The following is a 57,671-nucleotide window of genomic DNA, read 5'->3' on the forward strand; positions in this document are numbered from 1 at the left end:
TGATCTCGCTTTGACTTAGTCAATAGAATAACCTCCCAATCTTATATGTTTATTCTAACAATAAAAAAATAAACTGCGAAGCAAGAGCCGTACGCTCTCTCACTTACACAGTTTATTTTACACTCCCTAAATCGTACTTTGATTTGATCTTATTTTAATCAATCGTCATCGTCGTCATCATCTTCTAAATCAATATCCACGACCAAGACTTTTCCAGTATATGCATCAATTTCAATGTCAGCTTCCCCACGGGAGCTCTCAATTTCAATTTCGTAGATGAGACGGCCATCGTCTTTATCGAGTTCTACGTCTTCCACTGTACCAGAGAATTGTTTGAGAGCAATTTGAATTGCTTCTTCTTTACTGATGGTTGACTTCTTTGATTCTTTTTTCGTTTCTTTAGCTGGCGCTTTTGTCTCTTGCTTTTTCTCCGTTTTAGGAGCTTGAGCTTTTGATTCAGATGCCTTTGCAGTTTGTTTATTTGTAGCTTCGTTTGTTTGGTTTTCTTTCTTGTTTACCTCTTGTTTAGGAGCTGTTGCAGTTTTATTTTCTGCTGGCTTCGTTTCAGTATTTTTCTCTTCTACCTTTTTCGTTTCTTTTTTGTCATCTGCTTGACCGTCGGTTTTTTCTTTAATATCTAATGATTTCTCTTCGTCTTTTTTAGCTACTTCTTTTTCTTGCTTTTCTTTCGCTTTATTTTCTTCTGTTTTTGCAGTTAATTTCTCATCAAGTTTTAATACTTCGCCAGTATTGCCATCAATTGCTAACTCATACTCTTTTCCTTCAATTTCAATTTCCACTTCATAGACGGGATCTTTTCCTTTATTATCTAACTCTAATTCGGTGATTTTTCCTGGATATTGAGCCTTTACTTTTTGTTCTATCTCATCACGAGTTAAATCTGGACCTGCGGAAACGGATAAGTTTTGACTAAAGATTAAGCCTAAAAATGCTGCAATCGCCATTGCACCTAATGCCATCATTATTTTTTTGTTCATCTTTACTCCTCCTATGTCATATTATCTATTTTAAAAAAGTAATTTTGCTTCTCTATACTTTTAATTTACCTTAGTTGAATGAAAGTAACATGTGAATTAGATTAGAATTTGATGAGAAATCTCATTAATCGTCCCAATGATCGTCATCTTCATCGATATCGAACTCAACAATTTCACCAGTTACAGCATCAATATCAATATCTGCTTCTTGCTTCTCATTTTTCAATTCCATCTCATAAATAAGTCTACCATCATCTTCATCCAATTCAATATCGGTGACTTTCCCGTCGAACTTTTGAAGTGCTATTTGTTTTACCTCCTCCACCGAAAGTGCATCTTCATATTGGTTCGTCTTCTCTTGTTTTGTTCCTTTTACTTCACCTGTAGGTATAATGGATCCTACTGAATCCGCATTCGATTGAAAAGCAGAAAATCCAAGAATCAATGCCAGAGCTAGGGCAGCTATTATTAAACCTGTTTTCTTTTTCATTTTTATTTCCTCCTCGTCAACTTCTATATTTATCATAACCACGTTTCATGAAAAGAGGCTGTGAGTCAGATTAGAAAACAATGAGAAACCAGTTAAAGTATTGAAAGATAAGGTGTGATACGATTAAAATACAGCTTTCATTTACAGGGGAGGTAAAGAAAGATGAATGTAGAATTGACAAGGTTTAAAGTAAAAGAGGGGAAATCGGCACGTGTGGATGCCTGGCTGAAGTTTTTGAATGATAATATGGAGGATGTTCTGGTCACTTTAGATGGTGAAAAAATGTATGTAGAAACTATTTTTAGAGAACTTATAAATGGCGAAGAGTTTTTGTACTGGTATTCCATTAAAGGGGAAGGCGGACAAGAAGTGGAAGAGTCTGATCACTGGATTGATAAAAAGCATCTCGAGTTTTGGAGAGAATGTATAGATGAAACATATGAGCCAGTTGATCTTATAACTGAAGTTGTAATGATCCCTGAAAAAGTTAAAAACAGCATGAAGTAAAACAACCCCCGAATGATTCGGGGGTTCTATAATACAGCCTTTGATTATTCAGTTGGTTGACTTTTCTTTTTTAAAATCGGCAAAACTAAAGTAAATGTGGAGCCTTCACCCTCGGTACTTTCAACTGTAAGTTTTCCGTTGTGTTCCTCAGCAATTGTAAGGGCAATGGAAAGACCTAATCCCGTACCACCTGTCTCTCTGCTTCTTGCCTTGTCCACACGATAAAATCGCTCAAATATCCGTTCCTGTTCCTCCTCTGAGATTCCATTACCAAAATCCTGGACAGAGAAGATCACTTCACCGTTATAGGTAAACAGGCTGACGACGATTTTTTCCTTACTATATTTGAGGGCATTATCAATAAGTATATAGATGATCTGCTCCAGCTGCTCCGCACTTCCCATTACATAGATTGATTCTATATTCTTATGGAATTCAATTTCTCTACCATATGCTTGTTTGAAAGTTACAATGGAATGTTCGACCAATTGATGAAACTCTACCTCTTTATGGACAACATTTTTTTTATTTTTCGCCAAAGCGAGAAGCTGTTCCACCAATTTCTTCATGCGGTCAGCCTCTGAATCAATCGCTTGAATTGATTCTTGCAGAAGTTCTGGATTATCCATGCCGCGTCTTTCCATAAGCTGTGCATAACTTTTTACAATTTGGATCGGCGTTTTCAATTCATGGGAAGCATTCGATACAAAGTCCTCTTGTTTTTCATAATTGGTTTTCAGTTGATCAATCATTTCATTAAAGGTGACTTCCATTTCATATAATTCATCTCTGGAATGATTCCGATGTTCAATTTTATTCCATTTTCTATCTCTAATATTTTCTTTCATTGTATTCGTCAGCTTTTCAATCGGATTGAGTAAAAATCGACTTAACACAGTACTGCCAATTAAAGTTGGAATTAGGAATATGATAGAAGCAATAACTAACACGTAAAATAAAATAGTCATCGTATCAGCCAATTCCACTAAGTTATCCGATATTTGCAATGTAACGATACTGCCGTCATACCAAATAATCGGTTTTGTAATGACCGCAACATGAACTCCACGTTCAGGTCTGATGATTTCCCGTGATTCCTCGGCTTGAAATGCACCTTCCAAGGTTTTATAAGCTTCTCCAGTAAGTTTAAATTCAAGTGCCTTGCCTTCGTTCGAAAATACCTTTGCCATCCCATTTGCTGGAAGGAATGCTTTAATTACTTCTCCAGCCTCTTCAGCTGTCGTAGCGTTAGATAGGCGTCCCACCAGTACTTCTGTTTGCAAAGATAACTCCACCAATTGGCTTTTTGTGGCATTTTGATAAAAAAGAAAGTAAATTGAGGTATTTACCAAGACGAGCATAATAAGTATGAAAATGCTGGAAAAAAGCTGAATCTTCGTTTTAAGTTTCATTGTTCCAAATCCTTTATTGTATAACCTACTCCACGCACCGTTTGAATATAAGGCACGTCAAAACCTTTATCTATCTTTTGGCGTAAATAACGAATATATACATCGACGACATTCGTATCGCCATAATAATCGTATCCCCAAACTTGTTCAATCAACTGTTCACGAGTCAACACGATATTTTTATTTTTTAATAGACATACGAGCAAGTCAAATTCACGAGGAGTGAGCTCGATTTGCTGGTCACCCCTAGTTACTTCCCTGGAACTGATATTAACTGCAAGGTCACCGACCTGAAGACCGTTATCACTTTCTTTCTTCGGTTTTGGCCTCCGTAAATGTACACGGATCCTCGCTAATAATTCTTCAATCTGGAACGGTTTTGTAATATAATCATTCGCTCCCAAATCCAGTCCACTTACTTTATCATGCACTTCATCTCTTGCAGTCAGTAATACAATCGGTGTATCCTCATCGATACGTCGGACTCGGCGAAGTACTTCAAGCCCGCTTAATTCTGGAATCATAATATCCAAAAGGACGAGGTCCCATTCCTGCTCTTCCATCATACGAAGAGCATCCTTTCCATTATCCGCTACTTCTGTTTCATAATTTTCATATTCTAGCTCTAGCTGGAGTACCCGGCTAAGCTTCTGTTCATCTTCTACAATTAAAATTTTTGGGCTTGTCATGTTTATTTACACCTGCCAATATATTTTAAGCACAATTCACTTTCTATTATACTAGTAAAAGCTTATGATGACGATAAGGAAAAATCTTCATTTTAGAAAGGGAGAGAAGTATATGTTAGCGATAGACCATCTTGTCATTGCATCACAGAATCCGGAAGAAGATGCCCAACAGTTTGCTGATAAACATGGCGTAACTGTTCTTCAGGGAGGGAAGCATGAAAAATGGGGTACATATAATTATCTGGCTTTCTTTGAGAATAATAGTTACATCGAATGGCTTGGAGTGTTTGATCGAGATTTGGCAAGTAAAAGTGACAATCCGCTCATTCAACAAACGATATCTTTTTTAGAGAAAGGAAATACCGGCTTAGTTACCTATGCGTTACGGACAAATGACATGGATAACTACCTAAATTTATTTGCTGAAAAGAGTATCCATTTTCATGGACCCTTCCCCGGTTCAAGAAAAACAGCTGAAGGTCAGCTCTTAACCTGGCGGATGTTATTTCCCGATGGAAAGGAACCACTCCCTTTCCTTATTGAATGGGGTTCGGGAATCAATCTTCCGGAAGATAAGACGAATATTAATACTAAGAGCTTAAGCAACATCGAACTTCCTGGCAGTCCGACAATTTATCTTGAAGTATTCCGTTTAAAGAGTGAAGAGAATCAGATTGAACTGGAAAATGGACATTTACAATTTACTACAAGCTCACAGCTTGATTTTGAAATAAGATAAGTTGAAACCATTTTCATCTTTTGACGTCTAATGAAGAAATCAGTCAAAGATGGAAAGGATGGGATAGGATGCAGAAAATAGTAATGGTCATTCTATTAGTTAGCATACTTGCTGCATGCGCTACATCCAATGTTGAGAACGAAGAGGATGAAAGGGATCATGTAGAGGGCGAAGTCAACACATTAGTACATGCAAACAATCAGTTGGCATTTGATCTTTTAGCCGAGATATCCAATGATACAGCGGATAATGTCTTCCTCTCCCCTGCCAGTCTCTATATCGCATTATCACTCGTTTATAATGGGGCGGATGGAGAAACTAAAAGTGAAATGGATGAACTACTTGGATTCAAGGAAGTAAATCAACTGAACCAGTCCAATCAGAGCTTTTATCAACAGTTGATGAACGAAAAATCCGGAATTACACTTCAAATAGCCAATTCAATTTGGCTAAATGATGAGTTCCAATTTCAAAGAGATTTTCAGGATAGTATGAATGAATTCTATGAAGCTGAAATAAGTGAAGTCGATATAGCTGATCCCTCTACAACTGACTTGATCAATAATTGGGTGAAGGAGAATACAGAAGGACGGATTGAGGAAATCGTCGAAGGCCCATTGGATCCAGAGATTGTTACGTTTTTGATTAATGCCATTTACCTCGATGCAGCTTGGCAGCATGCGTTTGATTCAAATTCGACTCATACAAGTGAGTTTCATCTTCTAGATAATTCCACAAAAGAAGTGGAAATGATGATGCAGGTAGAACAATTCGACTATCTAGAACAATCGGATTTTCAGGGTATTGTCTTGCCTTACGGAGATGGGCAAATGAGTATGCAAATTTTCCTGCCTAAAGAGGGGATCGATGACTTTGATGAAAAATTCACATTAGAAAAATGGGAAAGCTGGCAACACGACTTTCAAAAAGAAGATGTGCAAGTGATGCTTCCAGCCTTCGAAGTGGAGTTTGAAGCAACACTAAACGAAGCACTTGAGGACTTAGGAATGACGACTGCTTTTAATGAACATGCAAATTTCTCCAAACTCGTGAAAGAAACGGATGAAGTCTATATAAGTGAAATCAAGCAAAAAACATTCCTCCTCGTTGATGAAGAAGGAACAGAAGCTGCGGGGGCTACCTCCGTGGAAATGAGTACTACATCCATGCCTGGTAATGGCCCTTCTGTAATGGAAATCAACCGGCCGTTCTTTCTTGTCATTATAGACGAACAGACTGATGCTATTCTGTTTACCGGAAAAATTACTGAACCTCCAGCACGTAGTAAGTGAGATAATGTATTTCATAGAAGCTTTTGACGTTAATTTAAATAGGATAAGAACATTTAAAGGAAACAAGCTTGATCCAATTTGATTTGATGCCTATGCATCTTCTAAGGACACGAAACAGTACCAACTTGTTTCATTCGTGTCCTTATACTACTTCTAAGGACACGAACAGCATTAATTCTGTGTCATTCGTGTTCCTAGACTACTTCTAAGGACATGAAACAGCACCAATTTTATGTCATTCGTGTCCCTACACTACTTCTAAGGACATGAAACAGCACCAATTTTATGTCATTCGTGTTCCTACACTACTTCTAAGGACATGAACAGAATCATTGTTGTTTCATTTGTATCTTTATAGAGTCTAAACTTATTATTGTGCATGGAAATGTAAAAAAATAGTGGGTAAAGTCACCCTCCGATGACCTTACCCACTAATTTCACTATTAACCTAATTGCTGCTCTAAGAATTCCGTTACTTCTTCTGGTGATTTTGTATAAGCACTATGTTGATGGGCGAGCTTTTCGCCGTTTTGGAAAATCAATACACTTGGAATTCCCATGACATCGTACTTCTGGGCAATCCCTTCAATTTGATCTACATTTACTTCATACCAATTATAATTCTTAAACTTTGGGATGACTTGGTCAGAGAACATATCAAACACTCTGCAGTCTGGACACCAGTTAGCAAAGAATTTAATGATCACTGGATTTTCACTTTGGATTACTTTGTCAAATTCCGCTTGTGTTTCGATTAGCTCCATGTAAATTCTCCTTTTATAGAACAATAGTATAATTTTCTCTATATTATACTATTTGTATTCAATTCGTCCAAGAATATAGGCTGTTAGTAATCCAGCCAAGAAAGTCACGATACTTAATACAATTAATCCAGCAGACCCTGGTATTCCAGGAAATATAACGAATACAGAACCTAATACAAGACCGATTGTAGCGGCAAACGTCAATGAAAAATAATTTTTCAAGCAATACCCAATAACCCGGCTCATAATGACAAATCCGATTGCTATACCAAGACCTGTAACAATAATAATATCAAATTGAAAATTACTTATTGCGGCAATAACAGTTGGATATACACCAAGAACAAGCATCATAAATGAACCACTGATTCCAGGAATAATCATTGCACTACTGCCAATAAACCCAGCCACGAATAAAAGAAGATAAGTAGAAGGGGTAATGTTGGTGATAATCTCGCCATCTCCTGTACTTAGAAAACCAATTGCAACAATTAGAATTATTCCTGCAATCATAAAGAAGATATGTTTTATACCAAAAGTATTTTTTGCATTTGCTTTATATAATAAATAAGGTAAAACCCCAAGAATTAACCCAAGAAAAAAGAATAAGGTTGGAGTAGGATAATTAATAAACAACCATTCTATCAAACTAGCCAATAAAAAAATGGCTGTGACCATTCCAACACCTAGCGGCACTAGAAAGCCTAACTGTTTTTTCCAATTTTTACTAAAGAAACCATTGATTGCTTCGATTAAACGTTCGTAAATTCCAAGTAATAAAGCTATAGTGCCTCCACTAATGCCGGGGATTACATCTACTGCACCCATTATCATTCCCCGATATAAATTCTTCCATTCCATTAGATTAATCTCCTTATGTATGTTTATTTCAAAGTCCATTTTACATCATATCAAAAAAAGTGGGACATGCATACAGGAAACTAAATGAAGCGACCAGCATCACTACTGATCGCTTCATTTATTCCCCTTCTAAAAACTGCAGTTCCGGCATCCATTGTGACATATGCTTCTTGATTTCACTGTAATGATTAGAAGCTCCAGCCAACTCTTCATTACTTAACGTATACATCGGTACGACTTCATAATCGGACCAATTTGAACGAAATTTTACATATGTTGGCAACAGAGTAGGTGAATGGATTTCAATCTCTTCCTTATCACCAAATGTTGTTTTCTTTACGGTGAAAGTAAAGATTCCTCCAATACGCTGATAAAGAGTTTGTTGATTAGATAGAAAATTTCCTAGACTATAAATGACAAGAGTCTCATTTCCTTCCTCACCTTCTATCCAGTCAGCAGGCTGTAATACATGAGGGTGATGCCCAATCACTGCATGTACACCCTGATCTGCTGCGAATTGTACAAGGGATTTTTGAAAGTCATTCGGTAACCGCTCATATTCATTACCGAAATGTAGACTCATTATAATAACATCGGCTGCTTCCTTTGCTCTGGCAATCTCTTCTTCCATATTTGCTTTATCGATTATGTTCACCAAATAATCCTTACCTTTAGGCACTGGTATGCCATTTGTTCCGTATGTATAAGCTAGTAAAGCTACTGAAATGCCTTCATCTGTTTCAATGATACGTAAGTCTTGGCAATCCTCTTCATCTTTGTAAGCACCGACGTATGTTATACCAAGTTGCTCCCAATGGCGAATGGCTTGCTGGATAACAGCTTCCCCACGATCTAACGTATGGTTGTTTGCCAAGTTAACTGCGTTCACACCAACCTCTTTCAAAGCAGCTCCTATTTCCACTGGGCTATTGAATGTCGGATAAGAAGATAAGCCAAACTCCTCTCCCCCAATCATCGACTCTTGATTTGCAATCGTAATTGTTGCCGCACTTAAATAAGGTTTTACCTTCTCCAGCATAGGGGTAAAGTTATAACCACTTCCTGTCCACGCATCAATATATACTGGTTGATGAATCAAAACATCGCCTATGGAAGATATAGTGATTTCTTTCACTGACCGCACGGGGATTGATGCTTTTTCGACTATACGATTTTCCTTTATTACGACTGATTCATCGGTACCTATCAATTCTGTAGTTGACGTCCCGCAAGAAGTCAGCAAACTAATGAAACAAAAAACAAGCGAAACGTGAAATACAGTGAGCTTTTTCATGTCTTCTTCCCCATCTCTTCCCTTTTGTTCTCTGCACGACTAATATTATTTTACTGCTAATAAATCATTCGCTCAATAGATTCTTAAAATTAACAAACTTTAAAGAAACTTTACACGCATAATGGTACACTGGACAAAACTGGTTATAGTATAATAACAGATAGAGATAAAACGAAACTTCATTCCATGTATGTTTTACTGAAGTTTATACCCTTGTTTTTTTGGAAAGACTTAAATGAAGCCCACAAAACGTGTTAGAGGTGATGGAGGAATCGTTGTGAAACGTTATTTGTCCGGCATTTTAATTGGAATAAGCGCAGTCATTATCATCGTTGGAAACATGATGGATATTTACTGGGGTGGAATTGCAGCATGGGGGATTGCATTTATATTATTGATACTCGCTGCTTATTTCACAAAATATATTCCTAATGAAGAAAAAAAGAAAACGAAAACCAATCAGCGTTAATGGATCAGGACGAAAAACCCGAGCGAAGGCATGTGCTTCTCTCGGGTTTATTTATTACTTAATATAATAAACAACTGATTCATAGGGACGAAGTTTTAATTGCTCCAATCTCTCACTAGAATCATTATAATTCGATAGTAACAGTTTAGGATTGGCAAATTGTTTATCAACTTGAAGATCGACTGTTACCTCTTCTTCAAAAAAGTTACTTACGACAAGGATTCGTTCATCCTGCCAATTACGGGAATACGCAAAGACCTGTGGATGTTCAAGGAACAGCGGCTCGTAGTCGCCGTATGTGATGATGTCATACTGCTTCCGTAGCTCAATCAATTTTTTATAATGATAGAATACAGAATCCTCATCAGCAAGAGCCTCTTCCACATTAATCTTTTTATAATTATCCGCTACATTTATCCACGGATTCCCAGCTGTAAATCCTGCATGCTCATCAGCTGACCATTGCATCGGAGTTCTTGCATTATCTCTAGACTTTTGCATTAAAATCTTCATAATTTCAGGTTCAGACAAGCCTTTTTCCTGCAAGATATGATACGCATTCAGTGATTCCACATCACGATAATCTTCGATAGATGAGAAATTAGGGTTCGTCATCCCAATCTCTTCACCTTGGTAAATGTACGGAGTTCCTTTTAGAAAATGCAAGGTTGTAGCCAGCATTTTCGCTGATAATTCCCGATATTCTCCTTCTGAACCGAAGCGTGATACGACTCGTGGTTGATCATGGTTACACCAGAATAATGCATTCCAACCTCCACCTTCATGCATACCGATTTGCCAATCAGACAGAATTTGCTTCAATTCAAGGAAATCAAAAGGAGCATACGTCCATTTCTCTCCGTTCGGATAATCGACTTTCATATGATGGAAGTTGAACGTCATAGACAGCTCCTGACGCTCAGGTTGGGTATAACGGACACAATTATCTAAAGTTGTAGACGACATTTCTCCTACTGTAAGCATATCGTATTCTGAAAATACCTCTTGGTTCATCATATGCAAATACTCATGAATACGTGGACCATCTGTATATTGACTGCGTCCATCCCCTTTAGGATCTGGATCATCCTGGAAGTCTTGCTTTTTGGAAATGAGGTTGATTACATCCAATCGGAAACCATCAATCCCTTTTTCCGCCCAGAAACGCATCAATTCAAATACTTTTTCCCTTACCTCTGGATTTTCCCAGTTCAAATCCGCCTGAGTCTTATCGAATAGATGCAAATAGTACTGTCCAGTTGCTTCATCCCATTCCCATGCATTACCACCAAACTTCGATTGCCATTGATTCGGCTCTCTCCCGTCAATCGGGTCTTTCCAAATATAGAAATCACGGTATGGATTGTCCTTTGAAGTCCGGGATTTCTTAAACCATTCATGGTCGGTCGAGGTGTGATTCACAACCAAATCCATAATCAATTTCATCCCCCGCTGATGTGTATCATGCAGCAGTTCATCAAAATCATCCATCGTTCCATATAAAGGATCAATGGAATAATAATCACTGATGTCATATCCATTATCTTTTTGAGGAGATTGGTATACTGGTGTTAACCATAAGACATCGACCCCAAGCTTTTGCAAGTAATCCAATTTTTTGCGGATTCCTTGTAAATCACCTGTACCTTTTCCCGTGGTATCCATAAAGCTTTTCGGGTAAATTTGATAAACGACCGATTTTTTCCACCAAGGTTCGTGCATCGTATCACTACTCCAATCTTAATTCGTATTCATTTTCCGTTTAGCGATTAAGTAAGTCAATACAAACGGTACTACAATTACAATTGCCATACCGATCAAGAAGCTTATCCATCCTCCTGGAATGATTGAAAGAATACCTGGCAGACCACCGATTCCAATTGAAGTTGCCTGTACACTTTGGAGGGTGATGAATGCCCCGGCAATTGCAGAACCAATAATTGCTGCAAAGAATGGATAACGATATGGTAAGTTTACCCCGAACATTGCCGGTTCAGTGATTCCCAGCCAAGCAGAAACTCCCGAAGTTCCTGATAATCCTTTTAATTTTTCCTCTTTTGCAACGACCATCATTGCAAAGGCTGCTGCCCCCTGTGCGATATTGGATAATGCCAATATCGGCCATAGGAATGTAGATCCCGTCGAACCAATCAATTGTAAGTCTACTGCCAGGAAAGTATGATGCATTCCTGTAATAACGAGCGGTGCATAAATCGCCCCATAAATTAGTCCACCGATAAGTGGTACAGCATTGAAGGTTGCAACAAGCGCATCTGTAATCCAGTTTCCAATTGTAAATGTGATCGGGCCAATGAACAGGAATGTCAGGAATCCTGTGACCAAGATAGCTACTGGAGCAACAATCAGTAATTGAAGTGAGTCCGGCACTCTTTTCCTCAAGGCTAGTTCCAACTTGGCTAATATCCAAGAAGCGAATAAAACAGGCAGAACTTGGCCTTGATAACCGATTTTATTGATTTCCAATCCGAATAGATTCCATGTCGGTACTTCACCTTTTTCAAGCGCTTCCCCATATGCCCATGCATTCAACAGGTCCGGATGAACCATGACAAGTCCAATGACGACACCAAATAACGGATTTCCGCCAAAGCGTTTTACTGCAGACCAACCGATTAAAGCAGGCAAGAAGGTGAACGCAGTATTGGCAATGATATGGATCATATCAGCAAGGCCTGCCCATTGTGGATACATCTCGATAACCGGAAGCGAGTCCTTACCAAAAATGCCAGGGTTCGCTAAGATATTGTTGATCCCCATCAATAGACCGGCAGTGATAATCGCTGGCAATATCGGGATAAAGATATCTGCCAAGACTTTAATTCCGCGCTGCAATGCATTTTGCTTTTGGCCACTCGCAGCTTTTACATCCTCTTTTGTCGCTTCGCTGATATCGGTTTCATTAACCATGGACTGATATACTTTATCGACAGTACCTTGCCCGATAACAACTTGATATTGACCATTCGCTGAAAAGACACCTTTTACAATATCCATCTTTTCCAGCGCCTCTTTATCTACCTTATCATCGTCAGCCAAAGCGAACCGCAGACGGGTCACACAGTGGGTAGCCGCTCGAATGTTATCCTCGCCACCAACCGCTTGTACAATTGCCTTCGCTTCCTTACTATAAGGCTGATCACTTGTACTCTTTTCTTCTGAAGCAGAATTCGAATTTTGATCTGATTCTCCTTGATTCAATGTCGCTGTCAATAACAGGGATTCTCCAGCTGTCACTTCCGCTTCAGACGTTTTTTCCAACTTAGAGACCATATCACCATTTGTGATAATGATAGGCGTAATCGTACTTGCCGCTTTTTCGGCAATGAAATCCAAGTCGAAGCTGATTAATTTGTCACCTTGCTTGACCTCGTCACCTTGTGAAACATGAACTTCAAATCCTTCTCCATTTAAATTCACGGTCTCCAGTCCAACATGAATTAAGATTTCCAAGCCTGAGTCTGTTTTCAAACCAATGGCATGCTTGGTTGGGAATGCCAAAATAACAGTAGCATGAAATGGAGCCCTTACTTCACCAATGGTTGGGTCAACCGCAATACCATCCCCCATCATTTTTCCAGAAAACGTAGGATCTGGTACCTCTTCTAAGGGGACAACCCTTCCTGTTAAGGGTGCAAAAATTTTATCTCCCATAGGATAAACCTCCTTCAATAATTCAGTCTGTAAGACTATGTAGTATCTTTGGTGTGTGTGAAGTTATATTCCCTATAGCATTTTCCTTCAGACACCTGAAATAAACACTTGGCGCCTAATATAATATATCAAAAAAAACCATATGAGTCTCCCATATGGTTTTTTTAACGTATTGGATAGCATTTATTTATTTTTTTGCTGCTTTTTCTCTTTCGTTCTTGTTCAAGATTTTCTTCCGTAAACGGACTGATTCAGGAGTCACTTCACAATACTCATCATCGTTCAAGTATTGGAGAGCTTCTTCAAGAGACATTCTTCTCGATTTACGGATTGTTGTTGTATTGTCCTTGTTCGCTGAACGAATGTTGGTCAAATGTTTCTCTTTCGTAATATTAACCGTCAGATCGTTATCCCGGTTATGTTCCCCAATAATCATACCAGCGTATACTTCCAGACCTGGATCAACAAAAATAGTTCCTCGATCTTCAAGGTGCAGAATACTATAGGTAGATACTTTACCTTTTTCCAACGCAACGAGAACTCCTTGACGTCTGCCGCCAACTTGTCCTTTCACGATCGGCTCGTAAGCTTCAAATGTGTGGTTCAGGATTCCATAGCCGCTTGTTTGTGACATAAATTCAGTCGTATAACCAAGTAGCCCACGGGATGGAACTTTAAACTCAATCCGAACTTGTCCATTCCCAAAGTTCACCATATCGAGCATTTCACCTTTTCTTGCCCCAAGTGACTCCATTATCGCTCCGGTATACTCTTCTGGAATATCAACCTGTACTCTTTCTATCGGCTCACATTTTACTCCATCGATTTCTTTAATGATGACTTCTGGCTTCGAAAGCTGTAATTCATAACCTTCTCTGCGCATATTTTCAATTAAAATCGATAAGTGTAGCTCACCACGTCCAGAGACGACCCACGCATCCGGAGAGTCAGTTGGATCTACTCGCAGACTGACGTCCGTTTCCAATTCCTTCATAAGACGCTCTTCAATTTTCCTTGAAGTGATATACTTTCCTTCTTTACCTGCAAATGGGCTATTGTTTACAAGAAATGTCATTCGAAGTGTTGGTTCATCAATTCGCAGCCAAGGAAGTGCTTCTGGATGTTCTTTTGGACAAACCGTTTCCCCAATATTAAGGTCCTCTAAGCCAGATACAGCAACAATCTCTCCAGCATGAGCCTCATCAATTTCAATTCGTTTTAATCCGAGGAAGCCAAATAGCTTCGTAATACGGAAATTCTTTTGAGTCCCATCTTTCTTTATTACAACCACTTGCTGACCGACATGAATTTTTCCTCTCGCAACCCGACCTACACCAATTCTTCCAACATAGTCATTATAATCAAGCAATGTCACTTGGAATTGAAGAGGTTCATCACGATTATCTATTGGAGCAGGGATATGCTTCATAATCATTTCAAAAATAGGATCCATTGTCTCCTGTTGGTCATCCGGTGTTAAACCTGAAGTACCGTTGAGGGCAGAGGCATATACTACCGGAAACTCTAATTGGTCATCATCCGCACCTAACTCGATAAATAAATCAAGTACTTCATCGACCACTTCTTCCGGCCTTGCATTCGGTCGATCGACTTTATTCAATACAACGATAGGACGTAATTTTTGTTCCAAAGCCTTCTTCAATACGAATCTTGTCTGAGGCATTGTTCCTTCATAAGCATCGACAACAAGTGCTACACCGTCCACCATTTTCATAATCCGTTCCACTTCACCACCGAAGTCCGCGTGCCCCGGTGTATCAAGTATATTAATTGTTGCATCTTTATATTTTACCGCTGTATTCTTGGCTAAAATAGTAATACCACGTTCACGCTCAATATCACCAGAGTCCATCGCACGGTCGTGCACATTTTCGTTCTCTCGGAAAGTCCCTGAGTATTTTAACAGCTGATCAACCATTGTCGTTTTCCCATGATCAACGTGTGCAATAATCGCAATATTACGTATGTCTTCTCTTCGCATAAATTTTACGCTCCTCATTATTAGGGATAAGTCAAGCCATAATTATACCATAATATTTTCCCCTCGTATATAATCTATCCCTTTCCCTCTTTTTAAAACACAAAAAACCGGGATAAGAAACAATCCCGGTATTATATTACAATTTTTCCTTTAATTTCTTATTTTTATTTTCATAAAAAGTGATGGTGAATCTTGCCCCCCCCAAACGGGCAGAACGGTCGACAGAAATTTTACCATTCGACTGCTCGATAATTGCTCTAGCAATGGCTAAGCCGAGACCTGTTTCACCGCTTTTACCTTTAATGAAGCGATGGAAAATATGTGGGATGAGCTCCTCATCTACCCCTTCCCCATCATCTTCAATGGTGATGATCGTCTTTTTAGCCTCTGTGTATGCATGGACAAATATCTGACTTTCTGCATGGCGGATTCCATTTAATACAATATTAGAAAGGGCACGCAACAATTTCTCTTCATCCGCATACAAAGTGATGTTATCCTCTACTTTTTTCTCGAGTGTTATATTACTTTCATTCAACAAAGGGATGACTCGATCAATGACTGAATCAATCATGACATTCCCCGAGAGTTTTACAGGTTCGTATGCTTTCTCAGTATCAAGCTTGGCCAATAAGATCATTTCATTGATGATGACCTTCAACCGCTTTACTTCTTCCACCATCGTCTCGAGACCTTTATCCCTATCTTCTCCTTCAAAGATTCCATCTTTAATCCCCTCGGCATAACCCTGGATCGACATGAGGGGTGTTTTCAGCTCGTGACTCGCATTTTGGAAAAATACTTGCTGTGACTTCATATAACGCTGTAATTCCTTCGCCATTTCATAAACGCTTTGTTCCACTTCTTTTATTTCCCCAGTTGCTTTTATCCTCTCCATATCATCAAATTGACGCTTTTCGATCTTTTTCAATTGGTGTTGCAATAATGTCAGTGGCGTAACTAGTTTGTTCGTTAAATAATAACTGAGCCAAATGGCAAGTAATGCACCGATAAGGAATATCAAAAAGAGCCTGGAGAAGAAGTTTTGCTGTACCGCATGTAAGTCAGTCATTGGAGTAAGCAGAACCAACTCAATACCGAGTATATCTGGGCTGAAGAGAATCCGGGAGGTTACGAAACGATCACTCCCTAACTGCCACATCGTTTCTTTTGGATTTGCAAAGTTATTCTCTTTAATAAACCCTGCAACCACCGCATTCGACATAGTCGAGAATAATACCTTATCTTGGTGACGATCATAAAGGATCAATTGGAGCTCTTGTTCATTCAAAAATTGGTTGAAATCCTGGATATCTCTTGAAGTTCCATATTGTTCGGTCAAGAAACTGACAAGAAGTTCACCCGTTTCCTCCAATTGCCTTCGCTCATCCTGTACAAGTATTTCTAAAATCAATGAATAAATTAAGTAACCTGTCACTGTTAAAACAACGAGCAGAAGGCCAGTAAATGCCAATGTTAGTTGTGATCTTAGTTTCATCTTTACTCCTCATCTTTTCGTAAACGATAACCAAATCCCCATACCGTTTCAAGAGGGATATCGGGCAATTTCTTCCGGATACGCTTCACTAGATCATCGACTGCCCGATCACTTCCAAAATAATCGTTGCCCCAAATATTTAAAAGCAACTCCTCTCGGGAAAATGCCCGATTTGGGTTTTGGGCAAGCAACAGAAGCATATCGTATTCTTTCGTAGTCACTTCAAATTCTTCACCTTTCCAGAAAATACGCCGTTCATCGAGATAAATCAGAAGTTCTCCAACCTTCATCCGTTCGAGGTTTTGCTGCTTAGTTTGTCTTTGTGGTACCGTCCTTTTAAACAATCTCTTTACCCGAGCGACAAGTTCTCTAGGACTAAAAGGTTTTGTTAAATAATCATCTCCACCTAATTCAAGACCGAGGATTTTATCGATTTCATCATCTTTTGCTGAGATAATGATAATTGGCACTTCACTTTCCGCCCGAATCCGTTTACAGAATTCATATCCATCCATACCCGGCAACATAATATCAAGAATCCACATATCCGGCGGGTTGTTTTCCCAAACTTCCCAGCCTTCTTCACCTGAAGCAACAACCGTCACTTCATAACCTTCTTTTTCTAAATAAGCCCGTACGATATTTTGGATATTTTTATCATCTTCAACTAATCCAATTTTGTAGCCCATGCCTGTCACCTTTTTCTTCATGATACTTAATTCCATTTTTACATAGAAAGTACGAAGATTACACTAAAAAGTTTCAAAAAGACGATTCTCCACATTTTTTCCACATTTACTCCAAACCTATTCCTTTTCTCATGGGTAGAATAAGAAATGTAAGGAAGTGACTCTCAATTAGTTGATACCTTCTTCCTTATAACTTCCCCCTTAATTAGTTATTCAGGAAGGTAAGATGCAAATTTCATCCCATTTGTTTTTACCTTCTAGGAGTTGCTGCTGTAAAAATTTCTTTTCAGCAGCTCCTCTGTTTTTTTCTTATACTTTTTGAATTCTATCGATATAATAATGAAGTGAAAGGGTGAATGACATGGATTTTGATGATAAGAAAAAAGAGCAAGAGCAATCATATGAACGCGAGGACGAACCATCTTCCTCAAATGCACCAGATGACCAAGAAGAGTTTGATACCTTCCAACCTCATTCTTCGGAACCTTCCACTACATCATCTCCTAATGAAACTGGTCAAGAAACACGAGAAAAACGGAAAAAATGGCATGGAATTAGCGCTGTCGTCGGTGGATTAATTGGCGGAGTGGTCGCAGCCATTATCGTTGCTCTGATTTTTGTAAATGTCGGAGGAGCTGATGGACAGGATCAAACATCTTCTAAAGAAGATACTAATGTCGCTCCAGAAATCGTGGAAACATTAGCCACTGAAGATGCCGAGGTTTCTACGAACATAGAGGAAGTATCAAGTGCTGTTGTTGGTGTGGTCAATATGCAGCAAAGAAGTATTTGGGAAGGAAATGAAGAAGCAGGTACCGGATCAGGTATCATTTATAAAAAGGAAAATGGAAAAGCATATGTTGTAACAAACCAGCATGTTGTAAACGGGGCTGAGCATGTCGAAGTCGTTCTTGATGACGAAGAGAGACTACCAGCGACTGTGCTAGGGCAAGACGCATTAACCGACTTGGCAGTTCTCGAAATTGATGGAGAAACCATCGATACAGTTGCTCAAATCGGCTCCTCATCAGACCTTGTTGTTGGCGAAACGGTACTAGCTATTGGAAATCCGCTTGGACTTGAATTTGCCAACACGATTACAAAGGGAATCATCAGTGGATTGAACCGTTCTGTGCCTGTTGATACGAACCAAGATGGTCAACCTGATTGGGTGACCGAAGTGTTGCAAACAGATGCTGCGATTAACCCAGGTAATAGTGGCGGGGCTTTAGTCAATGCAGAAGGTGAAGTCATCGGTATCAATTCCATGAAAATCGCCAAAAACTCTGTAGAAGGAATTGGTTTCGCGATTCCTGTTGACACAGCACTGCCAATTATGGAGCAACTAGAAACAGAAGGTGAAGTCACCCGACCATTAATCGGCATCAGTACTGCTGCTTTATACCAAGTACCGCCGCAATACCGCTATGAAATCAATCTTCCAGAAGATGTGGAAGGCGGAATGGTCATCGCTCATGTTGAGCCTCGCACTCCAGCTGATCGGGCAGGACTGCAACAGTTTGACGTCATTACGAAAATAAATGGTCAACCAGTAACATCGATTTTAGAACTACGGAAGTATCTATATTCGGAAACAACTGTTGGTGATGAAATCGAAGTAGAATATATTCGAGATGGAAAAGTGGAGACGACTAAACTGATTCTTGAAGAGATTAATCAAGATGATGCAGCATAAAATGAGACCGCCTATTATTTGGGCGGTCTTTTTGTTTATTCAGGTTTTTGATTACGATATAGATTTAATGTATTTTCATCGTAATTACCACTTTCATCTGCAGCAATGTAATTCTCAATATCTTCAGGCCCTGTCGTATTTTCATCACTATTTGGATACATTTCATTGTAGCTTTCATGATCATCATATAAATCAGACGGACCATCTGAAGATCCATAGCGGCTCACATCTTGCCATGCATCCTCCCTGTCATAAGCTACATTTTCGTCATTTTGGTCTTCCTCTGGATGGAAATTGGCAGCCATCACTTCTTCTTCAACCGGCCGCTCCCTAGTGAATGTTTGCTTACTTGCGTGTTCGATACAGCGATCCGCGGTTGGAACTGCAAGTAGCCTTTCATAAGGGATATCTTCTCCACAAGTGACACAAATTCCATAAGAGCCTTCCTCAATGGAGTGAAGCGCTTCATTAATGTCTTCCAATTCTTTTTCAGCGTGTTCATTTAATGCGAAGTCCTTACTACGCTCAAATAATTCCGTCCCTTGATCCCCCGGGTGATTATCATAGTTAGAAAGCTCTCCACTTACTTCTTGCGCAAATTCAAACTTCATACCAAATTGGTCCTTTAACTGGTGGATAAGTTCTTTTTCTCTACTTTCCAATTGGTCTTTCATACGTGATAATTGCTTTTTAGTCAGCATACGGAAAACTCCCATCTTTATGAAGATATAAAGGAACTGTATTCGATGGTGAATCATGAAAGCCAGGGTCTTTTTATTGTGAATGAATAAGATGATCGACGCGGGATAATCTTGTTGAAGGTTGACATGTTCTTATACCTTAATGATTGGAAGAGGAATGTTTTTTGCTATAATAAAGCTACATATACTTTGTGTAAAAACAGAAGAATGATGCGGGAGTTCAGGTGACCAAATGATGGAAAGGGGAAGAATAATGGGATTAAGTACATCGGCAAAAATTGGTTTTGTTGGCACTGGAGTCATGGGGAAAAGTATGGCTTTAAATTTAATGAATGCGGGTTATCCAGTTTACGTTTATACCCGGACGAAAGAAAAAGCAGAAGACCTGCTGACACAAGGGGCAACTTGGATTGAAACGGTAAAAGAGCTTTCTCAGCATGTTGATGTTGTTATTACGATGGTTGGGTATCCAAGTGACGTCGAAGAAGTTTATTTTGGAGAAAATGGCATTTTAGAAAATGCAAAAGAGGGCTCATACGTCATTGATATGACCACATCCAAACCCTCTTTAGCAGTTAAGATTTATGAACAAGCTAAAGCAAGAAATATCCATGCTTTAGACGCTCCAGTTTCAGGTGGAGATATCGGAGCGAAGACAGGCAAACTTGCTATTATGGTTGGTGGTGATGGCAGTGCATTTGAGGAAGTTTTACCGATTTTTCAATCGATGGGAGAAAATATCATCCATCAAGGGAATGCAGGAGCGGGACAACACACGAAACTCGCCAACCAAATCACTATCGCATCTAACATGATCGGGGTAGTCGAAGCAATTGTGTATGCTAAAAAAGCAGGTTTAGATCCCGAACGAGTTCTAGACAGTATAAGTAGAGGTGCTGCGGCAAGCTTTTCCTTGTCCCAACTAGGACCACGTATGTTGAAAGGTGATTTCGCACCAGGATTTTATGTGAAGCATTTTATCAAAGATATGACCATTGCATTAGAATCAGCAGAAGAAATGGGAATGTCCACACCTGGACTTGCTCTGTCATTGAAACTTTACAAAGAATTGGCCGAAAACGGAGAAGCGGACAGCGGAACACAAGCATTAATCAAATTATTTCAATAGGATTTACGTGGTCAATCAGTAATTCAGGTTGACCACTTTTTTATCCCATTTCGAGTAAATTAACTTTTATCCCGCTTTTCGACTTCCTCTTGGACAATAAATGCCAAGTCATTATTTCCAAATAGTTGAAGAACTTGGAGAAGAGTTGCATCAGAAATGACATCCGATTCTTCCTTCGACACCGTACTTTCTTTCATCTCTTCTATTAGCGCATTAGAAGGTTGTTCAGGGTAAGCTCTACCGTACAGTTCTTGTGGATCAAGATCATGATTTACACACCATTGGCAAAATATGAGAATCATCATTCTTTCATCATTTTGATAATTTTCAATGATTCTCTTTTCTACTTCCTTTTTATCCATAATTTCACCTGCTTCCGAATTTAAAAAAGCTTACCTCCAATGGAAGTAAGCTTAAGAATTTTTTAATTATAGACGAACTACGTTAGCAGCTTGTGGTCCACGGTTTCCTTCGACGATTTCGAATTCAACTTCTTGACCTTCTTCTAAAGTTTTGAATCCGTCAGCTTGAATTGCTGAGAAGTGTACGAATACGTCATCTCCGTCTTCACGCTCGATGAAACCAAAACCTTTTTCTGCATTAAACCATTTTACTTTACCAGTCATTTAAATGACCTCCTTTTTCAATATCGTGCAAAGTGATTGAATCTTTAATACTTTTACACATCTTGAAAAAGAGTCGTAAAGTATTATTCTAATTCCAATTCCCATTTGCACCTTAAACTTTACCTTGAAGTGAGAAAAAATGCAAGCTTTTCTTAATTTTTTTCTCAACTTTTTCTAAGTATTTTATTCTTAACCACTTTCAAATGTGAATATACATAAAAACTTAAATTTATTTGGAGGCTATTTTTGTAATCGCTGTCAGAGAATGGGGACGAGTACGATACTATAGACCGAATGCGAGGAGTAAGCAGTAATTCGGGCGGGTTTGAGAGCCGATAAGCGACCGAACGCGAGCTGTAATCAGTTGCTCGGGAGGTAATAGCACCGATGAGCGACCGAATGCGAGAAATAAGCAGGAGTTCGGGCAGTTAGAGTACCTATCAGTGACCGAATCCGAGAAGTAAGCAGGAGTTTGGGCGCTTAGAGCGCCAATGAGCGACTAAATAAGAATAGTAAGCAGTTGTTCGGGTGTTTAGAGCTAATAAACTTAAGGTAATATGGTTATTTCCCAAACAAAAAGAAGCCGCACTAATTCAAGTACGGCTTCCCATTTTAATCATTAAGCATGCTGTTCTTCTGCTTCAAGTGCACGAAGACGTTCAGCAACTTCTTCTTCGGTTAGATTATGCTCTTTTACATATAGATTACGTGGAGTCACTCGACATTCATGAGAGCATCCACGGAGATATTTATGTTCATTTTCCTCAGAACAAAGCATTTGACGGTTACATTCTGGATTTGCACAGTTGACATATCGTTCACAAGGCTCTCCATCAAAGTAGTCTTTACCAACAATGACATGTTCTTTCTGATTTACTGGAACAGAGATTCTTTCATCAAACACATACATTTTTCCGTCCCAAAGATCACCTTGGACTTCAGGGTCTTTTCCATAGACGGCAATACCACCATGAAGTTGTGCTACATCTTCAAATCCTTCTCTAACTAACCAGCCAGAGAATTTTTCACAACGGATTCCGCCAGTACAGTAAGTTAAAATCTTCTTACCTTCAAACATTTCACGGTTTTCGCGTACCCAGTCTGGCAGCTCACGGAATGTTTCAATATCTGGACGGATTGCTCCACGGAAATGGCCAAGATCATATTCATAATCATTACGAGCATCTAGAATGACAACATCATCCCGTTGCATCGCTTCATACCATTCCTTAGGCTCGAGGTATTTCCCAGTAATTTCATGCGGGTTAATATCGTCCTCAAGGCGAAGTGTAACCAATTCTTTACGTGGACGAACATGCATTTTCTTAAAGGCATGACCATCATGTTCATCAATCTTGAACACCATGTCTGCGAATCTTTCGTCCGCATGCATTGTATCCATATATTTTTGTGTTTGTTCAACAGTACCGGATACCGTTCCGTTGATACCTTCTTCAGCGACTAAAATCCGGCCTTTCAAGCCAAGCTCCTTACAAAACTTCAAATGATCAGCTGCGAAAGTTTCCGGGTCTTCGATGTGTACATAATTGTAGTACAATAAAACTTGGTACTTTTCATTCTCCATAGTGATTTACCACCTATCATTTATATTTGCAAGATACAAATGTTGGGGTTTTTATTAATTTATCTCTTGCATAACGAGTATTATAACAAAAATCGTACAAATTATAAAGTGGACAAAAAAAGTCACTCTTTTCAATTAAAAGAACCAGTACTCTTACAAAGTACCGGTCCTTACCTCCATTATAAAGCCAACTCTTTCCTAACCTGCTCTCTTAAAGCCATTTTTAAAAATTTCCCTACGGATGTTTTAGGGATTTCTTCCATAAATATCACTTCGTCCGGCAACCACCATTTGGCAAATTGAGGTTCTAAAAACTCCAGTAAATCATCTTTTGTAACTCTACCTTTATCCGCATCTTTTAATACTACACAAGCCACCGGACGCTCTTGCCATTTTGGATGCGGGACAGAAACTACTGCCGCTTCAAATACAGATGGATGTGCCATCAATGCGTTTTCCAAATCAACAGAGGAAATCCACTCTCCACCGCTTTTAATCAAATCTTTTGTCCGGTCAACTATTTTCACATAACCTTCTTCATCTATTGTCACAACATCACCGGTATGGAGCCAACCATCTACAAAAACATCTTTACTGCGTTCATCTTTATAATAGGAATCCGCAATCCACGGTCCACGGACAAGTAGTTCACCCATGTCTTTTCCATCGGCTTTTGCTTCCCCTTGATCGTTAATCACTTTAATCTCCAGACCTGGAACTACTCTACCCTGTGTGGAGCGCAATTCCAATTTTTCTTCGTACGGAAGATCTCCTTGATAACTCTTCAGATTGGCAGCTGTAACAATCGGGGAAGTCTCTGTCATCCCATACGCATGGATGAATGGAATTCCGTGTGTTTCTTCAAAAGTCCGAATCATGCCTTTCGGAGCCGCTGATCCACCGCATAAAACAGCCCGAAGACTGTTAAGATTGTATTTACCGGATTCCAATTCTTTTAGTAGTCCTAACCAAATAGTAGGTACACCAGCTGTAATGGTTACTTTATGTTCTTCAATCAATTCTGCAAGTATTTGAGGTGTCGGTGCTGGTCCAGGTAAAACTTGTGTGGACCCAAGCCATGTAGCTGCGAAAGGTATACCCCAAGCATTCGCATGAAACATTGGCACAACAGGCATTGTAACATCCTGCTCGGAAAGGCCAGCAGTATCAGCAAGGGCAAGTGCTATACTATGGAGATAGAGGCCACGATGTGAATATAAAACCCCTTTAGGTTTCCCAGTTGTCGCAGAGGTGTAGCATAAACCTGCTGGATCATCTTCTGAAAGGTCCTCACGAAATGAAAAGGATTCATCACCATTAGCAAGCAATTCCTCATAGGAGTACAGCGGCGCAAGTCCAGAATCCGGAAGCTCTTCATCGTCTGTCATCACAATAAATGCCTCCACTGTCTTGATTTCATCTTTTATTCCTTCAATCAATGGAAGCAAATCGACATCGATCAATAAAACCTTATCTTCAGCATGGTTTATAATGTGAATCAAATGTTCCCTTGAAAGCCGTAAATTAATGGTGTGTAAAATCGCCCCGATACTTGGTATGGCAAAATAAGCTTCCAGATGACGGTGGTGGTTCCAAGCAATTGTTCCTACTCGGTCCCCTTTCTCCACACCTAAGCGATCGAGAACACTGGCAAGTGACCTTGTCCGTCGCACATACTCATCATAAGTAAGTGTTTGCGTCCGCTTCTGTGTACGGGAGATGATTTGTTTCTTTGGGAAGAACTTTTCAGTGTGCTGGATCATGAGAGGAAAAGTTAACTGGGTATTCATCATTTCGCATTTCTCCTTTCAAAATATGAATTCAAGCAATTTGTAAGCCCTTACATATTACACTTAATCTTTATTCTAAATATTCTGTGTAAATTGTCAAGCTGGTATTTTAAATTTATGTCGCTCTATGTTTTGACAGAGGATTATGGGCTTGCTATGCTTTTTTTAAGGAGGTTTGATATCAATGAGCGTCTATGAATATCAAGCGAAAACAATTAATGGAGAAGAAAAATCCCTTGCCGATTTCGAAGGCAAAGTATTATTGATTGTTAATACAGCGAGTGAGTGTGGGTTCACACCCCAATTCAAAGGCTTGCAAGAACTATATAAGGAAATTGTCAATGAAAAATTTGAAATATTAGGTTTCCCTTGCAACCAATTCGGTGGACAAGATCCTGGTTCGGATGAAGAAATCAGTTCGTTTTGCTCGGCAAACTATGGAGTTTCCTTCCCGATGTTCAGCAAAGTCGATGTAAAAGGAGAAAATGCCCATCCTTTATTCAAATATTTAACATCGGAACAAAAAGGGATTTTAACCGAAGATATCAAATGGAACTTCACTAAATTCCTTGTCGACAAAAATGGTAAAGTAGTGGACCGTTTTTCCCCACAAAAAGAACCTGCAAAGTTGAAAAAGGATATTGAGTTATTAATTAACGCGTAGGCATCGTTTTGCGATAAGTGAGCAAACTCCACTGATTTATAAAAGTAAAAACAAATAAAACTACCTCCCTGCAAAACAGAGAGGTAGTTTAGTTTATTCCGCTTCAAACGAGCTTTCTAAAGCTGAATCCCGTTCATGTCGCTCGATTGCCAATTGAATCAACTGGTCAATAAGGTCACTGTAGGAGATTCCGCTATGTTCCCATAATTTCGGATACATACTGATTTTTGTAAATCCAGGTATCGTATTAATTTCATTAATAATGATTTCATCGGCTTCCGTTAAGAAAACATCCACTCTTGCCATACCTTCACAGTTCAATGCTTGGAAGGCTTGAATTGCAACATCTTGGATTTCCTTCACTTGTTTTTCATTTAATTCGGCTGGGATTTGTAATGTCGCCCCATGCTCGTCAATATATTTCGCTTCATAAGAGTAGAAGTCATTTACCGCAATAATTTCACCAGGTATAGAAGCTTTCGGATACTCATTCCCTAAAATGGAACATTCAATTTCTCTTCCACGAATTGCTTCCTCAATAAGGATTTTGTGGTCATATTTAAACGCTTCGGTAACTGCTGCATTAAATTCTTCCTTCGACTCTACTTTACTCACTCCAACAGAAGAACCTTGATTCGCAGGTTTAATGAATAAAGGCAGACCTAAGCTTTTTTCTATGTCTTCAAAAGAAATATTTTCTCTTGTAGCTCTTGTGAATGTATAAGAATCGGCAACTTTCAATCCGGCTACCCGTAGTAGGCGTTTTGCAATATCTTTATCCATGCTCACCGCTGATCCTAATACGCTAGATCCAACGAATGGAATCTCAGCTACTCTTAACATCCCTTGAATGCTTCCGTCCTCACCCAACGTTCCGTGTAGAATTGGAAAAATGACATCCAATTCACCAAGTGCTGATTTTCCATCTGTCTTCACTAACTTGTTCTGGGTCTCTCCTGGAACAAAAGCAACTCCTTCATTTGTTTTATTAAGAGCAATAAGTTTCGGATCTTCAGCATTTAGAAGGAAATGTGAGGAGTCATGCATATGCCATTTCCCTTCTTTATCAATCCCAATTAATAACACTTCATATTTGTCTTTATCAATGGCTTCCAATACGTTTTTTGCAGATTGTAATGAAACTTCATGCTCAGCAGATTTCCCGCCAAATATCAGGCCAACTCTTTTTTTCATATTCTTTCCTCCAAAAAATTAGTCCACTAGCCTATGTTTATTCTAAAACTTTGTTAGACGTGCATATAGCAAAATATAATTATACTTTTTATATTTTATCACTGAGTAGCGTGTCTTACAAAGATAATATGAAAAGAGTGCTCCAAACAGAATAGACTCTGATTGGACCACTCTTTAACGGTCGTTTTCGCTTTTGCTATGTCTTGCTAAAGCACGCAGGGACTGCCTGAACTTCATGCGCTTCCGGTCGATAAGTCAACATCGACTCAAGTTAAAGGTTGCCCGACTAAAACCGGGCTAAAGCCCAACGCCGGATACCCCTAAAGGGGCATGTTTCCTTTATCTTCCTGCATCGCATTCCAGTTCAGACGTCCCTAAACGCGTCCTTTCGCTTTTCTTATGTCTAGCTCAAACGACCAGGGACTGTTCAAACTTCCTGCGCCTCCAATCGATAAGTCAACATCGGCTCGTACCTCGCTGTGTTTCCTTTATCTGTGAAGTAGGGGAAGTTCGATTAAGTACGCCCCATCCCGGGGCAACATCGAACCACCCCACGTCCTGTGGGGCGCAGTTTGACCGTCCCTAAACGGTCGTTTTCACTTTTCTTTTAATAAGCTTTTGCCCAAAGGACTAGTTCTTTAGCTGGTTTGCCGCAGCAGACGCAGCTGTCGGATAGTTTTTCTTGTTCGAATGGGATACAGCGGGAGGTTGCCGTTGTGTCTTCTTTGATTTTCTCTTCACATTCCAAGTCACCACACCACATTGCTTTTAAGAATCCACCTTTAGTTTCAAGTACTTCAGTAAATTCTTCCATCGTAGTGACAGATGTCGTCATCTCATTACGATGTTGTAATGCTTTATTGTAAAGATTTTGTTGAACTTCTTCAAGCAGCTCAGGCAAACGTTTTTCAAGATCTGCAAGGGCGACAAATTCTTTTTCACCTGTATCGCGGCGAGCTAGTACCACCTGGTTCTTCTCGATATCTTTTGGCCCTAATTCAATACGAACTGGAATTCCTTTCATCTCGTATTCATTAAATTTCCAACCAGGCATTTTATCATTTGCGTCAATATCTACACGAACGATATTTTTCAGTTGATCACGCAGCTCATAAGCTTTATCGAGCACCCCTTCTTTATGTTGCGCAATCGGGATGATCATCGCTTGTGTTGGTGCAATTCTCGGTGGAACTACTAATCCACGATTATCTCCATGTACCATGATCAATGCCCCCATGATTCTAGTGGACAATCCCCAAGAAGTTTGGTGGACAAATTGACTCTTTCCGTCTTTATCTAAATACGTAATATCGAATGCTTCGGCAAATCCGGAACCAAAATGGTGACTTGTTCCCGATTGTAAAGCTTTACCGTCATGCATCAACGCTTCAATTGTCAGTGTGTAGTTCGCACCAGCAAACTTTTCCTTTTCTGTTTTCTTTCCTTTATATACAGGAATTGCCAAATAGTTTTCTGCTAAGTCAGCATATACATCAAGCATTTTAGCTGTTTCAGCTGCAGCTTCCTCATCTGTTGCGTGTGCTGTATGTCCTTCTTGCCAGTGGAATTCGGATGAACGTAAGAATGGACGAGTTGTCTTTTCCCAACGTACAACGTTTGCCCATTGGTTATAAAGCTTAGGCAGGTCACGGTAGGAGTGAATATGTTTCGAATAGTACTCACAGAACAACACTTCAGATGTAGGTCTTACCGCAATCCGCTCTTCAAGTTCATTATCTCCACCATGTGTTACCCAAGCAACTTCAGGAGCAAAGCCTTCCACGTGATCCGCCTCTTTTTGCAATAGGCTTTCAGGTATGAAAATTGGAAACTGGACGTTGGAGTGACCAGTATCTTTAATCATTTTGTTCAATTCATCTTTAATATTTTCCCAAATTGCATATCCGTAAGGACGAATGATCATCGTACCTTTTACTTGTCCATAATCTACAAGTTCTGCTTGCTTAACGACATCTGTATACCATTGGGCAAAATCGTCTTCCATAGCTGTAACTTTTTCTACGAAATTTTTATTTTTCTTAGCCAAGTAAAACACCTCTTTATAGTTAAATTTATTTTTACAATAAAAAAAGACCCCTAAATATGAAAAAGGGACCTTTGCGTGGTGGTACCACCCTTGTTTGCACTCAAAAAGCATGCACACTTCATTAGATAACGGCTTTCGAACCGCGCACATCTTATAGACCAGAATGATCCTTTCGATGGCGAACTCAGACGGCAGGTTCTAATTCTATCTCCTGGAAATTCACACCGACCATTTCCTCTCTTTTAGAAGACCATGAATTATACTATTCCGCTTCAACGTTACTATTCATTTCTAGTTTCTACTATATAAGGAGAGGTACCCAAAGTCAAGCACACCTCTTTAGATGACCTTTCCGCCCAGCGTATCGGTAAAATGGCCAAGAGCCCATTCATGACCTGCTGCATTGAAACTCGCTACAGCATCTTTATGTACAACAATGTCAAAACCTTTATTATAAGCATCCACAGCAGTATGGAGCACACAAATATCTGTACAAACACCTACAATATGGACTTCTTCAATACCACGTTCCCGCAATCTGATTTCCAAGTCCGTTCCTGCAAAAGCACTGTAACGTGTTTTATCGAAGTAATACACATTATCTTTATCCTTATTCTTTTCGTATACATCCGCAAGCTCCCCATATAAGTCACGGCCTCTAGTCCCAATGATATTATGAGGCGGGAAAAGTCTGGATTCAGGATGAAGTTCATCCCCCTCTTTATGGGCATCGATTGCAAATACTACATAATCATCAGAATCAATAAATTCCTTTGTCAGGGAAACGATTTTCTCCTCAATCGCTTGAGCTGGTTTACCCGCAGTCAATGAACCTGCATCATCAACAAAATCAAACGTATAATCAACATTAATCAATGCTCGTTTTACCATGATTCATCCTCCTAATTCGTCTTTTCCACTTTAATTTGGAAGGCGTCCCCATATTTCCTTTGAGAAGCGTGATAAGTAGGACCGACCATTTCGGTATAAGTAAATCCATGATTTATTGCTGTCGTAACAAACTGCTTCGCTTGCTCAACAGCCTTTTCCACAGTTGTTCCTTTTGCTAAATAAGCTGCGATAGCTGCAGAGTAGGTGCAACCCGCTCCACTTGTATTAACCGTATCGATTCGTGGTGCTTCAAATAAGGTCAGATTCTGTCCGTCGTATAACACATCAATTGCTGGTCCTTCCAGACGGCCACCTTTTACAAGAACAAATTTTGAGCCTAATTCGTATAAATCAATTGCAGCCTGCTTCAATTCCTCTACATTCGTTATCGGTCTATCATCCAGAAGGAACCTAGCTTCCGGTATATTTGGCGTGATGATGGTCGCTAATGGAATGAGCCGCTTTTTCATTGCCTCAATGGCATCTTCCTTCAATAACTTGGAATCCATTTTCCCCACCATGACAGGATCGATGACGACCGATTCGATAGTGGATTCTTTAATCAATCCCGCTACTACTTCAATTACTTCTTTAGAAAACAGCATCCCGGTCTTTAAAGCATCCATACCGACTTGCTTCATTGCTGTTTCAAATTGTGCCTCAATCGCTTCTATTGTTTGTGGATGCACATTCTTGTTCGTTTTCGGATGTCTGCCGACAATAGCTGTCACAACACTCATACCATAGACATCCAACTCTTGAAACGTTTTTAAGTCTGCTTGTATCCCTGCACTGCCACCTGCAGCAGAACCCGCGATAGTGATTACTCTTGCAGGATATTCCATATGTCAAAACTCCTTTTACTACTATAGAAGATTTAATCTAGGTGATATGCCCAGCAGGACATTTTCTGTTGATATGATGCTAGAAAATAACAAGAATAAAAAACCACGCAATCATCAACAATTGTAAAATAACTTTTGCTGCCGTACCGCTTAAGAAACCGATTAACGAGCCAATCGAGGCGCGAAATGCTTGTTTTACAGTCCGTTTCATAATCAATTCAATAAGAAAGACAGCAATAAATGGGACATAAATAATCCCGAATGGCGGTGTAATAAAGGAACCGATTATAACAGCGATTGCTGCGGCCCGCTCTCCTTCTTTACTTCCGCCAAAGCGTTTAACAAAATAACTGTTTGCAATGATATCCGAACTGACTAGAACTACAGTCAATAGTATCATTGCTATCCAAAATAATGTATTTAACTCTCCACCATCTATTCCGAAGTGATAGATGATGAAACCGAGCCAAATAAACAGGACGGATGGAATAATAGGAAACACGATTCCTATAAAACATCCTATAAATAATGCGATGATGATGATCCATAATATGATCTCCATCTATGGACACTCCATTCTTATAGACTAGCTTTCATTCTTTTTGCTGTTACGCTCTTCTTCGTCTTCTGGAAGTGGATCAACGGAATGTTTATACCCGTAACCTTTATTAATCGTTATCAACGACCCGACAACAACCATAATAATCAATACAATTGAAGCAGCAACAACTGCTACATAAGCCCCCATATTAATCCCTCTCTTGAAACTTTTTTCTTAATTTAATACTAAAGTTTTTTCATACCAATGTCTAGCTATCTTTTCTTCTCATAATAACGAATATTTGGTATTTAAGAGGAAACGGGATGATTTTGGAGGATATATTAGCATAGTCCGTTCTGAGGACTTTCATCCAACTATTTGAGGAATAAACCCATTTTATCTAGTTTAATAGAGTTTGAGTGAATGTTGAATTATCGTTACCATTAAAACAAGACTAATATGGGTACCCTTCTCGCCCAATATTTAATACGAATAAAAAGGGGAGAAAAGTTTCATAAAAATATAGGAGGTCCAATTTATTGTGAAGAAATTAGGGATATTATTACTAGGTTTTGCACTATTATTACTTGCTGCCTGCGGTTCGAACGATGAAGATGCTGATGCCGCAGAGGGTAAAAGCAAATTAGAACAACTGCGTGAAAGCGGTACGGTAACGATTGGTTTTGCCAACGAGGCACCTTATGCATATGAAGAAAATGGCGAACTAAAGGGCGCTGCTGTTGATATCGCAAAAGCAGTTTTTCAGGAGTTAGGTGTAGAAAACATGGAATCTCAGTTGGCAGACTTCAGTCAATTGATTCCTGGAGTTCAAGCGGGACAGTTTGATGTCGTAACAGCAGGTATGGCGATTCAACCAGCACGCTGCGAAAACGCGCTTTTCAGTGAACCAGAAATGCAATATGGAGAAGGATTGGTTGTTCAGGCTGGGAATCCTCACGATATACATAGCTATGAGGATATTGCAGCCAACCCAGACATAACCGTAGTTGTTATGGAAGGTGCTACGGAAATCGGTTTCTTACTTGAAGAAGGAGTAAGTGAAGATCAAATTACGACTGCAGCTGACATTCCAGCTACTTTCTCAGCAGTTCAAGCAGGTAGAGCAGATGCTACTACTGGTACAGAAATGACGGTAAAAATGGCGCTGGAATCCTTTAATTCCGATGAGTTAGAATTTGTGGAGACATTTGAACAGCCTGATATTGAAGGAGTGCCTAGTTATGGTGCTGCTGCATTCAGCTTGGAAAATGAAGAACTTAGAGATGTTTATAATGAAGTTTTAGCAAAATTAAAAGAAGATGGAACCATTGCTGAACTGTTAGAAAAAAATGGATTCAGCGAAGAGATGAATTTTGTCGGCGATGGCGAGGTAACAACAGAACAACTTTGTAATGGTGAAATTTAATTCATAAGTTTCTGTTAGAAATGAAGTAAGTGGCTAAAGGGTCCGGTTCCTCTTCCAGGGCTGGACCCTTTATTTTTTCGTAGACTCAGGATAAACATGCATATCATGGTTTGAATATTCAAAAAACGGGTAAATACCGTTAACTTGTCTCCTCGCACTTCTTCCCTATGTATCTTATCCGACTTTATTAAAATTTTATAAGGAGTGGTTATCATTAATGCAATAATGGAGGTTATTCCTCAAGTTGCAAAAGGTCTGCAAGTGACGATCACCGTCTTACTTGCATCAGCACTATTAGCTTATTTATTGGCATTTGTGGCTGGGCTCTCTAAATTATCGAATAATGTGCTCATCCGAAAAGCGACTGGTGTTTACGTGGAAATCTTCCGCGGAACCTCACTAATCGTACAATTATTCTGGCTCTACTATGCTATTCCCATGCTGTTCGGTATTCAGCTTGGAACAAACTGGTGGATTGGTGTGATTGCAATCGGATTGAACTATGGTGCTTATCTATCTGAAGTTGTCCGTTCATCGATTGTTGCGGTTGATAAAGGACAGTCTGAAGCTGCAACTGCTTTGAATATGTCGAGTTTCCAACGAATGAGGCTCATAATATTTCCACAAGCCGTACGCATGATGCTTCCTGAATTTGGTAATTATACGATTTTAATCCTTAAGAGTACATCACTCGTTTCTTTAATCGGACTGCATGATGTTCTCTATTACGGAGATATCATCCGCAGTACAAATGCTTCAGCGACACCAATTGTATATGGTGTTATTCTCGTGTTCTACTTTATTCTTGCCTTGCCATTAATTTGGATGACAAGAAAAGGAGAAGCAATCGCAAAGAAAGGGGCGGCTAGTTCATGAACACTACATATTGGAGTTGGGAGAGATTCTTCGAAGCCCTGCCTATTGTCTTAGATGGCTTATGGATGACAATATTCCTCACATTTGCCAGTTTTGCCTTTGCTCTTATCGTTGGTTTTATTTGGACACTTTTAAGAAGAATACCCATTAAGCCATTCAATTGGATTGTCACTTGGTCAATGGAATTTATCCGTTCGACACCACCGCTTGTGCAGTTATTTTTCATTTTCTTTGCATTGCCGGTTATACCTGTTATTGGGATCACTTTAAGTCCAGTACAAAGTGCAATACTTGGTCTTGGTCTTCACTACAGTACTTACATCTCTGAAATTTATCGTTCAGGAATCGATAGTGTAGGCAAGGGACAATGGGAAGCGGCCAAGGCACTGAATTTCAGCACAATGGATAAGTGGAAAAAGATTATCCTTCCTCAAGCGATTCCGCCAACCGTACCTATGCTAGGAAACTATCTAATCATTTTATTTAAGGAAGTCCCTCTAGTTTCCACCATTACGGTGTCGGAAATATTACTTTTAGCAAATACGTACGGTTCGAGAAATTTTGCTTATTTAGAACCACTTACCATTGTCGGTATCATCTTCTTAGTTTTAAGTTACGCTTCTGCTTTTCTCATTAAGAGACTTGAATTGAGGCTGAATAAGAGATTTGATAAAAATGCGCTTGCTAAAAGCTCATAAAATTGACAATATAATATGTGTTTAACATATTGCATTTACTTTTTTCCCGTGCCCTCAATTTGGTGGGAGTTTTACGAACCATATAACGTATTAAAGGAGTATGAAAAATGACGGAACCTATTGTTCAATATCGGGATGTCTATAAATCATTCGGAGATGTAAAAGTATTAAAGGGAATCAATTTGGATATTCATGCCGGAGAGAAGGTTGCCGTAATCGGTCCAAGTGGCTCCGGTAAAACGACCATTATCCGGATGTTGATGACGTTAGAGGAACCTACATCTGGTGATATTATTGTAAGCGGAGAGAATTTGTGGAAAATGGAGAAAAACGGTAAAGAAGTTCGTGCCAATGAGAAGCACTTACGCAAAGTACGCGGGGACATCGGCATGGTGTTTCAGCATTTTAATTTATTCCCCCATATGACAATTTTAGAAAACTGTATGACAGCACCGATTCATGTGAAAAAGGAAGATAAACATGAGGTCCGTGAAAGAGCAATTCAGATGCTGGAACGAGTCGGACTAGGTGACAAAATCGATAATTATCCAAGCCAACTTTCAGGTGGACAAAAGCAGCGTGTGGCAATGGCAAGAGCTGTCGTTATGCGCCCGAAGATCATGTTATTTGATGAGGTGACATCAGCCCTTGACCCTGAACTCGTCGGGGAAGTTCTTGAGGTGATCCGCGACCTTGCACAACACGAAGACATGGCAATGGTTCTCGTTACTCATGAAATGGATTTTGCTTTGGATATTGCAGATAAAGTTCTCTTTTTAGATGAAGGAGTTATTGCGGAACAAGGCTCAGCACGCGACGTCATCGAGCATTCACAAAATGAGCGGCTGCAGAGTTTCTTAAGCAGATTCCGTGCTTAATAATCGTTCGATATAAATATACCGGATGCCGATAAAAAGCTTCCGGTATTTTTATTTCTACTTATACACTTATCATAATAATGTTATTTTATTAGAGATATTAAAAGTATTATAAGAACATGAACAGGTACTAAGAAAAATTCTATTCTATTTTTGTCCTTAGGATGCTTCTATGCCATGAAGAAAGACAATTCGTTTCATTCATGTCATTTAAACCAATGTAGGAACACGAAGGAAGAATAATTCGTTCCATTCAGGTCGCTAAAACCAATCTAGAAACACGAACAGAGAATAATTAGTTCCAATCATGTCGTTAGAACCAATCTAAGTACACGAAGAAAAAATAATTCGTCACATTCATGTCGTTAAAGCCACTCTAAGTACACGAAGGAAGAATACCTCACTTCATTCATGTCGTTAGAACCAGTCTAAGTACACGAAGAAAGAATAATTCGTTCTCATTCATGTCGTTAAAGCCACTCTAAGTACACGAAGGAAGAATACCTCACCCCATTCATGTCGTTAGAACCACTCTAAGTACACGAAGAAAGAATAATTCGTTCCATACATGTCGTTAAAGCCACTCTAAGTACACGAAGGAAGAATAGCTCACTCCATTCATGTCGTTAGAACCAATCTAAGTACACGAAGAAAGAATAATTCGTCTCATTCATGTCGTTAGAGTCACTCTAAGTACACGAAGGAAGAAAAACTCACCCCATTCATGTCGTTAGAACCAATCTAAGTACTCGAAGAAAGAATAATTCGTTCCATTCAAGTCATAAGAACGGATTCTCAAAAAACACCAAAAAATGGCGCCTTCCTTAAGAAAGCGCCATTTTACTATACCTCTACATCTTCACCAATAATCCGTACTTCACGTTCAAGAGTGACTCCAAATTTATCTTTCACTGTTGCTTGGACATGTTTGATCAGGGAGATATACTCTGTTGCCGTTGCATCATCAATATTTACGATAAAGCCAGCATGCTTCTTGGAAACTTGTGCACCACCAATTTGCACTCCTTGCAAGTTGCTGTCCTGAATCAGCTTCCCTGCAAAATATCCCGGTGGACGTTTGAACACACTTCCGCAAGATGGATATTCCAATGGTTGTTTGGATTCCCTTTTTTCCGTCAAATCATCCATGACAGCCTTTATGTCCTCATATTCACCTTGCTTCAAATCAAACGTAGCTTCCAATACAATATAACCGTTATCCGGAATGTTGCTTGTACGGTAATCAAGATCTAATTCATCTGCACTCAGCGTGATAAGCTCGCCATCTTTCGTGCAGACAAGTGTACTTCTGAGAACATCTTTAATTTCACCGCCGTAAGCACCGGCATTCATATACAACGCCCCGCCTACAGAACCAGGAATACCACAAGCAAATTCTAAACCGGTAAGCCGTTCATTCAATGCAAATCTGGATGCATCAATAATTCTTGCGCCACTTTCCGCAATGACACTATCTCCATCTGCTTTTATCGCAGCCAACTTTTGCAGATTCATTACGATTCCGCGAATTCCGCCATCACGGACGATTAAATTCGAACCATTGCCGAGCAAAGTAAATTCTACATCTTCCTGATTTGCCAGCAAAACGATTTCCTGCACTTCCTGATAAGTTGAAGGAGTCACATAGTAATCGGCTTTACCGCCAAGTCGTGTGTACGTATGCTCTTTTAGAGGTTCGTCTTTCAATACATTTTCCTCCGCAGTAATCTGCGTTAGTTTATTATAAATTGGGTCATTCATTGTCAACGTATATCATCCTTTAATAAAAAATTCCATCCATTATTCACCATGGAATATCATTTCATTTTAGCTTGCTTCTATAGTTTAAGTTATTGTGCTAAATCTTGCCACAAAAAACGATAAATCAATTGATCTACCCCTGCATGTTCATGAAGTGCGCTATGTCCTAAAGTCTCATCTTCCAACATCACTTCTTTCAGTTGGCTTGATGGGACAATTTTTCTGAGTTGGGCTACACTTTCAGGAACCGCAACAGCGTCGCCTGTACTTCCAATACTAAGTACTTTCACATGTTCTGGGAAGGTGGACGTATGGAGCATTCTTAATGCAAGCGAGTCCATCTTCAAATCCTCTGCTCCTCTATCCGTATGTGTAATAAAATAATTCGGATCAAAGATACCAGCGAACGGACTGCCGATGGTCACAAGTTTCTCTACACGGGGGTATGCCTTACCATCATATTCCATGATGTACTTTAAGGACACTATCCCACCCATTGAATGTCCTACGAGATTCACCGTGTCTATTTGATACGTACTTTTAAGATTGTGCAGCACATTCGCAAGATAATTTGTCGTCTCTGCAAAACTGGTACGATTATTTTCAAAAACGACTTGAATGAATAACGGTTTACCATTACTTCGGGCCAAATGTTGTGTATGAAGGGAACCATCAGCGTTCACAAAATAAGTCATCCCTACTACCCCATATTTATACTCATTTTCAAAACGTTGGAGCATATTGCCGAAAGAATTGACGGTTCCTTTATATCCATGTACAAAGACAGTCGGTATTCCTACATATCCTTCTGACTTTGTATTTTTCGGCATCAATGAATAACCCCCCAGTCCGAGTAAAAGTAATAATGCAAAAAGACCTGTGATGATATTTCCTTTATTCATTCAAATTCACTCACCTTGCTTGTTAACCAATATGTAATGGAAGAATATTAGCCACTGCCAAATAGCAGTGGCCTATTTTCTTTTTTATTATAGCATAGCGAGACGGTACTCATCCCTGCTTCATGTGAAATTCGTAAAAAAGTCACCTTTATTATAAATTATCAATGTAATGAAACTCTGGCTTACCATCCGTAAATGTACATATATATTTAAAACCCGCTTCCTTCAAATGAGCGATGGCAAGTGGAAATTCAACTGCAAGTGTGTCCACCACATGAGAATCTGAACCTAATGTGATGATCTCTCCCCCACAATCTTTATACAACTTCAATATATCAAGACTTGGCATACCAGATTCCAAACCATAACGATAGCCAGAAGTATTCACTTCAATCCCCTTTCCTGCTGGGATGATTTCAGCAAATATTTCCTTAATAATATGATGGAAGTTATTTTTGCTTTTTTCCTTCGTATAGCGTTTCACTAAATCAAGATGGCCAAGTACACTGAATTCCTTAAAATCCCTTACACATGTCAACAGCTCCGTATAGTAAATTTCGTATGCCTCATCCACTGTTTTTCCTTCAAAGAACTCACCGAAATGCAAATCCTTTTTTTCCGTCGCATGTAAGGAACAAATGACAAAATCGAACTGTTCTTGTTCCATCATATCTTCATATCTCTGGAGGATATGTGGCTGAAGCCCAATCTCCACTCCTTTTTTAATTCGGATTTGATTACGGTATCTCTCTTGGACCTCTTTAATTTTTTTATCATAATCTTTTAGATCAAATTCAAATATCCAATCTTTATCCGGGTAATCATAGTCAATATGGTCAGTAAAACAGATTTCCTTTAATCCCAATTCAATTGCTCTTTCAACTGTTTTCTCCATCGGCGTTTCACAATCGGCCGAGAAATTACTGTGCATATGGTAATCAAACATGCTGCTCTCTCCTTTGTCTTATCTTTCGGCTATTAATCTAGCTTTTCATAAAATTTCGTGAAGAAATCATTTGACTTTATAATCTATCATAATTATTATAATACTATATAACTTTAATTAGATGAAGTGATAAAGTGATAAATCAATAAAGTTTTTTGGAGGGAGAATAAGAAATGCGGAACGGTATCGAGAAATCCAGTAATCGAGCGGTCATGAATTACAAAATTAAGAACCAGCTCATCCATAAATTGAAAAGCCGTTTTTCAACATATGGTTATGAACAAGTACATACCCCAACTTTTGAAGATTATGATATGTATAATTCCATCCAGCAAACAGTGAATAAAGATGAAATGATTAAAGTAATTGATAGATCTGGGAAAGTCCTCGTGCTTCGGCCAGATGGAACGATTCCGATGACACGTTTGACAGTTACTGACCGGGAAATCAATGGAAGTGAGCAAAGGCTCTTCTATGTTTTTAATGTATACCGCCATCCGAATGGTGAAAGCACAGAAAAAGAAAGTACCCAGGCTGGTGTGGAATTGTTCGGAAATAAAAAGCCGGAAGCCGATGCTGAAGTTATCGCACTCGCCGTTCATACGTTGAAAGAGATTGGGTTCAACAATTTTAAAATCGAAATTGGTCACGCAGGGTTTTTCAAGGAATTGATTGAACAGGCAAACTTATCACCGCAAGACCTGCAACAACTTCAGGAACTGATTCAATCCAAAAATATGGTTGAGATGGAGCCCTTTTTAACTAAGCTTGATTTACCTTCTGAAATACAAGAAGCACTTTATGCCATTCCACTTCTTTACGGCAGTCCGTCAGCAGTATTGGAAGAGACAAAGTCTATTATCCAAAATGAACGGATGCAACATATCCTGGATAATTTGCTGGCTGTCATAGAGGTTCTTGAAGATTATGATGTGCTGGACTTTATTACGTTGAATCTTGGGCTAATCAATAACATGGATTATTACACGGATGTTATTTTCCAAGGCTTCGTCGAAAATATCGGAAAACCTGTCCTAATGGGCGGACGTTATGATCAATTGGGCAAACAATTCGGTAAAGATATGCCTGCCATTGGGTTTGCCTATGAAGTTGATGACTTACTTGAAGCAATAAATCAACATAAACTTACCGATGTTAGAAACGAACCTGCTCCATTAACACTTTACTATGTAGCGAAACAAAGGCGTAAAGCATTGGAAGCAGCTCAATCTTTAAGAGAGCAAGAGTATAGAGTGATTACAAAACAACTCGAAATTGGAACTGCTGAAGCTGGAATCCTTTTTCTAGAAGATAAAAATGTACTAATAGATGAGACGGAACAGACTTTCGAAACAACGGAAGAATTGATTCGATTAGTTGAAAAAGGGGGGGCCTAAAATGGAGAAGCTTACGATTGCATTAGCGAAAGGACGACCAGCTAAACATACCATTGAAACGTTGGAGAAAGCCGGCATGCATTTTATTGACTTTCACGCAGATAGCCGAAAACTTGTTTTCTTTAATGAAGAACGAACGATTAAATTAATCTTCGTAAAAGCTGTCGACGTTCCGACTTATGTAGAAAGAGGGGCAGCAGACATAGGCATCGTCGGAAAAGATAATATTCTTGAATCCCGAGCCGATGTCTATGAGCTGCTCGATTTGAAAATTGGTAAATGTAAATTCTCTGTTGCCGGATTTCCTGATTACACGGCAGATTCCAACCAAACGTTAACCGTTGCCACAAAGTATCCTAACGTAGCGAAGAAGTATTTTTCAAATGTTGGCCAGTCCATTGAAATCGTCAAATTGAATGGTTCTGTTGAATTGGCGCCACTCATCGGGCTTGCCGATGTCATCGTCGATATTGTGGAAACCGGTAGTACATTGAAGGAAAACGGCTTGGTGGTTTTGGAAGATATCGAGTACATTAGTACCCGCCTCATTGTAAATAAAGCTAGTTTTGCAACTAAATCAACGGAAGTAAAAGACTTCATTGACCAACTAAAAAATGCATTGGAGTGACCAGCATGAGAATAATTACTGCAGAAGAATATATCGCAGAATGGAATAATTCTACCAGCGCAGAAGAAAATGACGCTGCCCTGGACGATGCAGTTCTCGGGATTATCCGTAAAGTACGAGAAAAGCAGGATAAAGCACTATATGAATATACGAAACAATTCGACGGGGTGACCCTCGATGATTTAGTTGTTTCTGAAAAAGAATTTCGTGAGGCAAAGCAATTCACAACTCCAGAATTCCTTACCGCTTTGAAGCAAGCAGCAAAAAATATCCGTGCCTATCATAACGAACAGAAGGAGAAATCTTGGCTAGTTGAACAAGACAATGGAATAATGCTTGGCCAAAAGATTACCCCTATTGATCGTGTTGGTGTCTATGTTCCGGGCGGAAAAGCCGGCTACCCTTCCACCGTTTTAATGACAGTGATCCCTGCGCAACTGGCTGGAGTAAAGGAGATTGTAATTACTACCCCGCCTGGTAAAGATGGAAAAGTAAACCCTTATGTGCTGCTTGCCGCTGAGCTTTTAGGAATCAAAAAGATTTATAAGATAGGCGGAGCACAAGCGATCGCAGCGCTTGCCTACGGAACAGAAACGGTAAAAAAGGTAGATAAAATTGTCGGTCCCGGCAATGCTTATGTTGCTCGAGCCAAAAAGTGGGTATATGGCACAGTCGGCATCGATATGATTGCTGGTCCAAGTGAGATTTGTATTATTGCTGACGAGAAAGCAAACCCACGATATGTAGCTGCTGACCTTTTATCTCAAGCGGAGCATGATGAATCTGCCCGAGCGATTTGTATTACTACGAGCGAACAACTTGCAGACTCTATCCAGGAAGAGATCGTTTTACAGACTAGTAGACTGGAACGAAAGGAAATCATTGATGCTTCCATCGAGGCAAACGGCAGAATAATCATCGTAGACAGCCTGGAGTCAGCAGCTCAAGTGGCCTATATTATCGCAGCGGAGCATCTGGAATTGATGGTCGAGCATCCAACGGAGCTTTTACCTCAGATTAAACATGCTGGAGCAATTTTCCTAGGAAGCTATTCACCTGAACCGTTGGGAGATTACTTTGCCGGGCCAAACCATACGCTGCCAACAAGTGGTACAGCAAGGTTCGCCTCAGGGCTTGGTGTCTATGACTTCTTGAAGAAATCAACGATCATCAGTTACCCGAGACAAGCATTGGAAGATGTCAGCGATCAAATTATTACACTAGCAAACGTAGAAGGCTTGACTGCCCACGCAAATGCTATTCAAATCAGAAAGGATGATCAGGATGCGTAGTTATTCAATTGCCAGAGATACTGCGGAAACAAAGATCAAGTTAGACCTTAATATAGATGGTACCGGACAAGGTGATTTTAATACAGGTATCGGTTTTTTCGATCATATGTTAACACTGATGACAAAGCATGGCTTGTTTGACTTAAAGGTGAAATGTGACGGCGACCTCGAGGTGGATCAACATCACTCTGTCGAAGATATTGGAATTGCTCTCGGTCAAGCTTTCCGGGAAGCTTTAGGAACAAAAGAAGGCATTACGAGATATGCATCGGTCACTTCTCCGATGGATGAGGCGTTGGTCAACGTATCCCTCGATATTAGCGGCCGCTCTTTCCTTGTATATAATGTGGAAGGATTAAAAGACAAAGTCGGTGATTTCGATACTGAGCTTGTCGAAGAGTTCTTCCAAGCGTTTGCAAGCAATGCAAAAATCACTCTTCACATTAATCTCGCATATGGCAGAAACAGCCATCATATGATTGAAGCAATTTTTAAAGGCTTCGGAAGAGCATTAGACCAAGCAACAATAATTAATTCAAGAATCAAAGGTGTTCCGTCTACAAAAGGCGTCCTATAAATTTACAGGAGATGATTTCATGATTTTATTCCCGGCAATTGATATTCTTGGAGGTAAATGCGTACGTCTAACCCAAGGAGATTATAATAAAGAAACGATTTACAATGATAACCCTGTGGAAGTCGCGAAAGAATGGGAGAGACAAGGTGCGGAGTATATCCATATTGTTGATTTGGATGGTGCCAAAACAGGAAAGTCGATTAATCAAGGTCTGATTGCAGAGATTGCGCAAACTGTATCCATCCCCATTCAGGTTGGTGGTGGCATCCGTTCGATAGAAGTAATTGAAAATTACTTGAACCGGGAAGTGAGCCGAGTCATCATTGGTACAGCCGCCATTCAAAACCCAGAATTTTTGCGTGAAGCAGTGGAAAAATTCGGCGAAAGAATTGCAGTTTCAATTGATGCCCGTAATGGTTTTGTTGCAACAGACGGCTGGACTAAAGAAAGCACAGTCAAGGCACTTGATCTCGTGAAAGATTTGGAAGAAGTCGGTGTTCAAACAATTGTTTACACCGATATTTTGAAAGATGGCATGCTGCAAGGACCAAATTTTGAGGAGCTCCAAGCGGTCAATCAAGCAACAACGATTGATGTCATTGCTTCCGGCGGCGTGACAACAGAAGAAGATGTTAAGAGGTTAAGGGAACAAAAGATGTACGGTGCAATTATTGGAAAAGCACTATACGACGGCACATTAAATTTCAAGAACCTGATGGATGGTGAGAAGATGGAAAAGAAGAATATCATCGCTTGTCTCGACGTCAAAAATGGCCGAGTCGTGAAAGGACAACAGTTTCAAAACATTCAAGAGGTCGCAGATCCAGTAGAGCTTGCAAAGCAATATAATAAAGATCAAGTAGATGAACTTGTTCTATATGACATTACAGCATCTGTAGAGAAGAGAAATGTTTTTATCGACCTTGTCGAGAACATCGCAAAAGTAATCCAAGTACCTTTTACCGTAGGTGGTGGAATTAGTTCCATTGCAGATATTGAAAAAGTATTACAAGCCGGTGCTGACAAAGTTTCAATCAACAGTGCCGCCATCGAAAACCCAGATCTCATTAGTGAAGCTTCACAGAAATACGGGAGTGAAACTATTGTATTTGCATTAGATGCTAAAGAGGTTGCACCTGGGAAGTGGAATGTCTTTTCCAAAGGAGGACAGGTGGATACCGGCATTGATGCAATTGAATGGGCAATCAAAGGAGTAACACTTGGAGCAGGTGAAGTCGTCGTGAATGCCATAGACGATGACGGTGCGAAGTCGGGTTATAATATAGCATTAACCAAGAAAATCGCCGAAGCTGTAGATGTACCGGTAATCGCAAGCGGTGGAGCTGGAAAACCCGAACACTTTAAAGAAGCACTGACAGAGGGCAGTGCAGCTGGGGCCCTTGCAGCATCTGTATTCCACTTTGGCGAAATTAAAATACCTGCATTGAAAGAATATCTTGCAAATGAAAATGTTTTGGTCAGGGGGATAAAAGAATGACAATCCAACTAGAAGATTTAGCATTTGATGAAAACGGGCTCCTGCCTGCTGTCGTCCAAGATGCAGCAAGCGGTACAGTATTGACCCTTGCTTATATGAATAAAGAGTCATTGGAAAAAACAATTGAAACAGGTGAAACCTGGTTTTATTCCCGTTCCAGACAGTCCTTATGGAACAAAGGGGAAACGTCAGGTAATAAACAGCTGGTAAAGCGTATCAACTATGACTGTGATAAAGATGCTCTACTTGTCCAAGTCGAGCCCCTTGGCCCTGCCTGCCATACCGGTGAAGTGACTTGCTTTAATGAAACGCTCGACCAAAAAGAGTTACCATCTCTGGATATCGTAACGCAAGTAATTGACAAAATTAAAGACAGACGGGAAAACCCTGTCCCAGGAGCATATACGACGTATTTGTTTGAAAAAGGTATCGACAAAATGTTGAAGAAGGTTGGCGAGGAAACGAGCGAGGTTATCATTGCTGCAAAAAATGAAGATAAAGAGGAGCTGACAGCCGAAATCTCCGATTTGTTCTATCACCTTCTTGTCGTGATGGAGACGTCAGGAGTAACTCTAAATGAAATTAAAGCGGAATTATTAAAACGCCATCTGACAAAGGAAGGTCAAAACCGTGAGTAAATTTTGGAGCAGTGCAGTAAAACGTAGTGATCCATATATTCCAGGGGAACAGCTGAATGATCCGAAAATCATTAAGCTAAATACGAACGAGAACCCATATCCTCCCTCCCCTCTGGTTTTAGATGCGATAAAGAAGGAAGCAGATCAGTCTCTCAGACTCTATCCAAGTCCAACAGTGGATGAGCTGAGAAATGAGATCGCTGACTATTATGGATTGGGTAAGGACAGCGTATTTATCGGAAACGGTTCAGATGAAGTGCTTGCCTTTTCGTTTATGGCTTTCTTTGAATCCGGGAGGAAAATCCGTTACCCAGAAGTCTCTTATAGCTTTTACCCGGTTTATGCCAAACTCTTTAACATACCAGTAGAGGAAGTTCCTTTACAAGCGGACTTCTCTATTCAGGCAAGTGATTTTCACAGTTCAGAAGGCGGCGTTATTTTCCCAAATCCGAACGCACCAACTAGCCTCTATTTACAGCTCGAGGCAATTGAAGATATTCTTCAGCATAATCGGGATCGGGTTGTTATTGTTGATGAAGCATATATTGATTTTGCCGAGGAATCTGCAGTCAAGCTGCTTCATAAATATGATAACTTACTCGTTATTCAAACGATGTCCAAATCCCGTTCTCTTGCTGGACTTCGCTTAGGATTTGCTCTTGGCTCACCTGAATTAATTGAGGGGCTCATCAGGATAAAAGATTCCTTTAATTCTTATACAATTGATCGCCTAGCTATTGCTGGCGGTATTGCAGCAATGAAAGATAAAGTTTACTTTGAAGCAACAAGGGAGAAAATTAAAAGGACAAGGATTTGGGCCACTCAGGAATTGAGAAAACGTGGATTTAACGTGCTTCCCTCTCAAGCAAACTTCCTATTTGCAACTCATCCAGACAAGGAAGCTTCCAGCCTGTATGAACAGTTAAAAGAAAATAAGATCTTAGTGAGATACTTTAATAAACCACTCATTAACGAATATTTACGAATTACAATTGGTACGGAAGTAGAGATGGACACGTTTTTCCAGGTGCTCGATAAACTTCTGAAAAAATAAAAATAGGATGACGCACAACTTTCTGTGCGTCATCCTACTGTTGTCTTAAATCAACGTCTCAATTTCAGCTTCTTCTTTTAATTCTTCGATACGAGCTTCCAACATTTCTCTTTGCTTCTGCTCCATGACGCTTTGGCGGATCAGTTCTTCATATTCCTGAAGTTCGCCCACTTCTTCACTCTGTTCTTTCATCTGGTTATATTGTTCTTCCACTTCTTCATCGGTCACTTCAACAGTAAATTCAGACTCAATATAACGGACCATCAACAAGTCATCCATCAATTGTTCTCTGAACTGTTCTTCAGATAAATCATATTCTTCAAGCATGGTTTGAATAGCTTCTTCTCCATTTGTCTCAATGATATTGTCAATCTCTTCTTGAGCATCTTCTTCCGTCACTTCAATTCCACTATCGAGTGCATCCTGACGAATCAATTCCTGCTCAGTTAGAATCAGAACTGTTTCATCCTTCAACATGTCCAAATCACTTACATCTTGTCCATACATATGAAGCATTGTTTTGTATTGTTTATAAACATTATTATATTTAGCTCCGTTGATCTCAGTACCATTAATATTCAAGACGACGGAGTCATTATCAACCTTTTCCTCATCAGAAATCTCCACAGTTTCTGTTGCTTGCTCTTCTGTATCCTTATTGTCATCCGCTTTCTCTGTGTCATCATTATTACATGCAGCTAATAGCAACGTTAAAAATAATGCTGTAATAAGCAGGATTCTTTTCTTCATTTAATTATTACCTCCTAATTGGTCTTACTCCAGTAAAACATAAAACACCCTAATAATTCAATAACGAAAGTGTGATTAAGGCTAAAGTCATATACAATGATTCGTTCATCCTTCACTTTTCTTAAACACAAGGGAAAAACACTATAAATTATAATGACCTTAGGGTAACTTGTTGACCATGCAATTGGAAGCACTGGGAATTGATGAGGCACTTTCTGCAAGAAGGTTTATGAGGGCTGGTTACAGGGGAATACTAGGGTAGAATCACTTCAAAACTGAAGAGCCGGGACAAAAGTTCTTATCTTTATTAATGAACATGAAGTTTTAACAAAATACTTGGGTATTTGCTTTATTCATTTCATTAAACGCCTTTTTTCGATAAGATCCTTTATGTCCCATACTCTGGTCAAATTAGAAAATGTAATACAGTCTGATTCCAATAAATATTTGTTCTTTGTTACAAAGTCTTTCTCCTTAAAATGATGACTAAGAATGTTATACCACCAACCATTTCGATAATAACAGAAACGACACCTTGAGCATTAAATACATGATACATGATAAAATATGCACCTGATAAAATTAAGAAACCGGATGCAAGAGCCATCGGAAATATGTATCGATGATCATAAGTTTGTGCCAACTGATAACTTAGAGTCGCAACTAAAAACCCAAAGAAAGTTAGTGGTCCAACTAAAGCAGTTGATACTGACATTAATATGGAAACTAAAACAAGAACATAAATGACACTAAATCGATAGTTTACTCCTAAAGAACTAGCGATATCTTTACCAAGTGACATTACATTTAATCGTTTTGAATAAACAAGGAGCAGTAATGCCACAATGATTACAATTGGTATTGCAATATGAAAGTATTCAGGGTCTGCATTATTGACAGAACCGAATAATCTCGCCTGTAAAACATCAAACTCAGACGGTGCAAGTAGTTTTCGCATAAAAGATGATAATGACCGAAGTCCGGTACCAATAATAATTCCGACTAGAAGCATTAACTGGAGATTCCCATACTTTCCTGAAAGTAACCAACCATAAAGTACCAAACAGAGCACAATCATAATAATAACTTGGGTTAAAAATGGTCCAGTGCCGCTAAATCCGATAAATACACTGGCACCAAAGTAAAACATTGTACTAGTTTGAATTGTTGAATACAGTGCTTCAAATCCTAATAGTGAAGGAGTTATAATCCTATTATTCGTTACTGATTGGAAAGCAACAGTCGCCAAGCTTTGGCAGATTACAGCAATAAACATTGCAGTAAGGGCATCCAATCTTCTTTCAACAACTGGAATAAAGGAAGGGGAATCTACTGGAACCGGATTGTTATACACTAATAGTCCAAACGCAGCAAGACCACCCAAAACGATCAGTGTAATTAAAAGGATCCAATAACGCCTTTCTTCTTTCTTGGACCGAAAAGCTTTAGACGGTTTATCTTCATTAGGAAGGCTAGAATTAATTTTGACGACTTTGTTGTTTGTAGTTTCCAATTTGTTAACCTAGCCTCCTTCTTCTTAATAGAATAGTAATGAATACGATTGCACCTACTGTTCCGAGTATCAGAGAAACAGGTACCTCAAAAGGCATAATAATAGTTCGAGAGATTATATCTGAAGCAAGCAAAGCACCCATACCAATGACACTTACCCAAGGCAAGTTACTTCTCAGATCATCACCTCTAAACATGGAAACGATATTAGGCACGATTAAACCTAGAAATGGCAGATTACCAATCACAGATGCTACAATTCCAACTGCAACAGCAATAAGTCCAGTACCAATAAGAACAATCCGGTTATAGTTCACACCAAGACTTGTTGAAACATCTTCTCCTAAGCCTGCTAAAGTGAGCTTGTTCGCATAGATATAAATAAGAACACTAATGACAACAATTAACCATAAAAATTCATATCTTCCAACTTGAATAGAAGAGAACGAACCCACAAACCAGGATTCAATATTTTGCGACATGTTAAAAGCCAGTCCAACAAATGTAGAAAATGCAGAAATGACCGCTCCAAGCATAATTCCAATAATTGGTACGATTAATGAAGAACGTAGTCTAACTCTTCTTAAAAACAAAAAGAAAATCATCGTTCCAATAAAGGAAAAAATGATTGCGAAAGTCATTCTAAGGACTAATGTTGGTCCAGGAAATAATAAGTAAGCTAGAATTAAACCTAAGCCCGCCCATTCGATTGTCCCAGTTGTTGTCGGTTCAACGAAACGGTTTTGGGTGATAAGCTGCATGACAAGCCCTGACATTGCCATAGCTGCTCCAGTCAGCATAATCGCAGCTGTCCTTGGGATACGAGTTATAAAAAACATATCCATCCCGTCTTCTCGCCCTCTAATATCATAAACTCCAGTAAACAAAGAAATAACACCTAGAATAATAACAATAATGACTGCTATTATAAAAGGCTTCGTCCATATTTTCTCCTTATTATAACGTCGCGGGGGCTGTAAATTACCAGCCCCGAACGTTTTTTCTATTGTATTTTTCGGCACTATAGTTATACTCCTCTATCTACTCAGCTAGAGCTTCAGCAAGATCGTTAAATAATTCAGTAAAGGTTTGAATTGATTCATTTGTATAAGTATCCGCCGGTGCATACACGATTTGTCCTTCTTTAACTGCTGTTGTGTTTTGAAGGGCAGGTGCTCCATCGATTACATCACGAGCTGGAACTGCATCCGTTTCAGAAGATACCGCAGCATCACGGTCCATTACAAAAATCCAATCAGGATCAGTTTCCGCGATTGCTTCAACAGAAATATCATCACCTTGGTGGTCTGCAGAAGCTTGATCAATTTCTAAAGCTGAAGTCCAACCAAATATATCATATAATGGCCCCCATACACGACCAGTTTGGGGAGCTGCAAAATTAATATCTCCACCAGATACTATAACACTCATAATTCTATCTGTCCCGTTATATGCGGCTTTAGCTTCTTCAATTGATTGATCAAACTCAGCAATCAACGCTTCAGCTTCTTCATTTTTATCAAAAATTTGGCCTAGGGAAGTTGTAATATCTTTAAATCCATTAACCAAATTATCACCTGGTGTTTCAGCCTCTTCAGAAACGTCGATATTCAAGTCGATAACGACAGCATTTGGTACCAATGCTTTAATATCTTCGTAATAGCTTGCAAACCTTTGACCGACGATTACAAGTTCAGGATCTACCGCAGCGATAATTTCTAAATTTGGTTCACGATGGTTTCCAATATTTTGAATGGAATCATCATTTTTATAAGGATTGTCTTCAGGTATTAGATCCACAGGAGCAGCCGCTAATTCAATACCCCAATCAGCTAGAGTTTCAAATGTACGGTTATCAAGAGCCACTACATTCTGTGGATTCACTGGAACAGCAACCGTACCATGTGCGTCCGTTATTTCAATAGTTGCATCTTCAGTAGACTCGTCTTCCTTCTCTTCTGTTCCAGCTGAATTATTTGCTGTATCTTCCGCATTCTCTGCATCATCACTTGATCCAGAGCAAGCTGCTAAGAACAAAACTAAAATTGCAAAAATTAATACTATGAATGATGAATTAATATATTTTGATTTTCCCATTTCTTTAATTTCTCCCCTTGTAAGTGTTTTAGATTATTGAGTTGATAATAACTTTGTTTTATTTTTATGCGCAATTTTGAAGAATTAAAGCATAAATATACTATAGTGCACTTAAAAAATACAAACAATTGATATTGAGAATCAATCTCAATAACCTAATCAAAGTATAGCAAATCCAAAAAAGTTGTCAATTATAATTTAATGAAATTATTTTTATAATAAAATATTATTATTGTGTACTAGACTCCTCCTATAACCACTCCTATCCGCTTACGATGTTCCAATATCTATCCATTGACAGTAGATCAGAATTTCCTTCCATCTCAAAATTTGAAGTTAATAAGGGAGATTTTACAGACTATTCTTAAGCACAAGCATTGATTTTCCTACCGACATCATATAAAATGAATATAGTGATAATGATTATCATTATTGATATTTCTTATAAAGTAGCTTTTATAGCTGGAGAAATTTTTAATATGAAATTGTAGAAGAACTTGAGGACATTTATCCTTAAACATATATCCATAATTATTATTAGCTTTACTGGCTTTAATTATTCCGTCTAGATAATTACATAGGGAAAGCAGGGTTGAGGAATGATCGAAATAAAAGGGTTATCAAAAAGATTTGGAAATAAATCAATCATTAATGATGTCTCGGTTGAAATCAAGCCTAGACAGATCACCTCGTTTATCGGTCCAAATGGCGCGGGAAAATCAACGTTACTTTCAATGGTAAGCCGACTACTGGATGCAGATACAGGTGAAGTGTTACTTGACAAAAATAATGTAAAAAATATAAAATCTAATGAATTTGCGAAGCGAATTGCCATTTTACGACAATCAAATTACCTAAATGTAAAACTTACAATTCGACAATTGGTCTCGTTTGGCCGATATCCATATTCAAAAGGTCGACTAAATGCTGAAGATAATAGAATCGTTGATCAGGCATTAGAGTATTTGAACCTTTCAGATATCCAACATAAATTCTTGGATGAACTTTCTGGCGGTCAAAGACAGCGTGCTTTTATTTCAATGATTATTGCACAAGATACCGAATATATTCTATTAGATGAGCCATTAAATAATTTAGATATGAAGCACTCTGTGCAAATCATGAAAATACTACGCAAACTTGTTGATGAACTAGGAAAAACAGTTGTGATTGTATTACATGACATTAACTTTGCTTCCGTTTATTCCGATCAAATCGTCGCTTTAAGAGATGGACGTCTCGTAAAAAATGGCCCTACACATGAAATTATTAATTCAGAAGCATTGAAAGAAGTTTATGATATGCATATCCCGGTCCATATGCAAGATGGTTGCCGTTTTTGTGTATACTTTAATTCTCACTAATAACAGAAAAAATTTAGAATAAGTAAACTAAGGGTTCTGCACAACTACAGTTGTGCAGAACCCTTTTTGATACATCTATCAAAAGAAATCTCTTTGAATAAACAAACGTAGTTTTTTACCGGTAAAGTTCTTCATGTAAGTCCACTGGTTGACCACGATACCTCATTCGTGCTCAACACAGCCTTCATCCGTACAATAGGATGTTTTCGCTTTCCCTTTTTTCGCTGCTGGATTGCTTTCCTCTTCTTCCCATACCTTCTCAAGTACTTGAGAAAATACATCACTAGATTGCGCTCCTGAAACAGCATATTTTTCATTAAAAACGAAAAACGGTACACCTTGTACTCCGATTTGTTGTGCTACGGCGATATCCTCACTTACTTTTTGAGTATATTTTTCAGATTGTAATAGTTCCCTTACTTTCTCTTCATCCAACCCAACCTCAACGGAAAGTTTCACCAACGTTTCCTTATCACTTAACAACGCGGATTCTGTAAAATAAGCATGGAGGAATCGTTCGGTAATTGCATTTCCCTTACCTTGACGTTTTGCATAGTGAAATAATCGATGAGCATCAAACGTATTGGTGTATTGCATCGTATCAAACCGGAAGTCCAAGCCAACAGCTCGAGCCTGCTCTGCTACTTGGTGATTCATCGTTTTCACCTGTTTGATCGGCATACCCTTCAACTCAGAGAATGTTTCATAGAAATTTTTCCCCGGTATATGCTTCGCAGTTGGATCAAGCTGATAACTCCTATATTCTATCGTCACCGCTTCTTTATGTTGAAATCCTTCTAGGGCTGCTTCCAACCGTCTCTTTCCTATATAACAAAAAGGGCACACAAAATCTGACCATATTTCAATTAGCATTTACTTTGAATCTCCTTTTTCACTAACATAACGATAACTAGTATAACGTATGAAACCGTCTTCCGAAATGAAAATTTTTCATCACTCCATTAAGTTGCATTCATTGTAGCACAGGGGCTTTTTAGAATGAAATAATGTGCTTATCTCAAGAGTTGGCCTTGCACATTTCTAAAAGTCACAGGGTAGTACCATCTCCTCTTTTATAAACAAAAAAACAGCAAAGCATTTCAGCCTCACTGTTTTATTCTTCTTTAAATGAATATTTCTCTTGGATCGTTCCGTCCTTTTTATGGACAGTAACAGATGTACCTTTGTTTTCAGCTATTTCCTTTGCTCGTTGAATCGCTTCTTTTTTTGTATCAAAAACGTTACTTGGTTTTTGAGCGCCTTCCGATTCCACTGCCCAGCCATCTTCATGCGGGCGGACAACCTCTCCTTCTTCCATTCTCTCCGGATTACTTTCATACTTTTGGCCTTCTGGAGAACGGGTCGTCACCTTCCCATATTTACGAAAATGCTCAATCTCTTCATCCTCAGCGCTATCTTCCCATTCTTTCGCCTGACTGATAGCAATTGGAATGGCATCTTCCTCTTTATAACCTTCATCCACCATCGCGTTTGCGATATCAATTGCCTTTTTTCTAACAATATCTGATAAGTTCTTCATTGATGGAGGATAATCCTCAAGTGTCCATACCATAGTTATCCCTCCTAGCTCTATCATTCATTTACCCAGTGCAAGGAGGGATAAAACTTTTTACATTTCATCCATAAGTGAAGTACCCATGATATTAACACGTTTTGTATTTCTCAATTCATCCAAGTTTTTCACACCAATACCAAACATGGTCATCTTGAGCTCTAATTCGATTTGCTCCATCGTCTCAAGGACTGCTTCCGGTGATTCGGTAGCTGCTTTCAGCAAATGACGGGCAAATCCAATAATATCTGCACCAATTGTAATTGCTTTAGCCGCATCGACACCAGTACTCATACCACCACTCGCTACAAGAGGTGCTTCCGGGAGCTTGCTTCGTACAGATACGATACAATCTTTCGTAGGAATTCCCCAGTTATTGAATGCTTCTGCTGCAGCCTTTTTCAATTTATTGCGGGAACGTAATTTTTCAACTTGACTCCAAGAAGTACCGCCAGCACCTGCTACATCAATATAGGAAATGCCTGCATTATATAACCTTTGAGCAGCCTCCCCATCGATACCGAATCCAACCTCTTTTACTCCAACTGGGACTTCAAGCGTTTTACATACTTGTTCAATTTTAGGAAGAAGGTTTTCGAAATTCACATCTCCCCCGTCTTGTACAATTTCTTGCATGCTGTTTAAATGCAGCACAATAGAGTCGGCACCTGTTTTATCAATTATCCGCTGACATTCCTCTGCACCATATCCATAATTAAATTGAACCGCTCCAATATTTACAATTAACGGTACAGTCGGAGCTTGCTCACGGATAAGGAATGATTCTTTATATTGATCGCTTTCTAAAAATGCACGTGTAGAGCCAATTGCCATGACCCAGCCCTTTTCCTCAGTAGCAATAGCCAAGTTTTGATTGATGGTTGTGGCAAGCTCTGAACCACCAGTCATAGAACTGACTAAAAACGGGGCTTTTAATGCTTTTCCTAAAAAACTCGTTTCTAATGTAATGGAATCAAAATTTATTTCTGGTAATGCATTATGTATGAAATGAATCCCTTCCAGGCCCGTTGTTTTGTTGACACCTTCTACGTTTCCAGTTAAACAAAGTCGGATATGTTCTGTCTTTCTTTGGTTAATTCCTTTATCCATGTATGGGTACCTCCGAAAAGTAAAATTTATTCTATTAGCTATTCTACTTGTTTTACACCTGAATTGAAAGGAGAAGCAACTTTGATGCCACCATACGAGCTACCTTCATATTGTGGTCTCCTTTCCGGGAGCCAATACAAAGAAAATTGACCTCGTTTCCAATGAAACGAGGTCAATTTCTTCTTTATATTATGAAACCTTTGCCGGTATCATTGAATTGATTCGGTCAACGATTTGTTCAACGGTTGTTTCTAGGGATGCTGCCAATTCTTGGAACATAATCCGCTGAATGTGTTCAAGCATTTTTGTATCTTGGTCATACATGCGCTCTTTATTAAGCTCAGCTTCTTTTTGTTTGCGCATAAGTGTGTTGGCAATCTTAATGATTTTGTCACGATCACCACTATTAATGATGCTATTATACTTTTTATTACGTGCTTTCGCATCATCGATCCATTCAATACCAGGTTCTTCAAAAGACTTCAGGATGTTTCTTGCTTCTTTCTTCTCCATGATGTCCAACATGATGACCTGATCATTATCTACGGGCACGCTGATTGTTAAATTCGGATCATCCAGTGGATGGAGAATATAATAATTACGTGTCACGTCTTTAAAGCTTTTCTCGCAAATGTCATCAATTTTACATACCCCATGTGTGGAATAGATAATCAAATCACCGACTTTAAACATTTGCCAACCTCCATTTTCTCAGGCTCATTCCGTAGAGCTTCAGTTCTAATTGTAATACAATTTCAACAATTTGTCAACTAGTTGACAACCCTTCACTTCGCTTTGTATAGTACAGAAGACAATCTTAATAGAAGTAGAGGTGTTTCTTCTTTGGAAGAGGAGTTAAACGAAAAAGACTTATTTGATTTATTAAGTAAAAAAAATAGAGAAATACGTAAAGCAATAGAAGATAGATGGAATAATAAAAATGAAATTCAGCTTACAAAATCAGAGTGGTTTATATTGGATCGCATTAATTATGGTCAGGAAATGCTTGCCGATGTATGTAAAAATGGGGAAATTACTCGTCAAGGAACTCATAAACTGATAAGAAAACTGGAAGCACAAGGCCTAGTAAAACTGACTAACTTAGATGAAAATAAACGCAATAAGTATGTACAATTGACCCAGTTGGGGCTGAATTGCTATGAAGAAAATAAAGCATTAAAACAGGCATTGGAAGAACGAATCAAAAATGCACTTGGTCAGGCGGCATATGATGAACTTAAAAAGACACTAGCTGCAGATTGGCAATTATAGGATCCCATCATTTATAAATCGTTGGAAGGATGAGGAAAAGTGAAGGAAAAAGCGAAACGTTTCGCTGAAAACGCCCACAAAGGACACTTTCGAAAGGCAGGAAACATCCCCTATATCACACATCCCATACGCGTCGCAAATATATTGGAAAGTGCAGGAGCGAGTGAAGCTCTAATATGTGCAGCTTTTCTTCATGATGTCGTTGAAGACACTCCCATCGAGATTGAGGAAATAAGAGCTGAATTCGGTAAACATGTGGCTAATCTTGTCCAAGCACATACGGAGGACAAATCAAAGACATGGAAAGAAAGAAAACAACATACAATTGACACATTAAAAACAGCCGACCTCGAAGTAAAACAGCTAATCGTTGCCGATCGTCTGGACAATCTTTTATCCTTGGAAAAAGACCTTGAAGAAGTTGGTCCGAAGATTTGGAAAATCTTTAATGCCGGTTACAAAGAACAACAGTGGTACAATGAAGCCATTGTTATGAATATGGACCATGGCTTAAGTGAGGTAAATCGCCCTCAATTCTTCAGCGAATTTGAAGCTGCAGTAAAAAGAGTGTTTAAGTAATAGAAGCGAAAAATATTACTTAAGATAAATGACTAAAGATAAAGACAGGCCATAATCACTCGGCCTGTCTTTATCTTTAGTCATTTATCTCGCCATATAAAAAGCAACTTTTCACATGATCATTCACTAAACCAGCTGCTTGCATATAGGCATAACAAATCGTTGGTCCGACAAAGGAGAAATTTCTTCGCTTCAAGTCCTTGCTAAGCTTCTCAGATATTTCCGTTTTTGCTGGGACATCCTCCACCTGCTCCCAATGATTCACCAGTGATTTACCATCTACAAATTGCCAGACATAAGCTGCGAAACTACCAAACTCGGCTTGTAATTCAAGGAAGGCTTTTGCATTTTGGATGACGGATAATATCTTTCTACGATTACGGATGATTCCTTCATTCTGCAAAAGACTTTCTACCTTCTCCTCATTATATCCAGCAATAATTTCAGGTTGGAAGTTATCGAAAGCTTTACGATAATTTTCTCTCCGTTTTAAAATGGTGACCCAACTTAAGCCGGCTTGAGCACCTTCCAACGTCAGCAACTCAAATAACTTCCGATCATCATACACCGGCCTGCCCCATTCGTTGTCATGATAATCCAGATAAACCGGGTCTGTTGTCACCCAACTGCAACGGGAGCGGCTCATAACTCTCCCTCACCAATCTCAATTTCATTTTCATCATAGGAGATCCAATCACTAAAGCTTCCCGGGTAAAGACGAACTTGTTTAAATCCAGCAGCCTTCAGTGCCAATATATTTACACAAGCAGATACCCCAGATCCACATGAAACAATGACTTCCTCTTCCTTATCCAAGCTCGAGAAATGTTCTTGCAGTTCTTCGCCTTTCAGCCATCTCCCATCTTCTGTGAGAACTGCTTGCCAAGGAAAATTTTTGGCACCTGGTATATGGCCTGCTTTACTGTAAAATGGTTCAAAGTCACCTAAGTAACGGTTTTCCGCTCGAGAGTCAATCAGCACAGCATTTGTCTCCAGTTTTTCTCTCACCGTTTTCATATCGACGATTTTATCTTCGTTGAATTGAGCATGGAATTTTTTGGGTTCAAGTTTTGGAATATCGGAGGTGATTTCATTTCCATCTTCTACCCACTGTTTGAAGCCGCCCTCCAATATATATACTCTTTCATGGCCAATCGCTTCCAGCAGCCACCAAAGCCTTGCAGCAAACATGTCATTTCCTTCATCATATATAACAACCGTTGTCTCATGATTGATTCCGATATTCTCCAACTTTTTAATAAATGTAGGGAAATCCGGCAAAGGATGGGTACCTCCATGCTTCTCCACTTTCCCTGACAAGTCCCGATTCAAGTCTAAATAAACCGCTCCAGGCAGATGCCCTTCGAGGTACATTTTTCTGCCTGCATCTTCATCATCCAGTTTAAATCTAACGTCTACAACTACTGTATTATTTTGCCCATTTTCCAGACGTCTTTTTAAGCGTTCGACACTGATTAAGTTCGTCATAAAACCCCTCCATGTTTTTCTACTAATTTAATTGTATATGTTTCCTAACATACTAGAAAGATTTTTCCTCAAACTGCGATAACGGTATGGTGATGGCAAGAACTATAAACTATTTCGAGTTCCGATATAATTATGTTAAAATACTGTTATTCTATACAATAACACGTTCAATACTAAAATTACATAAGGAGTGTACTTCGATGAAAGAGGAATTAATAAAAAGATTGACAACCTACGCAAAAATCGATACGCAATCCAATGAAGATTCTG

Annotated in this window: 58 protein-coding genes, 1 pseudogene and 1 other annotated feature (1 of these 60 running past the window's edge); of the genes and pseudogenes, 23 read left to right on the forward strand and 36 right to left on the reverse strand. The window is 39.2% G+C overall.

Annotated features, from left to right (window positions below):
* Positions 1-158: 158 nt before the first annotated feature.
* Together M3210_RS09230 and M3210_RS09235 are read right to left on the reverse strand one after the other, a co-directional pair.
* Positions 159-998 (reverse strand): PepSY domain-containing protein, encoded by an 840-nt coding sequence (locus tag M3210_RS09230; protein WP_251513635.1) that lies wholly within the window; start codon positions 996-998, stop codon positions 159-161.
* Between the two features lie 124 nt (positions 999-1,122).
* Positions 1,123-1,488 carry a PepSY domain-containing protein gene (locus M3210_RS09235; protein ID WP_251513639.1) on the reverse strand — a complete coding sequence of 122 codons (366 nt, stop codon included), beginning with the start codon at positions 1,486-1,488 and terminating at the stop codon, positions 1,123-1,125.
* Positions 1,489-1,650: 162 nt separating this feature from the next.
* Between M3210_RS09235 and M3210_RS09240 the strand changes: the two genes are divergently transcribed.
* Positions 1,651-1,995, forward strand: a complete 345-nt coding sequence (locus M3210_RS09240) for a DUF6176 family protein (RefSeq protein ID WP_251513643.1) — start codon at positions 1,651-1,653, stop codon at positions 1,993-1,995.
* Positions 1,996-2,039: 44 nt separating this feature from the next.
* On the opposite strand, the gene M3210_RS09245 is transcribed toward M3210_RS09240, so the two are convergent.
* Positions 2,040-3,278, reverse strand: a complete 1,239-nt coding sequence (locus tag M3210_RS09245) for a sensor histidine kinase (RefSeq protein WP_251513647.1) — start codon at positions 3,276-3,278, stop codon at positions 2,040-2,042.
* Positions 3,279-3,403: 125 nt separating this feature from the next.
* Positions 3,404-4,096 (reverse strand): response regulator transcription factor, encoded by a 693-nt coding sequence (locus M3210_RS09250; RefSeq protein ID WP_251513651.1) that lies wholly within the window; start codon positions 4,094-4,096, stop codon positions 3,404-3,406.
* 112 nt (positions 4,097-4,208) lie between these two features.
* Between M3210_RS09250 and M3210_RS09255 the strand changes: the two genes are divergently transcribed.
* Positions 4,209-4,835, forward strand: coding sequence for a VOC family protein (locus tag M3210_RS09255; protein WP_251513654.1), 627 nt, complete (start codon positions 4,209-4,211; stop codon positions 4,833-4,835).
* Between the two features lie 68 nt (positions 4,836-4,903).
* Positions 4,904-6,127 carry a serpin family protein gene (locus M3210_RS09260; protein ID WP_251513657.1) on the forward strand — a complete coding sequence of 408 codons (1,224 nt, stop codon included), beginning with the start codon at positions 4,904-4,906 and terminating at the stop codon, positions 6,125-6,127.
* A 443-nt stretch (positions 6,128-6,570) separates the two neighbouring features.
* Here the strand turns inward: M3210_RS09260 and M3210_RS09265 are convergent, their stop codons facing one another.
* The 3 genes from M3210_RS09265 to M3210_RS09275 form a co-directional block, all read right to left on the reverse strand.
* On the reverse strand, positions 6,571-6,891 hold the full coding sequence (locus M3210_RS09265; RefSeq protein WP_251513661.1) for a thioredoxin family protein: 321 nt from the start codon (positions 6,889-6,891) through the stop codon (positions 6,571-6,573).
* Between the two features lie 48 nt (positions 6,892-6,939).
* Positions 6,940-7,752: a DUF368 domain-containing protein gene (locus M3210_RS09270; RefSeq protein ID WP_251513664.1), complete on the reverse strand. Its 813-nt coding sequence runs from the start codon at positions 7,750-7,752 to the stop codon at positions 6,940-6,942.
* A 118-nt stretch (positions 7,753-7,870) separates the two neighbouring features.
* Positions 7,871-9,046, reverse strand: coding sequence for a CapA family protein (locus M3210_RS09275; RefSeq protein ID WP_251513667.1), 1,176 nt, complete (start codon positions 9,044-9,046; stop codon positions 7,871-7,873).
* A gap of 277 nt (positions 9,047-9,323) precedes the next feature.
* Between M3210_RS09275 and M3210_RS09280 the strand changes: the two genes are divergently transcribed.
* Positions 9,324-9,515, forward strand: a complete 192-nt coding sequence (locus M3210_RS09280) for a hypothetical protein (RefSeq protein WP_251513671.1) — start codon at positions 9,324-9,326, stop codon at positions 9,513-9,515.
* A 54-nt stretch (positions 9,516-9,569) separates the two neighbouring features.
* Here M3210_RS09280 and treC read toward each other — a convergent pair whose 3' ends face one another.
* From treC to M3210_RS09305, 5 genes are all read right to left on the reverse strand, one after another.
* Complete coding sequence (gene treC / locus M3210_RS09285) at positions 9,570-11,237, reverse strand: alpha,alpha-phosphotrehalase (protein ID WP_251513674.1); 1,668 nt, start codon at positions 11,235-11,237, stop codon at positions 9,570-9,572.
* A gap of 18 nt (positions 11,238-11,255) precedes the next feature.
* Entirely contained in the window at positions 11,256-13,187 is a 1,932-nt protein-coding gene (gene treP, locus M3210_RS09290) for a PTS system trehalose-specific EIIBC component (protein ID WP_251513678.1), read from the reverse strand.
* Positions 13,188-13,374: 187 nt separating this feature from the next.
* Positions 13,375-15,189 carry a translational GTPase TypA gene (gene typA / locus M3210_RS09295; protein ID WP_251513681.1) on the reverse strand — a complete coding sequence of 605 codons (1,815 nt, stop codon included), beginning with the start codon at positions 15,187-15,189 and terminating at the stop codon, positions 13,375-13,377.
* A gap of 136 nt (positions 15,190-15,325) precedes the next feature.
* Positions 15,326-16,687 (reverse strand): sensor histidine kinase, encoded by a 1,362-nt coding sequence (locus tag M3210_RS09300; protein ID WP_251513684.1) that lies wholly within the window; start codon positions 16,685-16,687, stop codon positions 15,326-15,328.
* A gap of 2 nt (positions 16,688-16,689) precedes the next feature.
* Positions 16,690-17,376 carry a response regulator transcription factor gene (locus M3210_RS09305; RefSeq protein ID WP_251513897.1) on the reverse strand — a complete coding sequence of 229 codons (687 nt, stop codon included), beginning with the start codon at positions 17,374-17,376 and terminating at the stop codon, positions 16,690-16,692.
* Positions 17,377-17,737: 361 nt separating this feature from the next.
* Here M3210_RS09305 and M3210_RS09310 point away from each other — a divergent pair, with 361 nt between their 5' ends.
* Positions 17,738-19,072 (forward strand): S1C family serine protease, encoded by a 1,335-nt coding sequence (locus tag M3210_RS09310; RefSeq protein WP_251513687.1) that lies wholly within the window; start codon positions 17,738-17,740, stop codon positions 19,070-19,072.
* Between the two features lie 35 nt (positions 19,073-19,107).
* Here M3210_RS09310 and M3210_RS09315 read toward each other — a convergent pair whose 3' ends face one another.
* Positions 19,108-19,773 carry a TraR/DksA C4-type zinc finger protein gene (locus M3210_RS09315; protein ID WP_251513690.1) on the reverse strand — a complete coding sequence of 222 codons (666 nt, stop codon included), beginning with the start codon at positions 19,771-19,773 and terminating at the stop codon, positions 19,108-19,110.
* Between the two features lie 253 nt (positions 19,774-20,026).
* Between M3210_RS09315 and M3210_RS09320 the strand changes: the two genes are divergently transcribed.
* Complete coding sequence (locus M3210_RS09320) at positions 20,027-20,902, forward strand: NAD(P)-dependent oxidoreductase (protein ID WP_251513692.1); 876 nt, start codon at positions 20,027-20,029, stop codon at positions 20,900-20,902.
* Between the two features lie 59 nt (positions 20,903-20,961).
* Here the strand turns inward: M3210_RS09320 and yxiS are convergent, their stop codons facing one another.
* The 4 genes from yxiS to M3210_RS09340 all read right to left on the reverse strand — a co-directional run bounded on the left by yxiS (position 20,962) and on the right by M3210_RS09340 (position 24,906).
* The gene (gene yxiS / locus M3210_RS09325) at positions 20,962-21,264 is read right to left on the reverse strand and encodes a protein YxiS (protein WP_251513698.1); all 303 of its coding nucleotides are present in this window, start codon (positions 21,262-21,264) and stop codon (positions 20,962-20,964) included.
* Positions 21,265-21,330: 66 nt separating this feature from the next.
* The gene (gene cspD, locus M3210_RS09330; RefSeq protein WP_251513702.1) at positions 21,331-21,528 is read right to left on the reverse strand and encodes a cold-shock protein CspD; all 198 of its coding nucleotides are present in this window, start codon (positions 21,526-21,528) and stop codon (positions 21,331-21,333) included.
* A 619-nt stretch (positions 21,529-22,147) separates the two neighbouring features.
* Positions 22,148-23,113, reverse strand: coding sequence for an oxygen-dependent tRNA uridine(34) hydroxylase TrhO (gene trhO, locus M3210_RS09335; RefSeq protein ID WP_251513704.1), 966 nt, complete (start codon positions 23,111-23,113; stop codon positions 22,148-22,150).
* Between the two features lie 179 nt (positions 23,114-23,292).
* On the reverse strand, positions 23,293-24,906 hold the full coding sequence (locus M3210_RS09340) for a long-chain fatty acid--CoA ligase (protein WP_251513706.1): 1,614 nt from the start codon (positions 24,904-24,906) through the stop codon (positions 23,293-23,295).
* 181 nt (positions 24,907-25,087) lie between these two features.
* Here M3210_RS09340 and M3210_RS09345 point away from each other — a divergent pair, with 181 nt between their 5' ends.
* A complete protein-coding gene (locus M3210_RS09345) occupies positions 25,088-25,567 on the forward strand; it encodes a glutathione peroxidase (protein ID WP_251513709.1) in 480 nt (159 codons plus the stop codon).
* A gap of 93 nt (positions 25,568-25,660) precedes the next feature.
* Here the strand turns inward: M3210_RS09345 and ddlA are convergent, their stop codons facing one another.
* The 6 genes from ddlA to ytzI form a co-directional block, all read right to left on the reverse strand.
* Entirely contained in the window at positions 25,661-26,761 is a 1,101-nt protein-coding gene (gene ddlA / locus M3210_RS09350; protein WP_251513711.1) for a D-alanine--D-alanine ligase, read from the reverse strand.
* Between the two features lie 607 nt (positions 26,762-27,368).
* Complete coding sequence (gene proS, locus M3210_RS09355; RefSeq protein WP_251513713.1) at positions 27,369-28,808, reverse strand: proline--tRNA ligase; 1,440 nt, start codon at positions 28,806-28,808, stop codon at positions 27,369-27,371.
* A gap of 60 nt (positions 28,809-28,868) precedes the next feature.
* Positions 28,869-29,093 (reverse strand) — a binding site (T-box leader).
* A gap of 54 nt (positions 29,094-29,147) precedes the next feature.
* Positions 29,148-29,699, reverse strand: a complete 552-nt coding sequence (locus M3210_RS09360) for a cysteine hydrolase family protein (RefSeq protein WP_251513715.1) — start codon at positions 29,697-29,699, stop codon at positions 29,148-29,150.
* 11 nt (positions 29,700-29,710) lie between these two features.
* A complete protein-coding gene (gene thiD / locus M3210_RS09365) occupies positions 29,711-30,544 on the reverse strand; it encodes a bifunctional hydroxymethylpyrimidine kinase/phosphomethylpyrimidine kinase (RefSeq protein WP_251513718.1) in 834 nt (277 codons plus the stop codon).
* 79 nt (positions 30,545-30,623) lie between these two features.
* On the reverse strand, positions 30,624-31,106 hold the full coding sequence (locus M3210_RS09370) for a DUF456 domain-containing protein (RefSeq protein ID WP_251513721.1): 483 nt from the start codon (positions 31,104-31,106) through the stop codon (positions 30,624-30,626).
* Between the two features lie 24 nt (positions 31,107-31,130).
* Positions 31,131-31,292, reverse strand: a complete 162-nt coding sequence (gene ytzI / locus M3210_RS09375; protein ID WP_251513723.1) for a YtzI protein — start codon at positions 31,290-31,292, stop codon at positions 31,131-31,133.
* Between the two features lie 334 nt (positions 31,293-31,626).
* On the opposite strand from ytzI, the gene ehuB reads away from it, so the two are divergent.
* From ehuB to ehuA, 4 genes are all read left to right on the forward strand, one after another.
* Positions 31,627-32,511: an ectoine/hydroxyectoine ABC transporter substrate-binding protein EhuB gene (ehuB, locus tag M3210_RS09380; protein ID WP_251513725.1), complete on the forward strand. Its 885-nt coding sequence runs from the start codon at positions 31,627-31,629 to the stop codon at positions 32,509-32,511.
* A gap of 225 nt (positions 32,512-32,736) precedes the next feature.
* Positions 32,737-33,387, forward strand: a complete 651-nt coding sequence (locus tag M3210_RS09385; protein WP_285853692.1) for an amino acid ABC transporter permease — start codon at positions 32,737-32,739, stop codon at positions 33,385-33,387.
* Positions 33,384-34,085, forward strand: a complete 702-nt coding sequence (gene ehuD, locus M3210_RS09390; protein WP_251513727.1) for an ectoine/hydroxyectoine ABC transporter permease subunit EhuD — start codon at positions 33,384-33,386, stop codon at positions 34,083-34,085. Before M3210_RS09385 ends, ehuD begins: the two co-directional genes overlap by 4 nt.
* A 107-nt stretch (positions 34,086-34,192) precedes the next feature.
* Complete coding sequence (ehuA, locus tag M3210_RS09395) at positions 34,193-34,963, forward strand: ectoine/hydroxyectoine ABC transporter ATP-binding protein EhuA (protein ID WP_251513729.1); 771 nt, start codon at positions 34,193-34,195, stop codon at positions 34,961-34,963.
* 843 nt (positions 34,964-35,806) lie between these two features.
* Here ehuA and murB read toward each other — a convergent pair.
* From murB to M3210_RS09410, 3 genes are all read right to left on the reverse strand, one after another.
* On the reverse strand, positions 35,807-36,724 hold the full coding sequence (murB, locus tag M3210_RS09400) for a UDP-N-acetylmuramate dehydrogenase (RefSeq protein ID WP_432806983.1): 918 nt from the start codon (positions 36,722-36,724) through the stop codon (positions 35,807-35,809).
* Between the two features lie 89 nt (positions 36,725-36,813).
* Positions 36,814-37,626 (reverse strand): alpha/beta fold hydrolase, encoded by an 813-nt coding sequence (locus M3210_RS09405; RefSeq protein WP_251513733.1) that lies wholly within the window; start codon positions 37,624-37,626, stop codon positions 36,814-36,816.
* Between the two features lie 151 nt (positions 37,627-37,777).
* Complete coding sequence (locus M3210_RS09410) at positions 37,778-38,572, reverse strand: histidinol-phosphatase HisJ family protein (protein ID WP_251513736.1); 795 nt, start codon at positions 38,570-38,572, stop codon at positions 37,778-37,780.
* 173 nt (positions 38,573-38,745) lie between these two features.
* On the opposite strand from M3210_RS09410, the gene hisZ reads away from it, so the two are divergent.
* The 8 genes and pseudogenes from hisZ (at position 38,746) to hisC (ending at position 45,656) form a co-directional block, all read left to right on the forward strand.
* Positions 38,746-39,969 (forward strand): ATP phosphoribosyltransferase regulatory subunit, encoded by a 1,224-nt coding sequence (gene hisZ / locus M3210_RS09415; RefSeq protein WP_251513739.1) that lies wholly within the window; start codon positions 38,746-38,748, stop codon positions 39,967-39,969.
* Position 39,970: 1 nt separating this feature from the next.
* Entirely contained in the window at positions 39,971-40,597 is a 627-nt protein-coding gene (gene hisG / locus M3210_RS09420; protein WP_251513741.1) for an ATP phosphoribosyltransferase, read from the forward strand.
* Between the two features lie 5 nt (positions 40,598-40,602).
* A complete protein-coding gene (hisD, locus tag M3210_RS09425) occupies positions 40,603-41,889 on the forward strand; it encodes a histidinol dehydrogenase (RefSeq protein WP_251513743.1) in 1,287 nt (428 codons plus the stop codon).
* A complete protein-coding gene (hisB, locus tag M3210_RS09430; RefSeq protein ID WP_251513745.1) occupies positions 41,882-42,466 on the forward strand; it encodes an imidazoleglycerol-phosphate dehydratase HisB in 585 nt (194 codons plus the stop codon). The genes hisD and hisB overlap by 8 nt, the downstream gene beginning before the upstream one ends.
* Positions 42,467-42,485: 19 nt before the next feature.
* Positions 42,486-43,166 (forward strand): annotated as a pseudogene (hisA, locus tag M3210_RS09435) (1-(5-phosphoribosyl)-5-[(5-phosphoribosylamino)methylideneamino]imidazole-4-carboxamide isomerase); the annotation flags it as partial.
* Between the two features lie 30 nt (positions 43,167-43,196).
* Positions 43,197-43,964, forward strand: a complete 768-nt coding sequence (gene hisF / locus M3210_RS09440) for an imidazole glycerol phosphate synthase subunit HisF (protein WP_251513902.1) — start codon at positions 43,197-43,199, stop codon at positions 43,962-43,964.
* Positions 43,961-44,602, forward strand: a complete 642-nt coding sequence (gene hisIE / locus M3210_RS09445) for a bifunctional phosphoribosyl-AMP cyclohydrolase/phosphoribosyl-ATP diphosphatase HisIE (protein ID WP_251513747.1) — start codon at positions 43,961-43,963, stop codon at positions 44,600-44,602. Before hisF ends, hisIE begins: the two co-directional genes overlap by 4 nt.
* Positions 44,595-45,656 carry a histidinol-phosphate transaminase gene (gene hisC / locus M3210_RS09450; RefSeq protein ID WP_251513749.1) on the forward strand — a complete coding sequence of 354 codons (1,062 nt, stop codon included), beginning with the start codon at positions 44,595-44,597 and terminating at the stop codon, positions 45,654-45,656. Before hisIE ends, hisC begins: the two co-directional genes overlap by 8 nt.
* Positions 45,657-45,701: 45 nt before the next feature.
* On the opposite strand, the gene M3210_RS09455 is transcribed toward hisC, so the two are convergent.
* The 4 genes from M3210_RS09455 to M3210_RS09470 form a co-directional block, all read right to left on the reverse strand.
* Positions 45,702-46,406 (reverse strand): SurA N-terminal domain-containing protein, encoded by a 705-nt coding sequence (locus M3210_RS09455; protein WP_251513752.1) that lies wholly within the window; start codon positions 46,404-46,406, stop codon positions 45,702-45,704.
* A gap of 457 nt (positions 46,407-46,863) precedes the next feature.
* Positions 46,864-47,919 (reverse strand): iron chelate uptake ABC transporter family permease subunit, encoded by a 1,056-nt coding sequence (locus M3210_RS09460; RefSeq protein ID WP_251513754.1) that lies wholly within the window; start codon positions 47,917-47,919, stop codon positions 46,864-46,866.
* A gap of 4 nt (positions 47,920-47,923) precedes the next feature.
* On the reverse strand, positions 47,924-48,925 hold the full coding sequence (locus tag M3210_RS09465) for an ABC transporter permease (RefSeq protein ID WP_251513904.1): 1,002 nt from the start codon (positions 48,923-48,925) through the stop codon (positions 47,924-47,926).
* Positions 48,926-48,959: 34 nt separating this feature from the next.
* Positions 48,960-50,015 (reverse strand): siderophore ABC transporter substrate-binding protein, encoded by a 1,056-nt coding sequence (locus M3210_RS09470; RefSeq protein WP_251513756.1) that lies wholly within the window; start codon positions 50,013-50,015, stop codon positions 48,960-48,962.
* Positions 50,016-50,614: 599 nt separating this feature from the next.
* Between M3210_RS09470 and M3210_RS09475 the strand changes: the two genes are divergently transcribed.
* A complete protein-coding gene (locus M3210_RS09475) occupies positions 50,615-51,379 on the forward strand; it encodes an iron ABC transporter ATP-binding protein (protein WP_251513759.1) in 765 nt (254 codons plus the stop codon).
* Positions 51,380-51,541: 162 nt separating this feature from the next.
* On the opposite strand, the gene M3210_RS09480 is transcribed toward M3210_RS09475, so the two are convergent.
* The 4 genes from M3210_RS09480 to M3210_RS09495 form a co-directional block, all read right to left on the reverse strand.
* Positions 51,542-52,252, reverse strand: a complete 711-nt coding sequence (locus M3210_RS09480; protein ID WP_251513761.1) for a DsbA family oxidoreductase — start codon at positions 52,250-52,252, stop codon at positions 51,542-51,544.
* 241 nt (positions 52,253-52,493) lie between these two features.
* A complete protein-coding gene (locus M3210_RS09485) occupies positions 52,494-52,952 on the reverse strand; it encodes a DUF2188 domain-containing protein (protein WP_251513763.1) in 459 nt (152 codons plus the stop codon).
* A gap of 57 nt (positions 52,953-53,009) precedes the next feature.
* Positions 53,010-54,062: a type 2 isopentenyl-diphosphate Delta-isomerase gene (fni, locus tag M3210_RS09490; RefSeq protein ID WP_251513765.1), complete on the reverse strand. Its 1,053-nt coding sequence runs from the start codon at positions 54,060-54,062 to the stop codon at positions 53,010-53,012.
* Between the two features lie 189 nt (positions 54,063-54,251).
* Positions 54,252-54,755 carry a CarD family transcriptional regulator gene (locus M3210_RS09495; protein WP_251513768.1) on the reverse strand — a complete coding sequence of 168 codons (504 nt, stop codon included), beginning with the start codon at positions 54,753-54,755 and terminating at the stop codon, positions 54,252-54,254.
* Between the two features lie 150 nt (positions 54,756-54,905).
* On the opposite strand from M3210_RS09495, the gene M3210_RS09500 reads away from it, so the two are divergent.
* Both M3210_RS09500 and M3210_RS09505 read left to right on the forward strand, forming a co-directional pair.
* Positions 54,906-55,334 (forward strand): MarR family winged helix-turn-helix transcriptional regulator, encoded by a 429-nt coding sequence (locus tag M3210_RS09500; RefSeq protein ID WP_251513770.1) that lies wholly within the window; start codon positions 54,906-54,908, stop codon positions 55,332-55,334.
* A gap of 39 nt (positions 55,335-55,373) precedes the next feature.
* Positions 55,374-55,913, forward strand: a complete 540-nt coding sequence (locus tag M3210_RS09505) for an HD domain-containing protein (RefSeq protein WP_251513772.1) — start codon at positions 55,374-55,376, stop codon at positions 55,911-55,913.
* A 76-nt stretch (positions 55,914-55,989) separates the two neighbouring features.
* Here the strand turns inward: M3210_RS09505 and M3210_RS09510 are convergent, their stop codons facing one another.
* Both M3210_RS09510 and M3210_RS09515 read right to left on the reverse strand, forming a co-directional pair.
* Positions 55,990-56,559 (reverse strand): DNA-3-methyladenine glycosylase I, encoded by a 570-nt coding sequence (locus M3210_RS09510; protein WP_251513774.1) that lies wholly within the window; start codon positions 56,557-56,559, stop codon positions 55,990-55,992.
* Complete coding sequence (locus tag M3210_RS09515) at positions 56,556-57,401, reverse strand: sulfurtransferase (RefSeq protein ID WP_251513776.1); 846 nt, start codon at positions 57,399-57,401, stop codon at positions 56,556-56,558. Before M3210_RS09515 ends, M3210_RS09510 begins: the two co-directional genes overlap by 4 nt.
* A gap of 200 nt (positions 57,402-57,601) precedes the next feature.
* On the opposite strand from M3210_RS09515, the gene pepT reads away from it, so the two are divergent.
* Positions 57,602-57,671: the 5' end (the start) of a peptidase T gene (gene pepT / locus M3210_RS09520; protein WP_251513778.1), read on the forward strand. Its footprint extends 1,175 nt past the window's final position; 70 of the gene's 1,245 nt are visible here — the first part of the coding sequence; its start codon is at positions 57,602-57,604; its stop codon lies off the right edge, out of view.

Origin of the sequence: Oceanobacillus luteolus, from assembly GCF_023715655.1 — a bacterium.
GTDB lineage: Bacteria > Bacillota > Bacilli > Bacillales > Amphibacillaceae > Oceanobacillus > Oceanobacillus luteolus.

What these genes read in the sequence shown, in the direction of transcription:
- M3210_RS09230 (WP_251513635.1), bottom strand. Translation starts at nt 998, where the DNA reads ATGAACAAAAAAATAATGATGGCATTAGGTGCAATGGCGATTGCAGCA.
- M3210_RS09235 (WP_251513639.1), bottom strand. Translation starts at nt 1,488, where the DNA reads ATGAAAAAGAAAACAGGTTTAATAATAGCTGCCCTAGCTCTGGCATTG.
- M3210_RS09240 (WP_251513643.1), top strand. Translation starts at nt 1,651, where the DNA reads ATGAATGTAGAATTGACAAGGTTTAAAGTAAAAGAGGGGAAATCGGCA.
- M3210_RS09250 (WP_251513651.1), bottom strand. Translation starts at nt 4,096, where the DNA reads ATGACAAGCCCAAAAATTTTAATTGTAGAAGATGAACAGAAGCTTAGC.
- M3210_RS09255 (WP_251513654.1), top strand. Translation starts at nt 4,209, where the DNA reads ATGTTAGCGATAGACCATCTTGTCATTGCATCACAGAATCCGGAAGAA.
- M3210_RS09260 (WP_251513657.1), top strand. Translation starts at nt 4,904, where the DNA reads ATGCAGAAAATAGTAATGGTCATTCTATTAGTTAGCATACTTGCTGCA.
- M3210_RS09265 (WP_251513661.1), bottom strand. Translation starts at nt 6,891, where the DNA reads ATGGAGCTAATCGAAACACAAGCGGAATTTGACAAAGTAATCCAAAGT.
- M3210_RS09270 (WP_251513664.1), bottom strand. Translation starts at nt 7,752, where the DNA reads ATGGAATGGAAGAATTTATATCGGGGAATGATAATGGGTGCAGTAGAT.
- M3210_RS09275 (WP_251513667.1), bottom strand. Translation starts at nt 9,046, where the DNA reads ATGAAAAAGCTCACTGTATTTCACGTTTCGCTTGTTTTTTGTTTCATT.
- treC (WP_251513674.1), bottom strand. Translation starts at nt 11,237, where the DNA reads ATGCACGAACCTTGGTGGAAAAAATCGGTCGTTTATCAAATTTACCCG.
- treP (WP_251513678.1), bottom strand. Translation starts at nt 13,187, where the DNA reads ATGGGAGATAAAATTTTTGCACCCTTAACAGGAAGGGTTGTCCCCTTA.
- typA (WP_251513681.1), bottom strand. Translation starts at nt 15,189, where the DNA reads ATGCGAAGAGAAGACATACGTAATATTGCGATTATTGCACACGTTGAT.
- M3210_RS09300 (WP_251513684.1), bottom strand. Translation starts at nt 16,687, where the DNA reads ATGAAACTAAGATCACAACTAACATTGGCATTTACTGGCCTTCTGCTC.
- M3210_RS09305 (WP_251513897.1), bottom strand. Translation starts at nt 17,376, where the DNA reads ATGGGCTACAAAATTGGATTAGTTGAAGATGATAAAAATATCCAAAAT.
- M3210_RS09310 (WP_251513687.1), top strand. Translation starts at nt 17,738, where the DNA reads ATGGATTTTGATGATAAGAAAAAAGAGCAAGAGCAATCATATGAACGC.
- M3210_RS09315 (WP_251513690.1), bottom strand. Translation starts at nt 19,773, where the DNA reads ATGCTGACTAAAAAGCAATTATCACGTATGAAAGACCAATTGGAAAGT.
- M3210_RS09320 (WP_251513692.1), top strand. Translation starts at nt 20,027, where the DNA reads ATGGGATTAAGTACATCGGCAAAAATTGGTTTTGTTGGCACTGGAGTC.
- yxiS (WP_251513698.1), bottom strand. Translation starts at nt 21,264, where the DNA reads ATGGATAAAAAGGAAGTAGAAAAGAGAATCATTGAAAATTATCAAAAT.
- cspD (WP_251513702.1), bottom strand. Translation starts at nt 21,528, where the DNA reads ATGACTGGTAAAGTAAAATGGTTTAATGCAGAAAAAGGTTTTGGTTTC.
- trhO (WP_251513704.1), bottom strand. Translation starts at nt 23,113, where the DNA reads ATGGAGAATGAAAAGTACCAAGTTTTATTGTACTACAATTATGTACAC.
- M3210_RS09340 (WP_251513706.1), bottom strand. Translation starts at nt 24,906, where the DNA reads ATGATGAATACCCAGTTAACTTTTCCTCTCATGATCCAGCACACTGAA.
- M3210_RS09345 (WP_251513709.1), top strand. Translation starts at nt 25,088, where the DNA reads ATGAGCGTCTATGAATATCAAGCGAAAACAATTAATGGAGAAGAAAAA.
- ddlA (WP_251513711.1), bottom strand. Translation starts at nt 26,761, where the DNA reads ATGAAAAAAAGAGTTGGCCTGATATTTGGCGGGAAATCTGCTGAGCAT.
- M3210_RS09360 (WP_251513715.1), bottom strand. Translation starts at nt 29,699, where the DNA reads ATGGTAAAACGAGCATTGATTAATGTTGATTATACGTTTGATTTTGTT.
- thiD (WP_251513718.1), bottom strand. Translation starts at nt 30,544, where the DNA reads ATGGAATATCCTGCAAGAGTAATCACTATCGCGGGTTCTGCTGCAGGT.
- M3210_RS09370 (WP_251513721.1), bottom strand. Translation starts at nt 31,106, where the DNA reads ATGGAGATCATATTATGGATCATCATCATCGCATTATTTATAGGATGT.
- ytzI (WP_251513723.1), bottom strand. Translation starts at nt 31,292, where the DNA reads ATGGGGGCTTATGTAGCAGTTGTTGCTGCTTCAATTGTATTGATTATT.
- M3210_RS09385 (WP_285853692.1), top strand. Translation starts at nt 32,737, where the DNA reads ATGGAGGTTATTCCTCAAGTTGCAAAAGGTCTGCAAGTGACGATCACC.
- ehuD (WP_251513727.1), top strand. Translation starts at nt 33,384, where the DNA reads ATGAACACTACATATTGGAGTTGGGAGAGATTCTTCGAAGCCCTGCCT.
- ehuA (WP_251513729.1), top strand. Translation starts at nt 34,193, where the DNA reads ATGACGGAACCTATTGTTCAATATCGGGATGTCTATAAATCATTCGGA.
- murB (WP_432806983.1), bottom strand. Translation starts at nt 36,724, where the DNA reads ATGAATGACCCAATTTATAATAAACTAACGCAGATTACTGCGGAGGAA.
- M3210_RS09405 (WP_251513733.1), bottom strand. Translation starts at nt 37,626, where the DNA reads ATGAATAAAGGAAATATCATCACAGGTCTTTTTGCATTATTACTTTTA.
- M3210_RS09410 (WP_251513736.1), bottom strand. Translation starts at nt 38,572, where the DNA reads ATGTTTGATTACCATATGCACAGTAATTTCTCGGCCGATTGTGAAACG.
- hisZ (WP_251513739.1), top strand. Translation starts at nt 38,746, where the DNA reads ATGCGGAACGGTATCGAGAAATCCAGTAATCGAGCGGTCATGAATTAC.
- hisG (WP_251513741.1), top strand. Translation starts at nt 39,971, where the DNA reads ATGGAGAAGCTTACGATTGCATTAGCGAAAGGACGACCAGCTAAACAT.
- hisD (WP_251513743.1), top strand. Translation starts at nt 40,603, where the DNA reads ATGAGAATAATTACTGCAGAAGAATATATCGCAGAATGGAATAATTCT.
- hisB (WP_251513745.1), top strand. Translation starts at nt 41,882, where the DNA reads ATGCGTAGTTATTCAATTGCCAGAGATACTGCGGAAACAAAGATCAAG.
- hisF (WP_251513902.1), top strand. Translation starts at nt 43,197, where the DNA reads ATGGAAAAGAAGAATATCATCGCTTGTCTCGACGTCAAAAATGGCCGA.
- hisIE (WP_251513747.1), top strand. Translation starts at nt 43,961, where the DNA reads ATGACAATCCAACTAGAAGATTTAGCATTTGATGAAAACGGGCTCCTG.
- M3210_RS09455 (WP_251513752.1), bottom strand. Translation starts at nt 46,406, where the DNA reads ATGAAGAAAAGAATCCTGCTTATTACAGCATTATTTTTAACGTTGCTA.
- M3210_RS09470 (WP_251513756.1), bottom strand. Translation starts at nt 50,015, where the DNA reads ATGGGAAAATCAAAATATATTAATTCATCATTCATAGTATTAATTTTT.
- M3210_RS09475 (WP_251513759.1), top strand. Translation starts at nt 50,615, where the DNA reads ATGATCGAAATAAAAGGGTTATCAAAAAGATTTGGAAATAAATCAATC.
- M3210_RS09480 (WP_251513761.1), bottom strand. Translation starts at nt 52,252, where the DNA reads ATGCTAATTGAAATATGGTCAGATTTTGTGTGCCCTTTTTGTTATATA.
- M3210_RS09485 (WP_251513763.1), bottom strand. Translation starts at nt 52,952, where the DNA reads ATGGTATGGACACTTGAGGATTATCCTCCATCAATGAAGAACTTATCA.
- fni (WP_251513765.1), bottom strand. Translation starts at nt 54,062, where the DNA reads ATGGATAAAGGAATTAACCAAAGAAAGACAGAACATATCCGACTTTGT.
- M3210_RS09495 (WP_251513768.1), bottom strand. Translation starts at nt 54,755, where the DNA reads ATGTTTAAAGTCGGTGATTTGATTATCTATTCCACACATGGGGTATGT.
- M3210_RS09510 (WP_251513774.1), bottom strand. Translation starts at nt 56,559, where the DNA reads ATGAGCCGCTCCCGTTGCAGTTGGGTGACAACAGACCCGGTTTATCTG.
- M3210_RS09515 (WP_251513776.1), bottom strand. Translation starts at nt 57,401, where the DNA reads ATGACGAACTTAATCAGTGTCGAACGCTTAAAAAGACGTCTGGAAAAT.